The sequence below is a fragment of the Jiangella endophytica genome (genome assembly GCF_003427025.1).
Lineage (GTDB): Bacteria > Actinomycetota > Actinomycetes > Jiangellales > Jiangellaceae > Jiangella > Jiangella endophytica.
On the sequence record NZ_QVAI01000015.1, the window covers coordinates 57672 to 115342 of the forward strand.

Consider the following 57671-nt stretch of genomic DNA (forward strand, 5'->3'; position numbering starts at 1 on the left):
CGCTGTTCACCTCGGTGCAGCAGCTCTTCTCCGGCCAGGCGAGCGTCGAGAACGCGCTGCAGGCGATGGACGAGGCGTACGCCGCAGGCTGATCCACGTCCTCGGGTCCAGGGCGGCGCGCATCCGCGCGCCGCTCTGCGAGCTGAGCCTGGATGCGGCACGAACCCCGAGAAGGACCATGCAGAAGAACTCGCACGACATCATCACCGCCGTTCCGCTCTCCTTCCTCGACGACGGTTCGCTCGACGTGACCGGCACGCGGGAGATCCTCGAGTACGTGGCCGGGTCCGGCGTGCAGGGCGCGCTGATCCTCGGGACCACCGCCGAGTTCCCCGCACTGTCGATCGCCGAACGCAACGCCGTCGCCGCGCTCGCCGTCGAGGTGCTCCGCGACCTGCGGGTCATCGTGCACGTCGGCGCGGCCAGCCGGTACGAGGTGTCCCAGCTGATCGCCGGCGCCCGTGCGGCGGGGGCACGCGAGATCGCCGTGCTCACGCCGTTCTATCTGCCGACCCCGCCGGAGCAGGTGTACGACTTCTTCCGCGGGGTCGCCGAGGAGGCCGCGGGACTGGACGTCTTCCTGTACCTCTTCGAGGCGCGCACCGGCGTCGCCGTCGACGACGAGCTCCTCGCGCGGGTGGCCGTGCTGCCCGGCGTCGTGGGGGTCAAGGTCAGCGGTGAGGACCTCGGCCGCATCGCCGAGTTCCGCGCGCTGCTGCCCGAGGACTTCGTCATCTACACCGGCAGCGACGCGGACTTCGCGACCGCGCACACCGCCGGCGCCGACGGCGTCATCTCCGGCGTGGCCTCCGCGTTCGCCAAGCCGTTCGTGGCGATGCGCGACGCGCTGCGGCGCGGGGACGAGGAGGCCGTCGGCGCGCTGAAGGAGGACCTGGCCGAGGCGGTCGACGCCATCCGCGGCGAGCCGTCGCGGATGCGGGCGGTGCACCGCCTGGCCGGGCGGCCCGTCGGCGGTTCGCGGATGCCGATCCCCGAACCGGGCGGCGACGAGCTCGACCGGCTGGGCCGCGACGTCCTCCGGCTGCACTGAGGTCCGTGCGAACACCCGATCACTCCGCCCTCCGATTGAAACGGTCAAGGAGACCCGCAATGATGCGAACACCTGCCCGTCGCAGAGCGGCATCGCTCTCGCTAGGAGTCATCGCCACGGTGGCGGCCGCGACCCTCGTCGCGGCCCCAGCCCTGGCCGAGGAGCCGGCGCCGCTGCGCGTCGTCGACGGCCTCATCGACACGTCCGACCCCGTCGCGGTCGGCCTCGGCCGGGCCGAGAACGCCGAGACGATCACGATCTTCGCCCCCGGCGACGACGACCTGAAGTTCAACCACGGCACCGTCCTGCTGCCGTTCAAGGGCCGGTTGTACGCGCAGTGGCAGAGCTCGGCGCTGGACGAGGACGCGCCGGACACGATCGTGCGCTACAGCGTGAGCGACGACGGCGCCACCTGGTCCGAGCCCGTCGCGCTGACCGAGCCCCGCACCGACGGCTACACCTCGAACGGCGGTTGGTGGACCGACGGCGAGACGCTCGTCGCCTACCTCAACGTCTGGCCCGGCGACCGCGACCCCAAGAGCGGCTACGTCGAGTACGTCACGAGCACCGACGGCGTCACCTGGACCGCGCCGCGGCGCGTGATGGGGGCCGACGGCCGGCCGGTCGAGGGAATCATCGAGCAGGACGTGAAAGCGCTGCCCAGCGGCCGGCTGCTCACCGCCGTGCACGTCGCGCCGGGGCTGTTCGTCAAGCCGTACTACACCGACGACCCGCTCGGGATCTCCGGCTGGACGCAGGGCGAGTTCGACAACCAGCCGAACAACGACGGCATGAGCCGCGAGCTCGAGCCCAGCTGGTACCTGCGCGACGACGGCGCCGTCGTCATGGTCTTCCGCGACCAGGGCGGCGGCACGTTCCGCAAGCTCGCCGCCGTCAGCCGCGACGACGGGGAGACGTGGACCGAGTCCGTCGTCACGAACGTGCCCGACGCGCGGACCAAGCAGAGCGCCGGCAACCTGCCCGACGGCACCGCGTACCTCGTCGGCAACCCGACCGGCACCCGCAACCGGTACCCGCTGTCGATCCTGCTCAGCGCCGACGGCGAGACCTTCGACACCGCGTACAACCTGCGCACCGCCGAGGACCTGCAGCCGCGCCGCTACGAGGGCCAGTTCAAGTCCGCCGGCTACAGCTACCCCAAGAGCGTCGTGTGGGGCGAGCACCTCTACGTCGCGTACGGCACGAACAAGGAGGACGTCGAGATCAGCCGGATCCCGGTCGCCGACATCTCGCTGCGCGGCGGGGACGACGGCGCCACGGCGGCGCCGGCGCGGGCCGTCCTCTCCCACGACAACGGCTGGGACACCGGCCTGCAGGACGGCGACTACACCGTCACGATGCACCTGTGGTGGGGCGAGAACGGCAGCGTGTTCCGGCTGTTCGAGAACGGCGAGCTGATCGCGACCCGCCCGCTCGCCTACGGTGGCGTGGCGCGGCAGGCGGTGTCCGTGCCGGTCGAGGGGCGGCCGAACGGGACCTACGTCTACACCGGCGAGCTGCTCAACTCGAAGGGAACGACGCAGTCGTCGTCGATCACGGTCCGGGTCACGCAGGCCGCTCCGGCGGCACCCGTGCTCAGCCACGACAACCGGGACGGCGACGGCGACTACCGCGTGTCGGCTCACCTGTGGTGGGGCACCAACGCGACGTCGTACCGCTTTCTCGAGAACGGTGTCCCCGTCGCGTCCGGCGAGCTGACGCCTCGGACCCCGTCGGCGCAGTCGGCCTCCGTGGACCTGACGGGCCGCGCGCCGGGGACCTACACGTACGTCGTCGAGTTCGGGAATGCCGCCGGCACCACCAGGAGCGAGGAACTGACGGTCGCGGTCCGCGGCTGACACCCACGTGCCGGCCCGTCCCGCGTGTGGACGGGCCGGCACGCCGGGCACGAGGTCGCGGTCTTCGGGTGAGCTTCCAGGTCGTCTACCGGCTGGCGGGTACGGCAGGAATCGAGGCAGCAGCAATGGGAAACTGCCGCTGACGGCGATGACGACGCGATCGCGCCGCGGAAGGCTGGGTCCATGGCCAGTTCATCACCCCCGACGAGGTCGCCATGAACATCCCCAGCTTCGATGACGTCCAGGCGCCGAACATCCGTGCGGCGAACGAACACCTGCGCCGGCAGGTCGACCGCATCCCGGCACTACTGCGGCAGATCGCGGTGCTGGAGGCCGAACTCCAGGACGCTCGCACGCTGCTCGACGCGTCGGCGCGGGAACTGGCCGCGCGCTCGCCGCTCGTGTACGACTACGCCGCGGTCCGCACGGTCGCCTGAACGTCAGGCGAGGGGGAGCGCGACGCGGATCACCGTTCCCTGGCCCGCCGGGCTCGCCACGTCGATCGACCCGCCGAGAGCCTCGACCCTGTCGCGCAACCCGACCAGTCCCGAGCCGTGGTGTTCCTCGGCGCCGCCGACCCCGTCGTCCCGGACGCGCAGGCGCAACGTGGCGTCGCGCTGCTCGACGGCCACCTCGGCGTGGGTGGCCCGGGCATGCTTCGTCACGTTGGTGAGCGCCTCGGACACGACGTAGTAGGCCGCCACCTCCACCGGAGGGGGATACCGTGAGACGGTCTCCAGGTGCATCTCGACGGGGACGGTGGACCGCCGGGCGAGCGTCCGCAACGCCGGGCCGAGTCCGCCCTCGGACAGGATCGAGGGATGGATGCCACGCGAGATCTCGCGTAGCTCGTCCTGGACCTCGATGAGCTCGTCGGCCACCTCCGCGAAGTCGTCCCGCACCGCCGGCCCCAGCTCCGCGGGCAGCGTCTCGAGGGCGAGGCGGAGCTTGAGCGCCAGCGAGACGAGCCGTTGCTGTGCGCCGTCGTGGAGGTCGCGCTCGATCCGCCGGCGCGTCTCGTCGGCGGTGGTGACCACCCGCGCGCGCGACTGGGTCAGCTTGGTGTGCGCCTCCGCGTTCGCGATCGCGGTCGCGGCGATCTCGGTGAACTCGACCAGCCGCAGTTCGGTGTCCGGGGCGAACGGGCCGTGCCGGGAGGCGACACTGATGCCACCCCAGTTGCGCCCCTCGACGACGATCGGGCTGGCCACCGCTGACCGGATGCCCCACCCGCGGAGGAGCTCGGGGAGTCGCTCGAGCGCCGCGTCATCGACGTCGTAGCGGGCGGACTCGCCCGTGGCCTGCACGGACGCGATGGCCGAGGGTGTGTCCAGGACCCGGCGATGGCCGACGCGTATCTCGTCCTCGCTCACGCCGCGCACTCCCATGAGAGTCGCCGATCCGTCGGACTCGAACCGGAAGATCCCGGTGATGTCGGCGCCGGTCAGCTCACCCAGCTCCTGGGCGACGGCCGCGAGCACGAGATCGGGAGCGACGCCGTGCGCCACGAGCGTCGCCACGCGCCGCAGCGCGGCCTGCTCCTCGGCCATGCGGTGCAGCTCGGCCCGCGCCTCCGCGTTCTCCACCGCGGTGGCGACCAGCTCCGTGAAGCTCGCGATCTGTGCCTCCGTGTTCGCCGGGAAGGGCTCATCGCTCCTCGTCGATGCGGCGATCACGCCCCACACGCCGCCGGCCACGATGATGGGGCAGCCGACGGACGAGTGGATGCCGAGCGAGCGCGACTCCCCGGCGATCTCACCCATCGCGCCGGCGAAGCCGTCGAGCCGGACCGGCCCGCCACGCCGCCGCACCTCGCGGGCGACGCCCACCCCGTCGAGCTTCAGGCGCGTGCCGACGACGAGTTGCTCCGGCACCCTGCTCCAGGCGGCGACCCCGGTCACGGTGCCGTCCGCCTCATAGCGCTCCATGCGGGCGAGATCGGCACCGGAGAGCAGCCCGACCTCCCGGGTCACGGCTTCGAAGAGCGCCGAGCGCGGAACCGACTGCGCGACCAGGGTCGCGACCCGCCGCAATGCCGACTGCTCGTCGGTCAGGCGTACGGACTCGACCGCGGCCCGGCGCAACCGGACGGCCAACGCCGTCGTCAGGACGGCGGTCAGCAGGAACGACCCGAGCGCCACCGTCTCCTCCCGGTCGGCGACCCCGATCGAGCCCACGGGTGCCAGGAAGGCGAACTCGAAGATCACGACGCTGACGAGCGACGTCACGGCCGCCGGTCCCGCTCCCCAGACGATCGCGACCGGCAGCACCGCGAGGAGATAGAACACCAGGAGGGGGAGCACCGGCACGTACGGCTCGACGAGCGCGAGGACGGCCGTGACCGCGCCCGCCAGTGCCGCGCCGAACAGCAGCCCGCGCGACCAGCGGGCCGCGGACGGTCTCACGCGGCTCCCGGCCATCTCATCGCATCCTCAGTTGAACGCTAGTGGATACCTCGCTGGTGAGGGTGACGAGGTCGTTCGACGTGGGCCGATGCCGGCGTCGCATTGGGTTCGCCGGGTGGAGCCGTCGGTCCCCGCAGTCGTCATGGCCGTGGTGGTCCTCCTCGTATCGGTCCTGGTACTGCGCAAGGTGATGACGACGTCCGGCGGCGAGCGACCGGCCCGCTGAACCGGCTCGCCGAGGAGCTGAGCCGGACGGACCCTCGCCGGCGACGCCGACGATCGCGCTCGGCGCCGACCGGCCACCGGCGTCGGTGCCGCGGCAGGTCGACGTCTGCGCGACGTGCCGTGCCGCGGCCGAGAAGACGATCGCGGTGGCCGATCCCCTCGTGCTCGACACCGGCGGCGGCCGCATGCGGGCGTACTGGATGCTCGACGTGACGCCGTGGGCCCAGCTCGGCGACGGCGTCAGGAGCCGCGAGTTGATCGACGCCCGGAACGGCTCGCGGGTCTAGCGTGCCGCAGGTTGCGCGCCTGCTCACGGCCCCGAGCGGCCGCGGCTCAGATCCGCAGCGGCGCGTGGGCGAATTCCGCCATCCCTGCCGCGAACCCGACCTGTGACTCGAAGCCGAGGGCGTCGACGGCCCGGGCGGGGGAGGCGACGACGTGGCGGACGTCGCCGAGGCGGTAGTCGCCGGTGACGATGGGCGGGTGCGATGTGGCCGCGAACGCATCGCAGAGAGCGTCTGCCATTTCGAGGATCGTATGCGGCTCACCGCTGGCGACGTTCAGCACTCCCGTCCAGTCGGACCCGAGGGCGAGGACGTTGGCGCGGGCGACGTCGCGGACGTGGACGAAGTCGCGCAGCTGACCGCCGTCCTCGAAGACCCGGGGAGCGTCGCCGCGCGCGAGGGCGCTGCGGAAGATGCTCGCGACGCCGGCGTACGGGGTGTCGCGCGGCATCCGTGGTCCGTAGACGTTGTGGTAGCGCAGCGCGCAGACCGCGCTGCCGGTCTCCCGGCCGTAGGCGAAGGACAGGTGCTCGGCGTGCAGCTTCGTCGCCGCGTAGACGTTGCGTGGGTCCGTTGGTGCGTCCTCGTCGACGAGGTCCCAGGCCAACTGGGCGCCGCAGCGCGGGCAGGGCGGCTCGAACCGGCCGGTGTCGAGATCGGCGACGGAGCGCGGGCCCGGAGCGACGACGCCGTGCCAGGCGCAGCGGTAGCGGCCTTCGCCGTAGACGACCATGGACGACGCGACCACCAGACGGCCGACGAACCGCCGCCGCCACAGCGCCCGCAACAGCACGGCGGTGCCGAGCCCGTTGTCGGAGACGTAGTCGGCGACATCGCCGAGGTCGACACCCAGCCCGACCCTGGCTGCCTGGTGGCAGACGGCGTCGACGTCGCCGGCGGCCTGCGCGACGGCGTCGGGATCGCGCAGGTCTGCGACGCGCAGATCGACACCGTCCGGCAGGTCCGGCGGCTCGGCATGAGCGACCAGGGAGTCGAGGACGACGACCTCGGCGCCATCGTCGACCAGCTGCTCGACGACGGCGCCGCCGATGAACCCTGCGCCACCGGTCACCAGTACCTTCACGATGCCTCCTTCATCACCAGGGGGAGCGCAGCACGCCCTGCACCGCGACGGCGACGGCGACCTGTGCGGCCAGCCAGAACCGCACGTCGGCGGGTCGCCGCGCCGCCGTTGCACCGGCCAGCAGTACCAGCGGCATGAACGGCTGCCAGATCCGCTCGGTCTCCGCCGAGGAGAGCCCGGACAGGTCCGCGAGCAGGACGGCGGTCAGGCCGGATCCGACGACCAGCCAGGCGCGCCGGTCGCGTAGCCGGGTCAGTCCCGCCGCGGTCGCGGGGCCGACGGCCAGCGCGAGCACGGCCAGGTTGGCCAGCAGGAAGTACTCGTACGGACGGTCAGCGCCGACGCCGGCATAGTACTGAACGCGGGTGGCGGCCAGGCCGTCGAGCCACCAGAACCCCCAGAGCAGTGGAACCGCAACGACCGTGGCGCCCGCCACGGCCGCGACCGCCGGCGCGTCCAGCCGGCGCCGCCGCAGCGCGACCACCGCGATCGGCACGGCGAGCAGCGCCAGACCGTAGGCGAACAGCAGGGACAGCCCGAACACCGCGCCGCCGGCGGCGGCGAGCCCCCAGCGGGACGGGGCGGCGCGGCCGGTCGCGAGCACGACCAGGGCGACGCCGGTCAACGCCAGCCCGCCGAAGACGACGTCGGCGTTGGTGTGCCAGACCGCGGCTGGAGCCAGCACGACGAACGGCGCGGCGCGCCGGGCGAACCGCTCGGACACGACCTCGCGGGCGCTCGTCAACGATGCCGTCGCCGCCACGGCGACACCGGTCATCGCCAGCGCCGACTCCCAGCCGGCGCCGGACAGTCCGATGCGGGCTGACGCCCACAGCGTCAGCACGAGGCCGGGCGGGTGCGCCTGCAGGTGGACCGGGACTGCGTCCTGGTGCTCGACGTAGGTGCGCAGGAACGCCGCCGGCCCGCCACGGTCGTCGATCAGCCCGGCGTACCGGCCGTACGCCTGCCCGATGTCCGCGAACCCGCCGGCGCCGTCGACGGCGGCCAGCGCGAGACTCCAGGCGATCGCGGTCCCGGCCACCGTGCCCAGCACCCTCCGCCACGGCCATCGCGCTGCGGCGGCGGGCAGCAGGAGCACGGCGGCCGCGCCGACGGCCAGCGGCGGAGCGAGCCGCCACACCGCGACCGGGTCCCACTGCCCGTAGAGCGGGATCGCGCCGAGGTGCAGGTCCTCTGCCGGCAGGGTGAGCCCCCAGACCCTTGCGGTGATGAGCAGCACCACCCAGCCGGCCAGCGCCCAGGCGACCGCGTGCCGGCGCGGCGAGGCGCCGGCACGCGCCGGCCGGTCCTCCGCCGCGGTGACGGTCACGCCGGCAGCCGGACGGTGAACCGGCAGCCACGCGCGTGGTTGGCGACCTCGACGGAGCCGGCGTGCGCCTCGACGAGGCCGCGGGCGATCGCGAGGCCCAGCCCGCCGCCGCCTGCGTCGCGGCCGCGTGCGGCGTCGCCGCGGAAGGCGACGTCGAACACGCGGTCCAGGTCGGGTTCGGGTATGCCGCCGCACTCGTCGATGACCTGCAGGACCGCGCCGGCGTCGTCCCGGCCGGACCGGACGACCACCCGGCCGCCGGCCGGCGTGTGCCGGATCGCGTTGTCCAGCAGATTGTGCAGCGCCCGGGAGAACTCCCGGGCCGACACCTCGGTGACGGGCAGGTCGTCGAGCTCCTCGACCAGGTCCACCCCCTTGACCGAGGCATGCGAGGCCGCGCCCGCGAGCGACTCCGCGACCGCGTCGCCGATCGACACCAGCTCGGGCCCGAGCCGCACGGATCCGCTGTTGATCCGCGACAGCTCGAACAGGTCGTCGACCAGGACGGTGAGTCGCTCGGCGCCGCCGCGGATCTGCCGGTGGTAGCGCTGCACGGTGGCGGCGTCGTCGGCCACCTCGTCGTCGAGCGCCTCGGCCATCGCACGGATCGTCGCCAGCGGGCTGCGCAGGTCGTGGGAGACCCAGGCGATCAGCTCGCGCCGCGACGCCTCGAGCGCACGTTCGCGCCGACGGGACTCGTCGAGGCGGGCGGAGACCTCGGCGAGCTCGGCGGCGAGTGCCGCCAACTCCCCGGGGCCGGTGACCGCTGCCGGTCCGTCGCCGCCGTCGACGATCGTGCGGGCCAGGTGGCCGACCTGCCGGGTCCCGGCGCCGATGTCGTCGCCCAGCTGCAACGCCGCGCCGACCGCCATCGCCGTCGCGACCGCCACGACGATGAACAGCGCCACGAGGTCGTGGGTCGAGATGAACATCGCCAGTGCCGCGGCCACGACCCCGGCGACGGTCATGAGCAGCGACGACACTGCGACGACGAGCACCTGGGCGCGCACCGGCCGGCCGCGGAACCGGCGTAGCACCGTGGCGCCGGCGACGAAGGCTGCGCCGGACGCGAGCGTCGTCACCGCCACCAGGATCGCGGTGTCGCGGGTCGGGATGCCTGCGGACACGGCGATGACGGCGGCCACGACCAGGCCGGTCGCCAGGACCGCGACGGTGGTGAGCCGCCGGGTCATGGCTCGAACCGGTAGCCGAGACCGCGGACCGTGACCAGATGTCGTGGCGCGGACGGGTCGGTCTCGATCTTCTCCCGCAGCCGCCGCAGGTGCACCGTCACCGTCGACGTGTCGCCGAAGCGCCAGCCCCACACGGCCTCGAGCAGTTCCTCCCGGCGGTAGGCCCGGCCCGGATTGGTCATGAAGTGCACGAGCAGATCGAACTCCTTCGTCGTGAGTGCCACCAGGTGCCCAGCGAGCCGTACCTGGTGCGCGACCAGGTCGACCTCGCAGCCTGCACCGGTCAGCCGCCGCGCCGCCATCGACGGGGTGACGGCTCCGCCCGCGGCGCGACGCAGTACCGCCTTGACGCGCGCGGACAACTCCCGCGGCGAGAACGGCTTGGTGACGTAGTCGTCGGCGCCGATCTCGAGCCCGGCGATGCGGTCGTTCTCCTCGCCGAGTGCCGTCAGCATGACGACCGGGATCGGCGCCACCAGGCGCAGCCGGCGGCAGACCTCCAAGCCGTCGAGGCCGGGCAGCATGAGGTCGAGCACGATGAGGTCGGGCAGGGTGTCCAGCGCCTTCGCCAGTCCGGCGGGGCCGTCGGTGGCGTAGTCGACCACGAAGCCGTCGCGACGCAGGTATCGCCCGACCACCTCGGACAGCGCCGGGTCGTCGTCAACCACCAGGACACGCTGGGCCGGTCCGGGATCCATGCGGTCCACCATGCCACCGCCGCCGACCGCTTCGCCCCAGGTCGGGCGGGTACGGCGACAGAGTTTCGCGGTTTGTAAGAATCATGACAGCCGGTCGAACCTACGGTCGGCAGGGTGAATCAGACCCATGTGCTCGTGGTCGCGAAAGAACCGGTCCCCGGCCGGGTCAAGACCCGGCTCTGCCCGCCGCTGAGCCCGGCGCAGGCCGCGTCGGTCGCCGCGGCCGCTCTCGCCGACACGCTCGAGGCGGTCGCCCGCTGCGGCGCCGACCGGCGCATCCTCGCGCTCGCCGGACGGCCGGGGCCCTGGTTGCCGGCGGGCTTCGAGGTGGTTCCGCAGGTGCGCGGGCCGCTGGGGCTCCGGCTGGCGGCCGCCTGGAGCCATGCCGGCGGCCCGGGCGTGCAGATCGGCATGGACACGCCGCAGGTGACGCCGTCGATGCTCGACGCCGCGCTCGGCCTGGTGGCCGGCGGCGACTCGCGGACGGCGGTGCTCGGCCCGGCCGAGGACGGCGGCTGGTGGGCACTCGGCCTGCGCCGATGGCGGCGCGGCGTCTTCCACGGTGTGCCGATGAGCACGGCGCAGACGGCGGCCCGGCAGCGCGACCGGCTGCGGGCTCTGGGGCTGGCCGTGACGGACCTGCCGGTGCTGCGCGACGTCGACACGGCCGACGACGCGGTCGCGGTGGCCGCCGCCGTGCCGTCCTCGCGGACCGCCGACGTGGTGCGGTCGGTGCTGACCGGGACGCAGTCCGGATGAAGGCGCTGCGTGCGCTGGAGACGGCCCGGGACGACGCGCTGCGGCGTCCGGTGCACGACGCCCGCACGGCCGCGATCCTGGGCATCGCCCTCGGCGTCTGCTTCCTGATCTGCTTCCTGACCGGGTTCTACTCCCACCTGCAGCAGCACCCGGCCGGCTGGCTGCCGATCCCGCCGCGGCCGGCCTCGCTGTACAGAGTGACCCAGGGCCTGCACGTCGCCACGGGGTTCGCCACGGTGCCGCTGCTGGTGGCGAAGCTGTGGTCGGTGTATCCGCGGCTCTTCCGCTGGCCGCCGGTGAGCGGCGCCGCGCATGCGGCCGAGCGGATCATGGTGCTGCCACTGGTGTGTGGCGCGGTGTTCCTGCTGTTCTCCGGCGTGGCGAACGTGTCGCGTTGGTATCCGTGGGGGTTCTACTTCCCGGCCGCGCACTACTGGGTCGCGTGGATCACCGTCGGCGCCCTGGTCGCGCACATCGGCGCGAAGGCGTCGGCGGCCCGGGCGGCGCTGACGCGGCCCGGACATCCGGTGGCGGCGGCCGCGCCGGGCACTCTCGGCCGGCGCGGCTTCCTGGCCGCCGTGGGCGTCGCAGCAGGGGTCGTCACCGTCACCACAGCGGGGCAGACGCTGCCCGCGTTGCGGCCGTTGACGCTGTTCGCGCAGCGCCGGCCCGACATCGGCGCGCAGGGCGTGCCGGTGAACCGCAGCGCGATCCAGGCCGGCGTCGTCGAAACGGCGTCGGACCCGGCATTCCGGCTGCGGATCACCGGCGCGGTGGCGCGCCCCGTCGAGCTCACCGCGAGCGACCTCGACCGGCTGGCCCGCCGCGAGGCCGAACTGCCGATCGCCTGCGTCGAGGGCTGGAGTGTCTCGGCGTGCTGGCGCGGTGTCCCGGTCACCGAGCTGCTCGCCGCCGCCGGCGTCGCGCCGGACGACGACGTCGACGTGCGGGTGGAGTCTCTGCAGGCCGATGGCCGGTATCGGGCGTCGGAGCTGAACCACCTGCAGGCTCGCGATCCCGACACCATGCTCGCCGTCGCGGTGAACGGCGAGCGGCTGGACCTCGACCATGGCTATCCGTGCCGGCTCATCGGGCCGAACCGGGCCGGCGTGTTGCAGACGAAGTGGGTGCGTGAACTGGTGGTGACGCCCGCATGACTGTGTCGCAGCGCACGCCGTCGGGGCCGTTCTTCTGGACCTGTCTGATCGCCGGAGCCGGGATCGTCGGCTATGGACTGGCCGGGGCGTGGACCGACCGCGGCGACACCCGGCCGGCGGATCTCGTCCTGTGGCTGGCCGGCTCCGGCGTCCTGCACGACGCGCTCCTGGCGCCTGTGGTGGTGGCCGCGGCGCTGGCGACGCGGTGGTTGCCGGCGGCGGCGCGGCTGCCGGTACGGCTGGCACTGGCCTCGAGCGCACTGCTGACGCTGGTGTTCTGGCCGGTCGTGCGCGGCTGGGGCCGTTCGCCGTCGGTGCCCAGCGCGCTGCCGCTGAACTACGGCCGCAATCTCGCCGTCGTCCTGGCCGTCGTCTGGCTGGCCGCCGGTGTGGCCTTCGTCGTGCGAGCCCGGCGGGGGAGGACTCGATGACGGTGGTGATGAGATCGCGGGACGGGTGGACGCAGTCGCTCGCGGTGGCCGCGTGGACGGCTGCGGCGACGCCGGCGGAGCGGGCGCTGCTGGCGTCGCTGCGCGGGCCGGTGCTCGACCTGGGCTGCGGGCCGGGCCGGCTGGTCGTCGCCCTCGCGGAGCTGGGCGTGCCGGCCCTCGGCGTCGACGCCTCCGGCCATGCGATCGACCAGGCGCGGGCGCGGGGTGCGACGGCGCTGCGGCACTCCGTGTTCGACCCGCTGCCGGGGGAGGGCCGGTGGCGCAGCGTGCTGCTGTTCGACGGCAACGTGGGCATCGGCGGCGCTCCGGTGGACCTGCTGGGCCGGGTCGCGAGACTGCTGTCCGGCGACGGGCGTGCCGTGGTCGAGACCGCGCCACCCGGCACGGGCTCGTGGACCGGCGAAGCCCGGCTGGAACGTGACGACGAGACCAGCGGCTGGTTCCCGTGGGCGCGGGTGGCGGCCGACGATCTCGTTCGCGTCGCCGCCGCGGCCGGGCTGTGGTTGTCCGGCTGGCACATCGAGGGCGACCGCTGGTTCGCCCGGCTGGGCCGGGTGATCGCGTGATCGACGTCGTTCTCCCGGTGCTGGACGAGGCCGGGGCGATTCCGTGGGTGCTCGGCCGGATGCCCGCCGGCTACCGCCCGATCGTCGTCGACAACGGGTCCGCCGACGGGTCGGCAGCCGTGGCGGTGGCCTGCGGCGGCACGGTCGTCTTCGAGCCTCGGCGCGGGTTCGGCGCCGCGTGCTTCGCCGGCCTGACGGCGGCCTCGACGGACGTCGTGTGCTTCATGGACTGCGACGCCTCCCTCGACCCCCGGGACCTGCCGCTGGTGGCCGATCCGGTGGCCGCCGGCGAGGCCGATCTCGTGCTCGGCGCGCGCCGCGGCGGGGCGATGCCGCCGCACGCCCGCGTGGCCAATCGCTACCTGGCCCGGCGGGTGGTCGCCTACACCGGCGCGCGGGTGAGTGACATCGGGCCGATGCGTGCCGCGCGGCGTACGGACCTGCTCGGCCTGGGGCTGACCGACCGGCGCTCGGGCTGGCCGCTGGAGATGGTGCTGCGGGCCGGACGAGCGGGGTGGCGGATCACTGAACGGGCCGTGCCCTACCACCAGCGCGCGGGACGGAGCAAGGTCACCGGCACCGTCGGCGGCACCGTCCGCGCCACGCTCGACATGCGCCGGCAACTCGTCGAGACGCGTCGCCTGATCCGTGCGGAGGAGAAATGAAGGCAGCACAGACCAGCGCCATCGCCCTGCTGGCCGTCCTGGCCGGCGCCTGTGGTGGCGACGCCGGCGGCGCCGGCACGCGGGCCGCGCCGGAGGAGCCGACGTCCTCGGCGACGACGCGGACCGTCACCGCGACGACCACGCCGCCGGTCGCGGTGTCGCCCAGCCCCGCGACCCCGGTGCCCGACCAGTTGGACTTCGTCGCTCCGGCTGTCGGCGGTGGCACCTTCGACGGCGCGAGCCTGGCCGGCCAGCCCGCCGTCGTGTGGTTCTGGGCGCCGTGGTGCCCGGTGTGCCGGCGGGAGGCGCCGCTCATCGCCGAGCTCGCCGGCCGGTACGAGGGGAGGGTGTCGTTCGTCGGCGTCGCCGGGTTGTCCGGCGACCTCGCCGCGATCGAGGACTTCATCGACGACGGAGGTGTGGGCGCGATCCCGCACATCGACGACCGTGCCGGCGAGGTCTACAGCCGGTTCGGGGTGACGCAGCAGTACGACATCGGCCTGGTGTCCGCCGACGGCACCGTCGACATCGTCCGCGGGCCTCTCGAGGAGGACGAGATCGAGGCCGTGGTCGAGCGGCTCGCGGCGCGCTGACCATGGGCGACGTGCCAATGGAGTTCGCTGTGCTCCTCGGGTCGGTGGCGGCCCTGAACCCGTGCGGGTTCGCGCTGCTGCCTACCTACCTCACCCTGCTGGTCGCCCGGGGCGGGCCGCCCGGGCCGGTGGCCGCGCTGCGGCGTGCGGGTGTGACGACCGCGGCGATGACGGCCGGGTTCGTCGCCGTGTTCGGTGCGTTCGGGCTGCTCGTGGTCCCGGCGGCGCTGTCGCTGGAGCGGCTCCTGCCGTGGGCGACCCTCGTGATCGGGGCGGCGCTGATCGCACTCGGCGGCTGGTTGCTCGCGGGCCGGGAGCTGGCCGTGCGAGCGCCGCGGCTGAGCGGCGCGGCGCCGTCGTCGTCCGCGGTGTCGATGGTCTGGTACGGCGTCGCGTACGCGGTGGCCAGCCTCTCCTGCACAGTCGCGCCGTTCCTGGCGATGGCGACGTCCACGGTCACCTCCTCGGGCATCGCCGCCGGTCTGGCCGCCTTCGCCGCCTACGGGGTGGGCATGGGCCTGGTGGTCGGCGTGCTGGCCGCAGCGGTCGCGGTCGGGGGCGACGCGGTCGTCCGCCGCGCTCGCGGCCTGCTGCCGTACGTGTCTCGGGCGAGCGGTGCGCTGCTGGTCCTCGCCGGCGCGTACGTCGCCTATTACGGGGTCTACGAACTGCGGGTCCGTGCAGGCGGCGACCCCTCGGACCCCGTCGTCGACGCGGCGCTGCGGGTCCAGGGGGTCCTGAGCGGCCTGATCGCCGACGTCGGCCCTCGGTGGACGGCCGCGGCGGCAGCCGTCATCGCCGGAGCCGGGCTGGTGGCGGGCCTGGCACGGCGACGCCCCGCTCGGGTGCGGGGGCGGGTCTCGACCCGAGACACCGGGAGGTAGCTCTCGTACCGCCGGCAGCCGTGGTCGGCGGCCGGCGCGGTGCATGTGCGGGTCGGGATCACTCCGTGAGGCGGGACTCCAGGGCGGTGGCCTCTCGGGATCGGCCTCGGGCGTTCAGGCGTTCCACCAGGAGCCAGCCGGCCCGGCACCAGAGAGCGTGGCGGGTGGGGATGGCGGCGCAGAGCTGCTCGACCAGCTTCTCGTCGGTGGTGCCGTGTTCGGCGATCCGGCGACGCGCGGACGGTGACGATCGGCGGTTGTACACACTTCGTCACCGAGTCGACGCGTAACGTATACATTTCGCGGACGAAACATCTTCATCCCGCCAGTTCGGCTCGCAGCCTTCCGCCGCGTCTCGAGGCGGTCGAGATCATCTCATAAGCGCTGGAAATGCGCTGTTCCAGGCCGCTACTCGAGAGGTGCGCGGCCATGCGGCCGGCCTCGGGGGCAAGAAGATCTTCGACCGCCCTCTGTACAGCGCCAGTGGGGACGTATACATTTCTCGCCAATCGGCACTCGATGCCACACGGCGGAGCAGTGCCGCATCGTCGGGACGACCGGCTCCGCCGGCGTCGCGGCGACCACCAAGGGAGGCGAGACCGGATGACTCTCACCACGAACACGGCGCGGCGGCCCGAGGGGACGCCCCCGGCGTCGCGGTCGAGACGACGGCTCGGCGATTCCCAGGTACTCCTGCGGTGCTCCGGCATCGCGGGTGTGCTGGTGGCGCTGGAGCTGCTGATCCGGATCGACGTCATCCCGCGGGCGTGGTTCCCGCCGGTGAGCGAGATCTGGTGGCGGTTCCTGCAGGGGCTGGGGACGTCGAGCTTCTGGGGCGACCTGGGCAACACCCTGCTGGGATGGTCGGTCGGCCTGGGCCTGGCGACCGTCCTGGCCGTTCCCGCCGGCATGCTCATCGGCAGCCACCCGATACCGGCCAGCGCCTTCCGCGCGATCATCGAGTTCCTCCGGCCGATCCCGTCCGTGGCGCTGATCCCGCTGGCCGTCCTGCTGTGGGGCATCGACCTGCAGACCAAGCTGTTCCTGGTCACCTTCGCGTCGTTCTGGCCGATCCTCTTCCAGGCGCTCTACGGCGTGCAGTCGGTGGATCCCGAGCAGATGCAGGTCACCCGCGTCTATCGGCTCGGGCGCTGGGCGGCCTTCCGCCACGTGGTGATGCCGTCGACCGCGCCGTACATCGCGACGGGCCTGCGCATCTCGTCGTCCATCGCCCTCGCGCTGTCCATCACCGCGGAGATCGTCGTCGGAGCCCCCGGGATCGGGCGCTCGATCATGCTCGCGCAGGCCTCGTCGGCGACGACCGACATGTACGCGCTGATCCTCGCCACCGGCCTGCTCGGCTGGGGCCTGAACAGCCTGTTCCTGCGGATCGAGAAGGCGGCCCTGCACTGGCACCCGTCGTACCGACAGGAGAAGCGATGACCCGCCGCACGCTGCTCGCGATCGAGATCGTCTGTCCGGCGCTGGCGGTCCTCGCGATCGCGATCTTCACCAGCCGGGCCGACTCCTACTATTTCCCGCCGCTCAGCGGCGTCGTGCAGAGCTTCGCCGACATCTGGCTGTCCGAACGACTGGTGAGCGATCTGCTGCCGAGTATGCAGCGCATGGCCATCGCCTACGCCATCTGCGTCGTCGCCGGCGTCGGGGCGGGCATGGTCCTGGCCCGCACGCCGCGGCTCATGACGGCGTGCGAGCCGATCCTGGAGTTCCTGCGCGCGCTGCCCGGGCCGGCGCTCATCCCGTTCGGGATCCTGCTGTTCGGCATCGGCGACACGATGAAGATCTTCATCATCGTGCTCGGCGCGATCTGGCCGATCCTGATGAACACCGTCGACGGCGTCCGCGGCGTCGACCCGGCGCTGCTGCACATGGCTCGGGTGTACCGGCTGCCCCGGCGCGTGGTCTTCAGCAAGATCATCCTGCGATCGGCCTCGCCGCGGATCCTCGCCGGCATGCGGACGGCGCTGTCGCTGACGATCATCCTGATGGTCGTCAGCGAGATGGTCGGCAGCACCAACGGCGTGGGCTTCTCCGTCCTGCAGGCGCAGCGCACGTTCGCCGTCTCCGAGATGTGGTCCGGGATCCTTCTCCTCGGCCTCATCGGGTTCCTCGCCAACCTCGCCTTCCTCGCCTTCGAGAAGCGGGCCCTGTTCTGGATGCGACAGCGCTAGACCCCCGCCACGTTCGCTCCGCACTGACCACTCGGAAGGTCCATCCCATGCTTGAAGTCCGCTCCTTCGCCAAGCGCTACGAGAGCCGCGGCACGGTCACCGAGGCGGTCCGTGACGTCTCCTTCTCCGTCGAGCAGGGCGAGCTGCTCTGCGTGGTGGGACCGTCCGGCTGCGGCAAGTCCACGCTGCTGCGTTCCGTCGCCGGACTGGACCGGCCCACATCGGGAGAGATCCTGGTGAACGGCACGCCGGTCACCGAGCCGCCGGAGAACATGGGCGTCGTCTTCCAGGACTACAGCCGCTCACTGCTGCCGTGGATGACGGTCAGCCGCAACGTGCGGCTGCCGCTGGACTACAAGGTCGCCGACGCCGGCGAGCGGCAGGCGGCCACCCTGCGCGCACTCGAGGCGGTCGGGCTCGCCGGGTTCGCCGACCACTATCCGTGGCAGCTCTCCGGCGGCATGCAGCAGCGCGTCGCCATCGCCCGCGCCCTCGCGGTGAATCCGACCCTGCTGCTCATGGACGAGCCGTTCGCGTCGGTCGACGCGCAGACCCGGGCCGAGCTCGAGGACCTGTTGCTGCAGGTCTGGCAGGAGTTCGGCATGACGATCGTGCTCGTCACCCATGACATCGACGAGTCCGTGTACCTCGGCGACCGGGTCCTCGTGCTGTCCCGCCCGCCCTCGACCGTCGCGACGGTCGTGCCGGTGCGGCTGCCGCGACCGCGCAACCAGCTCGACACCAAGCACGACTCCCTCTTCGCCGACCTGCGTACCGAGGTGCTCTCGGCCATCGGCGCGCACGGCCAGAGCGCGCCCGCCGCCCACTGAGGCCTCCCGACTCCAGAAGGAATGTCACATGAAGCTGTCCACGACGAAGAAGTTAGCGGCCGCGGCCGCCGCGACCGCACTGCTCCTGACCTCGGCCTGCGGGTCCGGCGACGACGGCGGCGACGGCGGCCTGACGCAGGTCACCGTCGGCATCCTCCCGACGGTCGACCTGGCGCCGCTGCAGTACGCGATCGACGAAGGGCTCTTCGAGGAACACGGTCTCGAGGTCACGACCCGCGTGACCTCGGGCGGCGCCGAGGCGATCCCGGCTCTGATGGCCGGCGACGTCGACTTCATCTTCACCAGCTACATCCCGGTCCTGCTCGCCCGCCAGGCCGACCTCGACGTCGTCATCGCCTCCGGCTCGCACTCCAACACGCCCGGCGAGGCGTCGCCCTCGGGCGTGTGGGTGTCCGGCGACTCGCCGGCCCAGTCGCTGGCCGACCTCGAGGGTGCGACGATCGCCGTCAACTCGCTGGGGTCGGTGGCCGAACTCCTCGTGGTCGCCGCGATGGACTCCATCGGCGTCGGCCGGGACGACTTCGACCTGCTCGAGATCCCGTTCCCCGACGTGCCGGCCGCACTGGACCAGGGCCGGGTCGACGCCACCTGGGTGGCCGAGCCGTCGCGCTCGACCATCATCAAGAACCTGTCCGCGCGCTTCGTCGGCTCGCCCGACGACCCGGCCGTCCTGTCGGCCGCGGCGGAGCTGCAGGACGTGCCGATGGCCGGCTACGCGGCCCGCGGTTCGGAGGACGCCGGGCTGCTCGAGGCCTTCCACTCGGCCATGGACGAGGCGCTCGGCGTGCTTGCCGACGACCCCGGCATCGCCCGTGAACTGGCGCCCGAGTACACCGAGATCGACGCCGAGCTCCTGCCGGACCTCGCCGTCTCCACGTTCGGTCCGGTGGAGGCGGCCGACCTCGAGCGCCTGCAGGACCTCATGGTCACCTACGGCCTGCTCGACGAGCCGCTCGAGGACATCGACGAGATCGTCTATCAGCCGTAACCCCGCCCGGCCGCACCACGCAGCACCGTCCGTTCGACCCGAGGAGAGACCGCCCGTGCCCGACATCACCGGCTACCGCGCGAAGGTCGGCGTCATCGTGCCGTCGACGAACACCGTCGTCGAGCACGACACCGCCCTGCTGCGCCCGCACGGCGTCACGTTCCACACCGGCCGGATGCGCATCACCGATCCCCGGATGGACAGCAACGCCAACTTCGAGGCGCTCATCCTGCAGATCCGTGAGGCCATCTCTGCCGCGCTCGCGGACGTCATGACGGCCAAGCCCGACGTGATGATGATGGGGATGTCGGGCGAGACCTTCTGGGGCGGCGCCGAGGGTCACGACGCGTTCCACGCGCGGGTCACCGAGGCCACCGGCGGACTGCAGGTCACGACCGGGGCGGCCGCCTGCCGGGCGGCGCTGGAAGCGCTGGGTGTGCGCCGTATCGCGGTGTTCTCGCCCTACCAGCCGGTCGCGGACGAACAGGTGATCCGCTACTTCACCGAGGTCGGCTTCGAGATCGTCACGATGAAGGGGCTCAAGGCGCCCAACGCCACCGCTATCGCCGAGATCTCCCCGGCCCAGGTCATCGAGACCCTGCGGGAGATCGACTCGCCGGAGGCGCAGGCGATCGTCCAGGTCGGCACCAACCTCTCGATGGTGGGGATCGCCGACCAGGCGGAGCACTGGCTCGGCAAGCCGGTCGTCGCCATCAATGCCGCCACGATCTGGCACACGCTGCGCACCGCGGGGCTGCAGGACACGTTCGCCGACGCCGGCCGCCTGCTGCGCGAGTTCTGAGAACGGAAGGCAGAGACGATGAAGCACTGCGATGTCACGGTGGTGGGCGGTGGGCCGGTCGGTTCGGTCACCGCGCTCAGCCTGGCCGAGGCCGGACTGCACGTCCGCCTCTTCGAGAAGCGGCCGGTGCTCGGTTCGCAGGAACGGGCCACCACGTTCCACCCGCCGACGCTGGAGCTGCTGGAGCCGCTCGGCCTGACCGAGCCGCTCGTGCGGGCCGGGCTGGTGTGCGACGAGTACCAGTACCGCGACGCGGAGCTGGGACGCGTCGCCGTGCTGAGCTACGACGTGCTCGACGGGCTCACCCCGTACCCGTTCCGGCTGCAGGTGGAGCAGTCGGTGCTGACGGGCCTCGCCCGCGACCGGCTCGCCGCCCACCCGCGGATCGACCTGCACCTCGGCGTCGAGGTCGACGCCGTGGCGCAGGAGGCGGACCGGGTGGAGGTCACCGCCGGCGGCGAGACCCACACGTCACGGTGGCTGGTCGGCGCGGACGGCTCGCACAGCCTGGTGCGGGAACGGTGCGGTGTCGACTTCACCGGCCGCACGTATCCCGAGCGGTACCTCGTCGTGTCGACTTCCCTGCCTCTGCACGACATCTTCGGTGACCTCTCGATGGTCAACTACGTCGCCGGCTCGCCGGACTGGCACGTGCTGCTGCGCAACCCGGCCGGCTGGCGGATGCTGTTCCCGTTACGGCCGGACCACGAGATCTCCGACGCCGACCGTCCCGGCGAGGCGCTGCGGCACATGCGGTCGCTGTGCCCGTCGGCCACGGCACAGGACATCCAGCACGTCACCGTGTACGAGGTCCATCGCAAGGTCGCCGGGACGTTCCGGACCGGACGCGTGGCGCTCGTCGGCGACGCGGCGCACGTGAACAACCCGCTCGGCGGCATGGGCATGAACAGTGGCCTGCACGACGGGCTCCTGCTCGTCGACCCGCTCGTCCGGGTGGTCGGCGGGTCCGCGGACGTGGACGTCCTCGACGAGTGGGCGGCGCGGCGCCGCGAGGTGGCGCTGAACTTCGTCGGCAAGGAGACCGACGACAACTGGTCCAGGGTGCGGGAGAGCTCTCCCGAGCAACGTGCCGAGGTGCGCCGGGCCTGGCGTGAGCTCGAGGCCGACGCCGACGCCCGCCGGGCCTACCTGCGGCGTGCATCGATGCTGGACAGTCTGGAGGTCGTGTCCGGATGAGCGAGCAGGTGCCGGGTGGGGCGGATGCCGGTGCCGTCCACGGCCAGGACAAGTCCCTCACCCAGGGCGAGCTCGCGCTCGTCCACGTGCGTGACCGGATCATGACCGGGGTCTACAAGTCCGGCACGCGCCTGAGCGAGCAGGCGATCGCCGACGAGCTGCAACTGAGCCGGACCCCGGTGCGCGAGGCGCTGCGGCGGCTGTCGGAGACCGGTCTCATCGAACTCAAGCCCAACCAGCGCGCGACGGTCATGGGGTGGAGCGTCGATCTGCTCCGGGACACCTTCGACACGCGGATCCTGCTGGAGTCCGAGGGCGCCAAGCACGCCGCGTCGCTCATCTCCGACGCCGAGCTCTTCGGGCTGGCCGAGCTCATGGCCGCCATGGAGGAGGCGTTCGCGCGCGGCGGTCCCGACAGCGGTGACACGGTGGCCGGCCTGAACCAGCGCTTCCACGCCGCGATCATGCAGGCGTCCGGGCGCGACCAGGTCATCCGGCTCACGGCGAACCTGCGCTTCCAGCCGCGCATGGTGATCGGCGACGCCGGGCTCGCCGAGGAGTTCCGGCGCCGGGCCAACCACCATCACCAGGAGATCCATCGCGCCCTCTCGGCCCACGACCCCGAGTGGGCCGAGGCGGCCATGCGCTCGCACCTGCTGGCGGCGCGTCACGCCGCCATCTGCTCGCACGAGCTGGAGGGGCCGTGACCCGGATCCATCAGTACGTGGCGGACGCCTTCGTGGCCGAGGGCGTCGACACGGTCTTCGGGCTGATGGGTGACGGCAACATGGCATGGCTCGCCGAGATGGCGGGCCGGCCGGGCGTGCGCGTGGTGCATGCCCGGCACGAGGCCGCGGCGCTCGCGATGGCCGACGGCTGGGCGCAGGCCGCCGGCGAGGTCGGCGTCTGCTCGGTCACCTGTGGCCCGGGGGTCACGAACCTGGTCACCCCGCTGCGCGTCGCGGCGCACAACCGCACGCCGGTGGTGGTGCTGGCCGGCGACACCCCCGTCGGGACCGCGGTGCACTATCAGAGCTTCGACATCGGCAGCCTGCGCGCCCTCGCCGACGTCGACGTCGTCGCGGTGCGGTCGCACGGTGACCTCACCGCGAAGCTCCGGGCCGCGTTCGGGACGGCGCGCCGGTCCCGCCGGCCGGTCGTGCTCGCGCTGCCCTACGACCTCGCGGACGAACGGTGCGACCTGCCCGTCTACGTCCCGCCTGTACGCCCGGCGGGACCGGCGCCGGCCCGGGCGCGCGACGTCGAGGCCGTCCGGTCCCGTCTGGCCGCCGCGGGCCGGGTCCTGCTGCTGCTGGGTCGGGGCGCCGTCGCCGGTGGAGCGCTGGGCTCGGCCGAACGGCTCGCCGACCACCTCGGCGCGCTCACCGGTACGACGGTCAAGGCGCTCGGCGCTCTGCACCACCGGGCCGGCGACCTCGGCGTGGTCGGCGGGTTCTCCTCACCCGAGGCCCGGGAGCGGATCGCGGGCTGCGACGTCGTGCTCGCGCTGGGCGCGGCGCTGAGCTGGCACACGACGCTCGGAGGCGCGCTCCTGGCGCCGGAACGGACCGTGCAGGTGGTCGACCGCGAGGACCCGTGGGATCCGGACGACGTGTTCGACCCCGGGCTCAAGGTCGTCGCGGACTGCCGGCTGTTCCTCGAGCAGCTGCTCGAAGTGCTCGTGCCGGCGGATGCGGCCGTCACGCCGGGCGCGCGGCGTCCGGCCCCGGCCGCCCTGCCGAGGTCGCCGGACCTGGGCGACATCGAGCCCGCCGACGGCCTCGACCCCGTCGCGGCCCTCGCCACCGTGCGACGTGCGCTCACCGACCCTGTCCAGCTCGTCGTCGGCGCCGGTCACTTCTGGAACCACGTCGTCGAGATGCCTGAGCCGCCGGCGCCGCACCGCCTGCAGGTGCACAACGGCTTCGGCGCCATCGCCCAGGCCTTCCCGGCGGCGCTCGGCGCGGCGCTGGCCGAGCCGGACGTCCCGACCGTCGTCCTGGAGGGCGACGGCAGCCTCATGATGAACCTGCAGGAGCTGGAGACGGCCGCCCGCTCGGCCATCCCGCTCCTGGTGGTCGTGATCGACGACGGCGCGTACGGCGCGGAGTACCACAAGCTCGTCGCGTCCGGGATGCGGGCAGCGGAGTCGGTCTTCGGGTTCGCCGACCTGGCCGGCGTGGCGCGGGCACTGGGCCTGCGTGCGACGACGCCGAGCAGCCTCGACGAGCTGGCCGCCGCGGTCGCCACGTTCCTCGACGACCCGGCGCCGACGCTGGTGGACGTGCGCGTCACCCGGCGGGCGCGGGCCGGCCGGTACCGCTCGACCTATCCCGTCGACGCCTCGCAGAACAGGAGTCCGAGCAGTGCGCGCCACTGACGACTACACCCGCGCCGGGCTCCAGGGCAGCCTGGACCTCGGCGTCGCGCAGCCGACCGCCCTGATCGTCATCGACCCGGTGGAGTGCTACACCGATCCCGCCTGCCCGCTGTACGCGGGCGTGGAGGAGAGCGTCGCCGTCATGGCCGACCTGCTCGCCGACGCCCACGAGGCGGGCGTCCCGGTCGTGATCACGCGGCTCGGGCACCACCCGAGCGGACTGGACGCCTCGGTCTACGGCCGCAAGATCCCGGCACTGCGCTGGTACCTGGAGGAGAGCCCGTACAGCGGCTACATCGACGGGCTGGCGCCCGGGCCCCGGGACATCGAGCTGGTGAAGCAGTACCCGAGCGCCTTCGTGCACACGACGCTGGCCTCGACGCTGACGTTCCTCGGGATCCGGCGGCTGCTGATCGCCGGGCTCTCGACCAGCGGCTGCATCAGGGCGACGGCGACCGACGCCCTCCAGTACGGGTTCGAGCCGGTGGTCGTGTCCGACGCGGTGGGCGACCGCCTCGAGGAGACGCACACCGGGAACCTCTTCGACATCCGCGCGAAGTCCGCCGAGCTGCTGACGCGTCGCGAGGCACGGACCCTGCTGGGGCTCGCATGACCGCCGCGTCCATCGCCGGCACCGTCCGACGGCCCGCCGTCCTCGTCGTCGACGCGGCGACGGTGGTGGTCGACCCGCTCGGGGCGGCCGGAGCCGCGGCCGTCGCCGGCGCGACCGTCGTCGTCGGCGCCGCGCGGCAGGCCGGCCTCCTGGTGGTGCACTCGCGGCTGGCGTTCCGGGCCGACGGGCTGGACGGCGGCCACTGGTTCCGCCGCAACCCCGGCCTCGCCGTCCACGCCGGCAGCATGCCGCCGCCGTGCCCCGGCCTCGCCCCGGCCGCCTCCGAGCTGGTCGTCACGCGCAGCTTCCCGAGCGCGTTCTTCGGCACGTCGCTCGCGGCGACGCTGCGGGGAGCGGCCGTCGACTGCGTGGTGCTCGTCGGCGCGACCACGTCGGGCGGCATCCGCGCCGCGGCGATCGACGCACTCCAGAACGGCTTCCTTCCCGTCGTCGTGGCCGACGCCGTCGCCGACGCCACGACCACCGCGCACGAGGCGGCCCTGAACGACCTGTCGGCCCAGTACGCCGAGGTCTGCTCCGCCGCCCTGACCACCGACCTGTTCCAGCGGGTCCGCCCCATCTGAGAGAGGACGTCCCATGGACCTCACCACGCTCCTGCGGCAGCCCGGCGGGCTCCTGGTGCCGGGTGCCGGCAGCGCGCTCGAGGCGCGACTCGTCGATGAGGCCGGCTTCGCCGCCCTCTACCTCAGTGGCTACGCCACGGCGGCGGCCGGTTTCGGGCTGCCCGACATCGGCCTCATCGCGCGCGACGAGGTCGCGCAGACCCTGACCCGGGTCCGAGCGGTCACCGACCTGCCGGTCATCGTCGACGCCGACACCGGCTACGGCGACGCCGAGGCGGTCTCGCATACGGTGCGCACGCTGGAGCGGCTGGGCGCCTCCGCCGTGCAGATCGAGGACCAGGTCTGGCCGAAGCGGTGCGGGCACATGAGCGGCAAGACCGTCGAGGAGCGCGACGTCGCCTTCCGCAAGGTGCACGCCGCGGTGTCGGCCCGCCGCAGCGCCGGCACCCTGATCGTCGCCCGCACCGACGCCCGCGGCCCGCTCGGCCTGGAGGAGGCGATCGTGCGTGCGAGAGGGTTCGTCGAGCGTGGCGCGGACCTGGTGTTCGTCGACGCGCCGGGGTCGGCCGAGGAACTGCGCGAGATCGGCGCGGCGGACCTCGGCGTGCCGCTCGTGGTCAACGTGTCCGAGGGAGGCCTCACCCCGGTTCTGAGCTTCGACGACTTCGTGGGCCTGGGCTTCTCCGTCGTCCTGTACCCGAGCAACGGGGCGCGCGTGATGGCGCGGAGCCTGCGCACCTTCTTCCACGCGCTGCGGCGCCAGGGTGACTCGCGCGGGCTCGAGGACCAGTTCCTCACGCTCGGCGAGCTGAACGAGGTGGTGGGCCTGGCGGCCTTCGAGTCGTTCGGCCGGGCCGTACTGGCGGAGGCCGGGCGATGAGCGGCACCCTGGCCGAGAAACTGTGGGAGGACCACCTCGTCGACCGCGGGGGAGACGGCCGCCCCGATCTCGTCTACATCGACCTGCACATGGTGCACGAGGTGTCCAGCCCGCAGGCGTTCGAGGGACTGCGGCTGGCCGGCCGGGCCGTCCGCCGCCCGGACCTCACCATCGCGACCGAGGACCACAACACCCCGACCACCGACATCGATCTCCCGATCGCCGACGAGGTCAGCCGGACGCAGATCGACACGTTGCGCCGCAACGCGGCGGAGTTCGGCGTCAGGCTGCACTCGCTGGGCGATGCCGACCAGGGGATCGTCCACCAGGTCGGGCCGCAGCTGGGGCTGACGATGCCCGGCATGACGATCGTCTGCGGCGACTCGCACACGTCGACGCACGGGGCGTTCGGGGCGCTCGCGTTCGGCATCGGCACCTCGGAGGTCGAGCACGTGCTCGCCACCCAGACCCTGCGGATGATGCCGTTCCGCACGATGGCCGTCACCGTCGAGGGGACGCTCCCGCCCGGCACGAGCGCGAAGGACGTCATCCTCGCGATCATCGCCAGGATCGGCACCGGTGGCGGCCAGGGCCACGTCATCGAGTACCGGGGGAGCGCACTGGCCGGGTTGTCCATGGAAGCCCGGATGACGATCTGCAACATGTCGATCGAGGCGGGCGCGCGCGCCGGGCTGGTCGCGCCGGACGAGACGACGTTCGCCTACCTGGCCGGCCGTCCGCACGCACCCGCCGGCGCCGACTGGGACGCGGCCATGGCGGCCTGGGCGGGGCTGCGCAGCGACGACGACGCCGTGTTCGACACCGAGGTCGTGCTGGAGGCGTCCGACCTCGAGCCGTACGTCACCTGGGGCACCAATCCCGGCCAGGGGCTGCCACTGTCGGGGGCGGTGCCCGACCCCGCCGCCATCGTCGACCCGGCCGAACGCTCCGCCGCCGAGCGGGCCCTGGCCTACATGGACCTGGCGCCCGGCACGCCGCTGCGCGACATCGCGGTCGACACCGTCTTCATCGGCTCGTGCACCAACGGACGGATCGAGGACCTGCGTGCCGCCGCCGCGGTGATGAACGGCCGGCGCAAGCATCCCGGCCTCGACGTGCTCGTGGTGCCGGCGTCCGCGCGGGTGCAGCTCCAGGCCGAGGCCGAAGGGCTGGACCGCATCTTCACCGCATTCGGCGCGCAGTGGCGCAACGCCGGCTGCTCGATGTGCCTCGGCATGAACCCGGACCGGCTCCAGTCCGGACAGCGCTCCGCCTCGACCTCGAACCGCAACTTCGAAGGACGCCAGGGAGACGGTGCCCGCACACACCTGGTCTCACCGCTGGTGGCGGCGGCGACGGCCGTGCGCGGCACGCTGTCGTCGGTGTCCGATCTCGACGGCGCCGGCGAATCGGAGCTCGCGGCGCTCGACGGCCGGACCCCGATCCAGCACGGCTGAACGAGAGCGAGGACATCATGGAGAAGATCACCACGCACACCGGTGTCGGGATTCCGCTGCGGCGCAGCCAGGTCGACACCGACCAGATCGTGCCGTCGCGCTTCCTGAAACGCGTCAGCCGCACCGGGTTCCAGGACGCGCTGTTCGCGGGATGGCGCCTGGACCCCGGCTTCGTGCTCAACCAGGAGCCCTATCGGACCGGATCAGTGCTGGTCGCCGGGTCCGACTTCGGCATCGGCTCGTCCCGCGAGCACGCGGTGTGGGCGTTGCGGGACCACGGAGTGAAGGCCGTGCTGTCCTCCCGGTTCGGCGACATCTTCCGCGGCAACGCCGGCACCCAGGGCCTGGTGACGGGCCAGGTCGCCCAGTCCGGCATCGAGGCGCTCTGGGACCGGCTCGAGCGGACGCCCGGCACCCGGATCACGGTGGACCTGCGCGCCCGGGAGGTCCGCTGCGCCGGCCTCGTCGTGCCGTTCGCGATCGACGATCACACCCGCTGGCGGATCATGAACGGCCTGGACGACATCGACCTGACCCTCGGGCTGGACGACGCGATCGCCGCCTTCGAGGCCACGCGTCCCGGGTGGCGTCCCCGAACCCTGCCCGCCCGCCACCACCCTGCCACGGCCGTCACCCCAGCTCGCCGGACGGCCGGATAGTCTCCGGCGACCTCGCCCGCGCTCACCCAGGTCGGTCTCCTCACTCGTGCGGCAGGCCCGGGATCATCCGGAGATCCGGCGGGCCCGCTGCCCAGGCGGCCTCGAATCTGCCGGGCTCGGGGTCGGCCATGACCGCGCACGACAGCCAGTGCTCGCCGGGATCGAGGTCGGCCACGAGGGTGGGGATCGACGTCCGAGGTAGCAGGAGGTTCGTGTTCGGCTCGGCGACGATCACCCGACCGGCACGGGTACCGGTGAGGTCGACGATGCCGCTGGGCCCGGCGGCGCCACGCACCACGGCCCGCGCCGGTCCGTCGTCCACGAGTTCCGCCCGGGTGTCGTCCGGACGCGATGTCGCGAAGCCACCCTCCGCCGAGGACAGCCGGCGGCCGGTCCGGATGTGGTGGACGCGGACCTGCCATGGCGGGACCGCGGTCAACCAGGTCTCGATCTCGACGTCTTCGTAGGGGGTCCACCGCGACCGGAGAACGGCCTCGTCGACCGAGGTGTCCTCGACGTCCTCGCGAACGCGGTAGTGCCGGCCGTCGTCCGAGACGGCCAGCATGCTGTCCGCTGCTGTCGCCTCGAGCTGATGGTTGGCCGCCGGCACGCTGAAGCCGAACCGGGTGGAGTAGGCGAACTTCGCGTACTTCTCCGCGGCGTGTCTCAGCGGGCCGGTCGATTGGCCGTTGACCAACGCGACCACGTGGGAGGAGTCCCGGGGACGGTAGACCACCATCCCGGCGGGCGGAAGGGGACGAACCTCGTCCAACGGGGGGAGCGGTTGCTCCTCGGCGGTCCAGAACGGGTGGTCGGCCGGTGCGGCGAGCGGAAGGCCCGCCTTGAGTGCCCAGTACGGCGATCCCGGCGAGTTGTACCGCTCGGTCATCTGCAGGTTGGGGTAGCCGTAGCCGAGGGTCAGGGTGCCGTCGGACGCGAAGATCGGCCGGCGCATCCACCAGCGGACATTGCGCAGGGCCAGCCCCTTCACCACACCCCACGGCAGTGCCTCCACGTCGGCGAAGGCGAGCGCTCCCCAGAACCCGCTCTGGGCGAAGCGATAGGTCAGGCTCCGCCCGAAGGGGAGCGCGCTGCCGTCGGCGGCGAACCAGTGGGCGTGGTCCGTGGCGAACGCCACCGCCCGCTCCCGGAACCGGCCCGCGCGCGCCGGGTCGTCGTCGCCGGCGATCCGGGCGTAGATCAGCCCGTAGAAGTGCATTGCCCACGGGATGTACCAGTCGCCGTGCCCGCTGGGGCCGTCGTGGTACCACCCGGCGTCGACGGCGAACGTCTCGATGACGTCGAGCGCCTCGTGCATCTTCGCGAGGTCGTGGCGGCCGCCGACTCGGGCGAGGCCGAGGTTCACGAGGACCCGGAAGAACTTCCAGTTGTTGTGCACGACGGGGAAGTCGTTGATGCCGAGCAGCCAGTCCGTGACCCGCTCACGCTGCGCCGCCGACAGCGGGGTCCACAGCTCGTGCGGCACGAGGGCCAGGCCGAACCCGATCGCCGCCATCTCCACCATGCGCTGGTCGGTGCCGGTGACCCGGCCCCAGTACTCGGGGTGGGCGGGGTCCGTGCCGTTCACCAGGCCCTCGCGATACCGGTCCCAGCCGTCGAAGGCGCCGCCGCCCGCGGTCAGCGGAGCCAGGGCCCACAGCGGCCGCGCGAAGCCCTCCAGTTCCGCGGCGGCGTCGTCGAACCAGGCGCCGGTATGACCGAGGCGCACGCGGGCCGAGCCCGGACTGAACTTCGGCTCCAGGGCGGAACACCACGTGCGAACGGCACCCTGAAGGTCGGAGCGCGACAGGAGGGTGCCATCGCGGCGCGAATGGTCGCCTGGGGGGTGGTCACCCGCGTGGGCGGGTTCGTCGGCCACCGGCAGAGCCATGAATGTCCCTTCTGGACGATCGGCAGGTCAGCTATCGGGTGATCCGTGTCATCGGGAGATGCGTCACGGGGGTGGCGCCCTGGACCGAGTTGGTGGCGGCGAGGTCGGCGACCTGTTCGGCGTTCAGCGCGGTGTCGAAGAGCCAGACTTCGTCGACGCCGCCGACGAACTGGGCGTGGATGCCGTCGACGCGGGCGCCGACGCGGATCCCGGTGCGCGCGCCGGCGGAGACCGAGCCGGTCCCGATGGACGCGCCGGTGGCGGCCAGTGCACCGTCGACGTAGAGGGCGACGCCGTCGACGTCGCGTACCAGTGCCACGTGGTGCCATGCGTCGTCCACGAAGTCGCCCGGTGCCGTCAGCGTCCGGGTGGACCCTTGGTCGGTCGAGAGCTGGGCCCGGATGACGTTGCCGTTGTTGGGTTCGACCTGGATCCACCACCGTGGCCCGGTGCGGCTGTGGGCGTAGAGGATCGCCTGGTTGTTGGCGAGGTAGTCGGTGCGGAACCAGGCGGCGGCGGTGAACGGTTCGCTGCCGAAGGAGAGGTCGTCGTTGTGCGGCAGTTCCGCGAAGTCACCGGCGAGCGACAAACCCTTGCCGAAGGTTCCGGGCACGATCTTCGGGACGCCGCTGATCAGCGCGTCGTTGTCGCCGGCGGCGTCCGGTGTGACGGCCGGTGGGGGTGTGCGCAGGTCGAGTCGCCTCTCGGGCACCCGGACGAAGGTGATGTCGTGGTGGTAGGTCTGGTCGGGGTCACCCGGATAGAGGCGTTCGCCGCTCTCGTACAGAACGCCGATGTCGCGGCGTCCGTGTCCCGCGTCGAGGACGGCCAGGTCCGAGTAGGCCGATGGTCCGTCATAGACCTCGTAGCTGGGCGTCCAGGTCTCGCCGTCGTCGAAGCTGGAGAACAGGGTCAGCTTCTCGCGCGAGGTCGGGTGGTTCGGCACGGAGAGGACGACGCGGTCGCGGCGGCTCGTGCGGGTGGCGGGCAGTCGCGTGACCGAGCCCTCGACCTTCGACGTGACGATGCCGTTCACCGCGTCGTACGGCTCGTCGAGTGTCTCGCCGCCGTCGCTGCTGATGGCGTCGACGCGCTGGCCCGGGGTGTTGCCCTGGTCGCGGGCGTTGAAGTAGAGACGGCCGTCGGCCAGCTCGACGACCGCGATCTCGCTCGGCCGGACGTCCTCGATGCCCTGTTCGTCGACCGCCCCGACCTGCCACGTCTGCCCGCCGTCGTCACTCAGCAGAGCGTGGCCGCCGGCGCCCGTGAGGTCGGTGCACTCCTGACCGGGGCGCACATAGCTGTGCCGGCCCGGGATGACCAGCCGCCCGGCATGCTCGCCCTGGGTGAGCTGGATCCCGTGCCCGGGGCCGGCCGAGAACATCCGCCAGTTGCCAGGATTGATCTGTGCGGTGATGTCCACGGGCTGCGACCACGTCGCACCGTCGTCATCGCTGTAGATCGTGAAGGCGCCCACGGACGCCCGTCCGCATTCGAAGTCCTCGCCCACGGCGTCGCCGTCGTAGCGGTAGGTGTTGACCACGACGCGGCCCCTGACGTGGTCGACCACGGCCACGGTGTTGCTCCACTTGTTCGGGCCGTCGTCCACGAGCACCTGGATCGGCCCCCAGGTGGCGCCGCCGTCGGTGGAGCGCTTGAGCACGATGTCCATGTCGCCCCAGTCGTCCGGGTCGGTCACCTTGGCCTCGGCGAACGCCAGCAGCGTGCCGTCCGGGGACTCGACCAGGGACGGGATCCGGAACGTGTGATAGCCACCTTCGCCGCGGGTGAACACGGTCGTGCGGGTCAGTGTGCTCGCCTCGCCGGCGCCGGTCCTCGCCGCCTCGCCGGCGTCCACCGCCGACGCCTGAGCACCGCACAAGGCGGCCATCGTGGTGAGGGCGGTGAGTCCGGCGAGCACCGCTGCCAGCGGCCGCCGTCGTGTCGTCATCGGCATGGGCTCCTCCGTTCGGTTCGCTCGGTCGCTGACATCAACTCGGAACACCGCCCGCCTTCTGCAGCTCCTCCTCGTACTCGGCGCGGATCTGGTCTCCGCCGCCGCTGCGCCAGTCGCTCACCAGGGAGTCGAGGTCGCCGATCGGCTTGCGGCCCTGGATGATCTCGTTCACGCCGTCGTTGAAGGCCTTGTCGATGGCGGCGTTCTTGCTGGCGTTGGTGTTCGAGAACAGCCCCACGGTCGGGTCGGCCGCGCCGTTCGGCAGCACCCTCGACTGGAACTCGTGCTGGTAGTCGGCGTCCTGCGGGCGACCCGGCATGAAGATCGGCGACGGGGAGTCGGCCAGGTAGCGGATCGGGAGCACTGTGTTCGCCGTTCCCTCGGCCGTCAGCACGGGGTTGCCGTCGGCGTCGAGGGTGTGGTCGCGCCCCTCCTCGCCGTAGAAGCGGTAGGTGTACTCCTGCGTGCCGAACGGCGCCGCCAGCCAGTTGAGGACCCGGAGCAGCATCGTCAGGCGCTCGTCGTCCTGCTGCTTGATCGCCGCGAAGGAGTACTGCCCGGGGCCGTACGCCCACGGCGCCAGCTCTGAACCGTCGCGGGTGTAGACCGGCAGGAGGCCGAGCTCGAACTCGGGGTTGTCCTTGTTGTCCACGATGTACTGGGTCCAGCCGCCGTAGCCGTCGGAGGCGTTGACGGCGCAGGCGCCGGCGTTGAACAGCTGCTTGAACGGCTGCGTGTCGGAGAACGCGTCCGGGTGGACCACGCCCGCCTCCCACAGCTCGGTCATGTCGCTGACGGTCTGCCTGAACTCTTCGGTCTCGTAACTCCTGGTGAAACTGCCGCCCTCCTCGCGCCAGTTGTTCGGCTCGTTGTTCATCCGGCCGAGGAGCTTCATCGTCGGCAGGATCCGGCTGAGCGCGAACCGGCGCTGCCTGGAATCGGTCAGAGCCTTCATCGCCTCGGCGAACTCGTCGTAGCCCTTCAGCTCGACGGGGACGCCGTACTTCTCGAACAGGTCCTGCCGGATGAAGTGGTAGCTGTGGGTGCGGCCGCGCGGGATCGGGACGCCGTAGATGCCGCCGTTGTAGACGGTGGACCGCCACGAGTCGGTGGAGAGGTTCGCCAGGTTCGGATAGTCCAGGACCGCATCGCCGGACAGGTGGTCCGAGAGGTTGCTGAACTGGGCCCCGAGCAGCTGAGGCAGGTTCGGGATCCGGTTCGGCGGCGGGCTCATCATCACCAGGTCCGGCAGGTCGCCGCCGGCGATCACCGTCTGGAACACCGTCGGGTAGTCGGCGTTCGGCACCATCCGCAGGTCGAGGTCGACCCCCAGTCGCTCGTTGAGGTCCGCCCAGAACGCGTTCCGGTCCGGGCCCGGCGGAATCGCGTAGAAGATGTTCGCCATGCCGGAGACGGTGCCTCCGTTGCCCGGTGTCTCCGCCACCGACCTCAGCTGCTCCGCCGGAAAGTTCCGGTACGCGTCGTCGACGCCGGTGTCGTTGCCGGGGAGATCCGGTTCGGCGCCGGCGAAGCGCCGGTAGGTCGGCAGCTCCGCGCCGCGGTTGGCGTCGGCCTGGTTGCTGCTCGGCGCACCGGAGTCGTTGCAGGCGGACAGCAGGCTCCCGGTGCCGGCCAGCAGCGCCAGGCTGCCGGCGCCGTGGAGGAAGCGGCGGCGGCCGAACGTGGGTGTGGACATGTCGTGGTCTCCGTTTTCTCTGCCAGGCCGGAGCCCGGATGCGTCGTTGCAGTTGGGACGGAAGTCGACGGGGACGAGTCAGCCCTTCACCGCGCCGATCATGACGCCCTTGGCGAAGTGCTTCTGGAGGAAGGGATAGACGATCAGGATCGGGACCGTCGCCATGACCAGGATCGCCATCTGAAGCGACAGCTGAGGGGGCAGCGCCTCGGTCGCACCGACCTGGTCACCGCCGATGGTGGTCTGGTTGACGACGAACGTGCGAAGGACGAGGGCCATGGGCCATTTGTCCGCCGACTGGATGTAGAGCAGCGCGTTGAAGAACGCGTTCCAGTAGGCCACCGCGTAGAAGAGTCCGATCACCGCGAGCACCGCCTTCGACAGCGGCAGCACGATCTTGACCAGGACGGTGGCCGAGGACGCGCCGTCGATCGCCGCGGACTCGAACAGTTCCCTGGGCAGGTTCTGGAAGAACGCCCGCATCACGATCACGTTGAACCCGTTGACCATGACCGGCAGGATCAGCGACCAGTAGTTGTCCAGGAGCCCGAGTTCCTTGACCACCAGATAGTTGGGGATCAGTCCGGGCGAGAACAACACCGAGCCGAGCACGAGCAGGAGCATCGGTTTGGCGCCCAGCGCCCCCGGCCGGGACAACCAGTAGGCGAGGCACGCGGTGACGGCCAGCGACAGCAGCGTTCCGACCACGGTCACCAGCACGGAGATGACCAGAGCGCGGGTGACCACGCCGCCGTTGAGGAGCGCTTCGTACGAGCTCACGGTGAAGCCGGTCGGCCACATCACCATGCCGCCCGCGTTGGCGTTGATCGTCTCCTCGTCGGCGAACGACGTCGCGATGACCGTCCAGAACGGCACGATCACGAGCACGACCGAGACCAGCAGGGCGATGAACTTGATCGCCTGGACCAGCGGCTTGGGTGTCTCCATCCACACCGGCCGCTTGGCCGGCTTGCCCCGACGTCGAGCGGGGGCGCGATCACCGCGACGTGCGGCGCCGCGATCGCCGCGACGAGTGGTGGAATCGGTGACGGTCATTTCTCGTACACCCCCCGTTCGCCGAACAGGTGGGCCAGCTTGTTCGCGCCGATCACCAGCACGATGCCGACCATCATCTTGAACAGGCCGACGGCCGACGCCATGCTCCAGTTGCCGCCGATGATCCCGTTGTTGTAGACCCAGGTGTCGAGCACCTCGCTGGCCTCGAGGCCGACCGGTCCCTGCTGCAGGATGATCTGCTCGAAGCCGACCGACAGGCTGTTCCCGAGCCGCAGGATCAGCAGCAGGATGAACAGACCGCGGATCGACGGCAGCGTGATCGACCACATCCGGCGCAACGGCCCGGCGCCGTCGACCGCGGCCGCTTCGTACTGCTCCTGGTCGATCTGCGACAGTGCGGCCAGGAAGATGATCGTTCCCCAGCCGGTGTCCTTCCAGATGATCTGGCTGGTGAGCAAGGTCTTGAACAGGTCGGGCACGCCGATGATCTGGACCATGTCGAAGTCGTTCTGGATCAGGAAGGTGTTGAGCATCCCGGCGTCGCCCAGCATCTGCTGGAACAGCGCGACGACGATCACCCACGACATGAAGTGCGGCAGGTAGAGGACCGACTGCAGGAGCCGCTTGAGCCGCTCGCCGGCGAGCGAGTTCAGCATCAGCGCGAACGCCAGCGGGATCGGGAACACCAGCACCGTCTGGATCAAGGTGAGGATGAGCGTGTTCGTCAGCGCGTTGAGGAACTGCGGGTTGCCGTCCCAGAGGAATGAGAAGTTCTGGAACCCCACCCATGACGACTGGCCGATGCCGAGATACGGCTGGTAGTCCTGGAACGCGATCACGTTGAAAGCCAGCGGGAAGTACTGGAACAGGATCAACGCGATCCCGCCCGGCAGCCCGATCCCGACCAGCAGCAGGTCGGGCCGGACTCTCCGTCGCCGCGCAATGGTGTGGTCGTCAACGACCTGCGACGCCATGATCACCGCCTTGGGTGCGAGCCGACATGCTGGCCTCTCTCGTGGACGCTTCGTGGCCGGCCGGTCCCGGCTGTGACCGGGACCGGCCGGACGTGCGTCACCGTCGGACGATCTGGTTCATCGGGAGGTGGGTCACGGGGGTGGCGCCTTGGACCGAGTTGGTGGCGGCGAGGTCGGCGACCTGTTCGGCGTTCAGCGCGGTGTCGAACAGCCACACCTCGTCGACGCCGCCGACGAACTGGGCGTGGATGCCGTCGACGCGGGCGCCGACGCGGATCCCGGTGCGCGCGCCGGCGGAGACCGAGCCGGCCCCGATCGACGCGCCGGTGGCGGCCAGTGCACCGTCGACGTACAGAGCGACGCCGTCGACGTCGCGTACCAGCGCCACGTGATGCCACTCGTCGTCCACGAAGTCGCCCGGTGCCGTCAGCGTCCGGGTGGACCCTCTGTCGGTCGAGAGCTGGGCCCGGATCACGTTGCCGTTGTTGGGCTCGACCTGGATCCACCACCGCGGCCCGAATCGGCCGTGCGCGTAGAGGATCGCCTGGTTGTTGGCGAGGTAGTCGGTGCGGAACCAGGCGGCGGCGGTGAACGGCTCGGTCCCGAAGGAGAGGTCGTCGTTGAGCGGCAATTCCGCGAAATCGCCGGCGAGCGACAAACCCTTGCCGAACGTGCCGGGCACGATCTTCGGGACGCCGCTGATCAGCGCGTCGTTGTCGCCGGCGGTGTCCGGTGTGACGGCCGGTGGGGGTGTGCGCAGGTCGAGACGGCGCTCCGGCACGCGCACGAAGGTGATGTCGTGGTGGTAGGTCTGGTCGGGGTCACCGGGGTAGAGGCGTTCGCCGCTCTCGTAAAGAACGCCGATCTCCCGGTTGCCAGGACGATCGCCGAGCACAGCGACGTCCGAGTACGCCGCCGGTCCGTCATAGACCTCGTAGCTGGGCGTCCAGGTCTCGCCGTCGTCGAAGCTGGAGAACAGGGTCAGCTTCTCGCGCGAGGTCGGGTGGTTGGTGATGGAGAGGATCACCCGGTCGCGGCGGTTCCCGCTCGCGGCCGGCAGCCGGGTCACCGATCCCTGGATCATCGAGGTGACGACGCCGTTCACCGCGTCGTACGGCTCGTCGAACGTCTCGCCGCCGTCACTGCTGGTGGTGTCGACGCGCTGGCCCGGGGTGCTGCCCTGGTCGCGGGCGTTGAAGTAGAGACGGCCGTCGGCCAGTTCGACGACCGACACCTCGTTCGGCCGGAGGGCTTCGATGCCCTGCTCGTCGACCGCACCGACCCGCCAGGTCTGCCCGCCGTCGTCACTCAGCAGGGCGTGGCCGCCGGCGCCGGTGAGGTTGGTGCACTCCTGACCCGGATGCACATAGCTGTGCCGGCCGGGGATGACCAGCCGCCCGGCGTGCTCGCCCTGGGTGAGCTGGATGCCGTGACCCGGCCCGGGGGCGATGTTCCGCCAGTGATCGGGTTTCACCTCGTCGGTGATGTCCCTCGGCTCCGACCAGGTCGCGCCGTTGTCGTCGCTGTACAGGATGTTCGAGCGCACCGGCGCCCGGCCGCATTCGAGTTCGTCGCCGTCGTCCGCCGCGGTGCGGATGGTGTTGACGATGATCCGCCCGGTGGACGCGTCGACGACCGCGACGGGGTTGCTCCATCGGTCTGCGCCGGTGTCGGCGACCACCTGGATCGGCCCCCAGGTGGTGCCCCGGTCGGTCGACCGCTTGAGCACGATGTCCATGTCGCCCCAGTCGTCCGGGTCGGTGACCCGGCCCTCGGCGAGCGCCAGGAGCGTGCCGTCGGAGGCCTCGACCAGCGTGGGGATCCGGAACGTGTGGTAGCCACCCTCGCCGCGGGTGAACACCGTGGTGCGGGTCGCCTCGGCGGCGGCGGCGTCGGCGGCATCGGCGTCGGTTGCCGAGGCTGGCGCACCGGCAAGGGCCGCGGCCGCCGCGAGCGCGATGGCGCCGGTATGGGCGACGAGCAGCCGCCGGCGTCGTGTTGTCGTCATTGACATGTGTTCCTTCCGCTCGGTCCTGCCGGCCGGCCGGGCATGGCCGCGCCGAACATCGAACTCAGGGAGGTCAAGCAGGTGACGCGCCGATCGAGCCGGATGAGCGAGGTTGTCCGGCTGCGATGACAGCGATTGTTACGTACGATGTCCTACAGGTTTCTGAACCGTAGAGTGGCACCGTGGTGCTGTCAAGGGGAGGCCAGAGCGAGTGACTGAACTGCCTGCGATCGATCCGCCGTTCCGACGGCTGCGACGGTCGCCGCCGTTGCATCGGACCGTTCAGGACGAGATCCGGAGCTACGTCATCACCAACAAACTCCGCCCGGGCGATCCGCTGAAGCCGGAATCGGAGTTGGCGCGGTTGTTCGGTGTCAGCCGAACCTCGGTCCGCGAGGCGGTGAAGGCGCTGGAGTCGACCGGTGTGCTGGAGATCCGTCAGGGCAGCGGTACCTATGTACGCGATTTCTCGTTCGCACCGCTACTCGATCATCTGCCGTACGGGCTCATGGTGGGCACGCGCGCGCTGCGCGATCTGCTCGCCCTGCGCAAAGCGCTGGAGTCGGCGATGATCGGCGACGCGATGGCCGCACTGCGACCGGAGACCGTCGAGGCGCTGCGCGTGCTGCTGGCCGAGATGGGCGATCGCGCCGCGCGCGGCGAGGGTTACGCCGCCCAGGACCGCGAGTTCCACCAACTGCTCTTCGTCGACCTCGGCAACGAGATGCTGCTGCACCTGTTCGACCTGTTCTGGCAGGCCTTCCACCGCAGCTCCGAGGCGATTCCCGATCACGATCTGAAGGTCGGGCATCGCAGCCACGAGGTGGTCCTCGACGCGGTGCTCAGTGGCGACGTCGAGCGCGCACGTGACGCCATCCGGCAGCACTACGCCGACATCGAGGAGCGACTCGAGAGCTGACCCGGAGACCAGGAAGCGAGCCGCGCCGTTCGGCGCCGTCCACCCCGCCCACCAGGGTGGGAGCTCTACGACCTGCAAAGCGACCAGGGAGAGTTCCGAACGTGTATCCCGATCACACCGATGCCCGCACGCGCCTCAGCGATCCGGTGCTGACGCCATGACCGACGTCGACCTCGACCCCATGGACCGCCCGGACCTGTGGCTCGGCGCGGTGAGCTGGGAGGCCGCCGGCCGCTGGCGCCAGCCGTGGCGGCTGCCACCGCGCCTGGAGCGGCGCGCCTACGCTCCCGAGCTGTTCGAGAAGGCCATGGCGCCCGCCGGTGTCCGGGCGGCGTTGACCAGCGAGGCGCGCGAGCTCACCGTCGAGCTCGACATCGCCACCGAGGACCCCTCGCCGCTCGATCTGCTCGTCGACGGTGAGCTGGCGCAGCGAGCGCGGCTGGTGGCGGGGGCGAACCAGGTCGCGTTCGGCCTCCCGGGGCGGCGGGCGGCGATCGAGCTGTGGCTCCCGCAGCACGGGCAGACGCGCCTGGCGGAGGTGCGGCTGCGGGATGCGGCGGGGGCCGTACTGCCGGCGGAACCGGCGCCACGACGCTGGCTCTGCTACGGAAGCTCGATCACGCAGTGCCGCCACGCATCCGGCCCGGCCGAGACCTGGCCGGCGCTCGTCGCCCGGGCGCGAGGGTGGGATCTGCTGTGCCTCGGGTTCGGTGGCCAGTGCCACCTCGACCCCGTCGCCGCGGACACCATCCGCGCCGAGCCGGCCGACCTGATCTCGCTGTGCCTCGGCATCAACGTCTACGGTGCCGGCACCTACAGCCGCCGCACCTGGCGGGGACGGGTCGCCGACTTCGTCGCCCGCGTCCGCGACGCCCACACGCGGACGCCGATCGTCGTCATGTCGCCCATCGCCAGCCCTGAGCGCGAGACGGTGACCAACGCGGCCGGAATGACCTTGGCGGACCTGCGGGAGGGGGTGCACGAGGTGGTCGCCGACCTGTCCGCCGACGACGGCGACCTGCACCTCGTCGACGGCACGTCCATCCTCCGGCCGTCAGAGGCGGACCTGCTCGCCGACGGGCTGCATCCCGGCCCGCACGGCTACCGGACCATGGCCACGCGGATCGGTGCGGCACTGGACCTCGCGCTCACGTCCGGCTGACGCTCAGCCGGATCCGGAAGCCGGATCCGGAAGCCGGATCGGCGGGCCGGTCCTGGCCGACGGGGAGCTGGAAGGCGAGCAGACCCATGCCGAGGGCGTCGACCACGCGTGGGCCGGCGCGGCGGTGGGCGAGGTACGCGACGGTGGCGTCGGCGGGTACCGGCCGGTCGAGTGTCAGCACCAGGCCGCGCCCCCGCTGCCAGCGCACGGACTCCACGACGGTGCCCGGCACCCGGAAGTCCGCGGCGGCGCCGTCCTCGACGACCAGGGGGCCGGCGGGGGAGCGGAGCGTGACCACCACCTGGTTCGGGTCGTCATCGACCCGGTGCGCCGCTCTGGGGCCGGGCGGCGCGACCGTCGGAGCGCCCGGGCGGTACAGGTCGTCGAGGATCATGGCCGCGTTGTGCTCGCCGAGCGTGCGATAGCCGTCGACGTAGTCGAAGTGGCATCCGTCGTGGCCGTTGAGTCCGGTGGTCGACAGCACCCGGAGGTTGGCGATGGTGTCCGGCAGCCGCCGCTGGGCGTCTCGCAGCGCCACCGGGAGCGCCTGATCGCAGGGGGAGTTCCGCACCTGATGGACGTAGACCGGCAGCTCCGCGCCGTAGTCCTCGCGCCAGTCGGCGACCAGTTCGGTGAACCCGGCGACGTGCGCCGCCGCGTCGTCGCGGTCCGCCTCACCCTGGTACCAGAGCATGAGGTCGATGGCGTCCGGCCCGGTCAGGCCGGCCCGGGTGAGGCGCTGCAGCAGCATCCCGTAGCTGGTGCCACCATCGGCGGGGTCGCTGTCGTCACGGGCGAAGTAGCTGATCGGCTGGCCGCCACGTGCCCCGTTGACGATGGCGATCGGGATGCCGAGCTCGTTCGACATCAGCTGTCCCATCCGGACCGCCCATTGGCCGATCGCCGCGACCCGCTGGATGTTGTCGCCCATGGCGTACGTCCATCCGCCGACGGCGGCGGCCAGCCGCGGGTTGTTGTTGTTGGACGTGCCGAACGTGCGCACCCACCGAGACCGATCCGCCTCCGACGAGGTCGAGTTCGGCTGCCGGCCGGCCTGCGCGTTGGACTGGCCCTGCACGACGATGACGTCGCCGGCGACGACGTCGACCGCGCGAGCGACGCGGGTGCCGGCGCCGTCGCCGGTGAGCGCGACGAGCTCCAGATCGGTCGACGTCAGTGCCACCGGCAGCGTGACGCTGAACGAGAACCGCGGCGCCGCCGGTGACACGTCGGCCCGCTGGATCGTCTGACGGCCGTCGCGCGTGGTCCGCAGCTCGACCGTGGTGACGGACGGGTCGGTCGCCACTCCGCTGACCGGCACCGACACGCTGGTGGCGGTCCGGCCCGGCCGGGGGACCAGTTGCCGCGACGCCGGGGCGGCGTCGACTCGGACCAGGGAGGGCCGGGCGTAGACGCTGAGCCGCCGGGCGGTGTAGTCGCCGGCGTTCTGGGCGGAGGTCCAGTCGGGATCGTCGCCCGGGCCGACGCCGATGCCGACGTCCATCGTCTGGGGGCCGGCGGTGGTGAAGGCGTTGACGGCCAGCACCGGCGTCGCGGTGGGGGCGTCCGCGGCTCGCGGGCCACGGGCGTCGCCGGCGTCGGCGAACGCGTGGACCTGGAAGGAGCCGTACCCGTTCGCCCACAGGACCGCGTCGTCGGCGTCGCGGACGGTCCCGGACGCACCCGGAATCTGCCCGGAGCCCGTCGCGTCGTACTGATTCGGCCACATCTCGACCCAGCCGGAGCCGCCGTCGGCCCGCTGGACGCCGGGCACGTTGGAGGCGACCGTCAGGTCGTCGACGAACTGGTGCCGCGACTGCTCCATGCGGGTCGGAAGGCCGAGGTCCGCGGGTTCGCCGCTCAGCGCCTCCATCGACGCCCACGCCCAGTTCGTGCCGGTCTCGGTGGTGAGCTCCAGGCAGTAACCGACCCGGTCGACGCCGCCGGTGAGGCCGGCCGCGTCGTCGAACGCATACGGCGGCGTCGTGTCGCGCCAGTTCGCGGCGGTGGGCAGATCGAGGACGCGTACCAGCTGGTAGCCGGCGGCCTCGGCGTCGCAGGAGGTCGTCCACGCCTCGGCGGATGGTCCGGCGGCGACGCCGTCGGAGACGGACATGGTCGCGGCGGCCACTGCCAGTGCGGTGCACCCGCCGGCCAGCCGGCCGGCCCGGCGGACCCGGGCGGGGGAGTGGGCGAAGGTCCGGTCGGCTGGCACTGGTGACCTCCTGAGGGTGGAACTACGGGGTGGGCTCGGCCGCCGGGTCCTCGGTGAGTTTGGACTCGATGCCGATGTAGTGGTCGTGGACCGCTTCTCGTGCCTGGTCGGGGTCGCCGCTGAGAATCGCGTCGAGGATGGCGGCGTGGCCGCGGTAGGCGTCCATCGGCGTGCGGCCGCGCGCCGGCGGAGCCGCCGCATGAAAGGCCAGCCAGAACAGGTCGAACAACCGCAGCAGCATCGTGTTGTCGAGATCGCGGAACAGCAGCTGGTGGAACCGCCGGTCCTGCTCGGGGAAGCCCTCTCCTCGTTCGGCGAGCTCCCGCATCGTCTCCAGGGTCTCCCGCAGCGCGGCGATGCTCTCCGGCGTCATGGCCCGCATCGCTTCGGGGATGAGTGCGGACTCGAGGGTCTTGCGCAGCGCGGCGAGCTCGCGCAGGGCGCGCTGGCCCTGCATGAGGCCGTACGGGAGGTGGTCGATCAGCGGGGCGAAGGAGAAGTCGCGGATGTAGACGCCACTGCCGCGGCGCGTCTCGAGGACGCCGGTGGACTCGAGCGCCTTGACCGCCTCGCGCACCGAGTTGCGGCTGACCCCGAACAGTCTGGCCAGCTCGGACTCCGACCTGAGTGGATCGCCGGGGCGCAGGCCCTCCTTGAGGATGAAGTCCCTGATCTCGTGCTGCACGATCCGGTGCAGCGGAGCCCTGTCGTCCAACCGCCGGAAGTCCGGCTCCGTGTCGTCCTGGTGAGTCGCCACGCTCTGGCTCGACCTCCCTCTCGGTGCCGATCTGTAGGATATCTTGCGACCCTTGACACGATCAAGCGCCGACTCTACGGTTGCGAAAACTGTAGGACATCTTGCAGTAATGCACTCCGCGTGGAGCGACAAGGAGGTCGTCGGTGTCTGGTGGAGCCCTCGATGGCGCGACCCGGGGCGGGACCGTCCACAGTGCTCTCACGCCCGCGGCGGATCGCGGCGCCGGCCAGCCGGTCCTGAGCCTGCGCGACCTGGTCGTGGAGTTCACCACGCCGGCCGGCGTCGTCCGTGCGGTCGACGGGATGAGCTACGACGTCTTCGGCGGCGAGACGCTCAGCGTCGTGGGGGAGACCGGCTCGGGCAAGAGCGTGTCGGTGCTCGCCGCGCTGGGGCTGCTGAGGACGCCGAACCTGCGCCGGGTGTCCGGGCAGGCCCTGCTCGGTGGCGTCGACCTGCTCACCCTGCCCGAGGTGGAACTGCGACGACGCCTCGGGCGCGACGTCGCCATGATCTTCCAGGACGCGATCTCCGCGCTGAACCCCGTCCAGCGGGTCGGCCACCAGATCGCCGAGGCGCTGCGGGTGCACGACCGGGCCCTGACCGCCGCGGCGGCGCGGGTCCGGGTCGTGGAACTGCTCGACATGGTCGGCGTGCCGCACGCGGACGCCCGCTACGACCAGTACCCGCACCAGTTCTCCGGCGGCATGTGCCAGCGGGTGATGATCGCGATGGCGATCGCCAACCGCCCGAAGGTGCTGATCGCCGACGAGCCCACGACGGCGCTGGACGTCAGTGTGCAGGCGCAGATCCTGGATCTGCTGCGGGTGGCGCGCGAGGAGACCGGCGCCGGGGTGGTGCTGATCACCCACGACCTGGGCGTGGTCGCCGAGACCGCCGACCGCGTCAGCGTGACCTACGGCGGCCGGATCGTGGAGTCCGGCGAAGTCACCCAGATCTTCACCCGGCCGCGGCACCCCTACACCGCCGCACTGCTCGGCGCACTGCCGCGGCTCGACACCGCGGCCCGGCGGCTGCTCCCGATCCCCGGCCAGCCGCCGGACCCGAGCGAACTGCCGCCGGGCTGCGCCTTCGCGCCCCGGTGCCCGATCTCGCAGGGCCGGTCGGTGTGCACCGAGCAGCGGCCCGAGGCGCGGCCCGGCCCGGACGGCGCCGGCGTGAGCGCCTGCCACTTCCCGGACGAGGCGGCGGCGCTGCTCACCCGGGCGGACAGCCCGGGCGACACCACGGCATCCGTGAGCGGCGGCGACGCGGCCGCGGGCTCGCCCGTGCTCGACGTCCAGCAGGCCGTGGCGCGGTTCCCCGTGCGCTCCGGCGTGCTCGCCCGCCCGTCGGCCTGGGTGCATGCGGTGGACGGGGTGTCGCTTCGGGTCCCGGCCGGGCGCACGCTCGGCCTCGTCGGGGAGTCCGGCTGCGGCAAGACCACGCTCGCGCGGCTGGTCCTGCGTCTCGTCGAACCGACCGGCGGCCGGATCCTGGTCGACGGCCGTGACGTCGGCGCGGCGGGCCGGTCCCAGCTGCGCCAGATCCGGCGCAGTGCGCAGATGGTGTTCCAGGACCCGTACGCCTCGCTGAACCCCCGGCTGAGCGTCGGTGACAACGTCGCCGAGCCGTTGCGGCTGCAAGGCCTGCCCTACGCCAAGCGCAGGAGCCAGGTCGCCGACCTGTTCGCGCGGGTGGGTCTGCGCACCGAGCACGCGGACCGGCTGCCGTCGGAGTTCTCCGGCGGCCAGCGCCAGCGAGTCGCGATCGCGCGTGCGCTGGCGTCCCGGCCGGGGCTGCTGATCCTCGACGAGCCGGTGTCGGCGCTGGACGTGTCCGTGCAGGCGCAGGTGCTGAACCTGCTCGCCGACCTGCAGCGCGAATCCGCGATGGCGTACCTGTTCGTCAGCCACGATCTCGCCGTGATCCGGCAGGTCGCCGACGAGGTGGCGGTGATGTACCTGGGCCGGATCGTGGAGTCCGGGTCGGTGCGGCGGGTGTACGACGACCCGCGCCACCCGTACACGCGGGCACTGCTGGCGTCGGTGCCGGTACCCGATCCCGTCGGCCGGGCCGATCGGCGGCGGGTGCCGCTGGGCGGCGACGTCCCGAGCCCGGTGGACCCGCCGTCGGGCTGCCGGTTCCGGACCCGCTGCCCGATCGCGGTCGCCATCTGCGCCGAGAAGGAACCTCCGCTGCGGCTCGTGGCCGGCGGACACACCGCCTGTCACCTCGCCGACGAGACGGCCGACCTGACGCCGGAGGCGGCCCGATGAGCGCGGCGCCGAACCCGCCCACCTCCGCGCCGGCAGGGCGCCGGCGACTGGCGGCCCTGCGCCGGTTCGCCCGGTCCCGGTCGGCCGTCGTCGGGGCGGCAGGGCTGCTGCTGCTGGTCGCGGTCGCGCTGCTGGCGCCGCTGGTCGCCCCGTTCGACCCGGCCGCGCAGGACGGCGAGCCGCTGCTCGGCCCGTCCGGCGCGCACCTGCTCGGCACCGACCAGCTCGGCCGCGACATCCTGTCGCGCCTGATCTACGGCGCACGCGCCTCGCTCATCGCCGCCGCCGGTGCCGCCGCGGTGGGCGCGGGCATCGGGGTGCCGCTGGGCCTGCTCGCCGGTTACCTGGGACGGTGGGTCGACGCGGTCGCGATGCGGCTGGTCGATCTGTTGCTCGCGGTGCCGGGGATCCTGCTCGCACTGGTCATGATCGTGGTGCTGGGCCCCGGCCGGTTCAACCTGATCCTCGCCATCGGCATCGGTGCGGTGCCGGAGTTCGCCCGGCTCACCCGGGTGGCCACGCTCGGCATCCGCGACCGCGACTTCGTGCTGGCAGCACGCGGCATGGGCGCGAGCACGCCGGACACGATGCTGCGCACGGTGCTGCCGAACGTGCTCGGCCCGATCGTCATCCAGGTCGTCGTCACGGCATCGATGGCGGTCGTGGTCGAGGCGGGCCTGGCCTTCCTCGGCCTGGGCACCCCGCCGCCGGCGCCGTCGTGGGGCGGCATGCTCCAGGACGCGCGCTCGTACCTGTACCAGAGCCCGAGCTACGGGCTGTTCCCCGGGCTGTGCCTGGTCGCCACCGTGTTCTGCCTCGACCGGATCGGGCGAGGCCTGCAACTGGCGGTGAGCGGCGGCAGCCAGCACCTGGGGACACGCGTCACGAGCGGAGGTGCGGTCTAGATGTACGGTCACCTGGTTCGCCGGCTGCTGCAGTTCGCCGTGGTGCTGGTGCTCGGCTCCATCGCGGTCTGGGCCTTCACGTTCGCCCTGCCCGGCGACCCGGCGACGGTGCTACTCGGCTCCGACGCGAGCGAGTCCGAGCTGGCCGCGACCCGCGCCCGCCTCGGCCTCGACGGCTCGATCGTCCAGCAGTACCTCTCGTGGATCGGCCACGCCGTCGGCGGCGACCTGGGCGCCTCGTACTACTCCGGCCAGCCGGTGGTCCGCGAGCTGCTCGACCGGATCCCCGCGACGATCCAGCTGGCCGGGTTCGCGATGACCCTGACCCTGCTCATCGCGGTGCCGGTGGGCATCGTGGTGGCGCTGCGGCCGCACTCGGTGGCCGGCCGGGTGCTGCAGGGCTACCTCACCGCGGGCCTCGCGGTGCCGACGTTCTGGCTCGGCCTGCTGTTGATCATCGTGCTGGCCGTGCAGTTGCAGTGGCTGCCCGCGGCGAGCGATTTCGTGCCGATCTGGCGCGACCCGGCCGGCGCCGTGACCGCCACGATCCTGCCGGCGGTCGCCATCGCCGTGCACACCTCCAGCGTCACCGCCCGCTTCCTCGCCACGTCACTGGGCGAGGTCATGGGCAAGGACTACATCCGCACCGCCCGCGCCAAGGGCGTTCCCGAACGCGACGTGATCCGTCGCCATGCCCTGCGGAACGCGTCGTTGCCCACCGTCACCATCGTGGGGCTCCAGCTCGGCAGCTTCCTCGGAGGCACCGTCGTCATCGAAGCCGTCTTCAACTATCCCGGACTGGGGCGGCTGCTCTACACCGCGATCGGCGAACGCGACTACGCCCTCGTGCAAGGCGGCGTGCTGTTCGTCGTGGCCACGTTCCTGCTGCTCAACCTCCTGGTCGACGTGTTCTACGCCGTCCTCGATCCCCGTATCCGGCTGACCTGAGCTCCACCCCGTCCTGATCCTCGGGAGGCATCACCATGCCCGTTTCGCCGATTCAGTCCCGCCTGATCGCCCGCCGCACGCTGTTGCGGGCCGGGTTCCTCGCGGCCGGCGCGATCGCCGGCGCGCCCCTGCTCAGCGCCTGTGGTTCCGGGAGCGGCGAGAGCACGGGTGGCGACGGGACCGGCAAGATCACGCTCGGCACGACGAAGATCATGCAGTTCGATCCCTATCTCACCAACACCGACATCCACATCCACTCCTTCTACACGTACCTGCTCGACTACCCGCCGGACGGCACGTACGAGCCCACCCCGGCCGGGGCCGAGAAGTGGGAGTTCGCGCCCGACCACGCGTCGGTGACCATCACGCTCCGCCAGGCGACCTTCCATTCGGGGGAACCGGTCACCTCCGCCGACGTCGTGGCCGGTGTCCAGCGGGCCCAGGATCCGGACGCCGCGTTCACCCTCGCCCAGCCGACCGCGTTCATCGCCGCGGCGACGGCGGTCGACGAGCGGACCGTGCGGCTGGACTTCAAGCAACCCACCCCCGAGTCGCTGGTACTCGACTGGATGTTCGCCTTTCCGCTGGTGCTGGCGGCCAGCAACACCCCGGCGCAGCTGGAGCACGAGCCGGCCGGCTCCGGCCCGTTCCGGCTGGCCGACTTCCGGCGCGACCAGCGCCTCGTGCTGGAGAAGAACCCCGACTTCTGGGACTCCGGCATGCCGTACCTGGACGAGGTGGAGTACCGCTTCTTCACCGACGAGGACGCGTTGATCGCCGGGCTGGAATCGGGCTCGGTCGACGGAGCCGCCTACATCGGGTTCCGCCACGCCGACCGGCTGCGCGACCGGTTCACGCTGGTGGAGGGCAACGGCCGGATGTCGCTGTTCTTCATGAACGCCGTCATCCCGCCCTTCGACAACAAGCTCCTGCGACAGGCGCTCGCGCTGGCGATCGATCGCGACCGCATCATCGAGCAGGTCAACTTCGGCATCGGCGACCCGGTCTACACGGCCTTCATGCCGTCCTCGCCCGCGTTCGACCCGGCCTACCTCGACACGGGCGCGTTCGACCTGGACGCCGCCGCGGCCCTGCTGGAGCAGTCCGGCGACGTGCGCAACGCCGTCGCGGGCGTGACGTCGGGGAGCCCGTCGGTCCAGTCGCTCGAGATCATCCAGGCGGACCTGAAGAAGATCGGTTTCGACCTGGAGATCGCCCCGCAGGAGGAGGCGGCCTACCTCGAGGCGCTGTTCGCCAGCGAGCTGCAGTGCACCGTCGCCTTCCAGCCGAACAACCTGCAGAGCCCGTCGCTGATCGCCCGCGGCCGGCAGATGCTGACCACCGAGGCGAACACCACGTTCGGCCCCAACGTGCCGCCGGCCTACGTCGCCGCCGTGGCCGCGGCCGGATCGGCGATGACGCCCGAGGACCAGGAGGCCGCCTACGCCGCGCTGAACAGCACCCTCGCCGACGAGGCGTGGGCGATCGGCATCTCGACCGTGCCGTCCCTGTTCGCGCTGGACAAGCGCATCACCGGGCTGGTCACCGACTCCCGCGACTTCGTCGACCTCACCCAGACCAAGGGCTGACCTGCCGCAGGCACCTGCGCCCGTCCGCAGACGGGCGACGAGAAAGGAACCACATGACCGGGTTGCGCTACTCCACCGACGGCCCCGACATGGCGCTGCTCACCGCCGTGTTCACCCCCTTCACCGAGACCGGCGAGGTCGACCTCGACACCGTGGCGAAGCAGGCCGACGCCCTGCTCGGGTGGGGTTCCGCGGCGGCCTACATCGGGGGCACCGCCGGTGAGGGCGCCTCGCTCTCGACGGCGGAACGGATGGCGCTGGCCGAGCGGTGGTGCGAGGTCGCGGACGGACGGCTCGACGTCATCGTCCACGTGGGCCACGCCAGCCTCACCGAGGCCCGCCGGCTGGCGGCGCACGCCGAGTCCGTGGGCGCGCGGGCGATCTCGTCGGTCGCGCCCTACTTCCACCGTCCGGACACGGTGGCGGCGCTGGTCGACGCCTGCGCCGCCATCGCCGACGCCGCGCCGACGCTGCCGTTCACCTATTACCACATCCCCTCGATGACCGGGGTCGACCTGCGGGCCAGCGACGTGCTCGTGGTCGCCCGGGAGAGGATCCCGACGTTCGCCGGCGTCAAGTTCGCCCACAACGACATGGTCGACCTGCAACGCTGCCTGCACCTCGCCGGCGCGGACCACGAGGTGTTCGTCGGCGTCGCCAAGCTGGTGCTCGCCGCGTGGCAGTGGGGCGCGCGGGCGGCCATCGGGTCGGTGTACAACTTCGCCGGTCCGCTGTTCCGGCGGCTGCTCGAGCACGCCGCCCGTGGTGAGCTGGAGCAGGCACGAGCCGCCCAGCAGCTGGCGCAGCAGGTCATCGACACCGCGTCGCGGTACGGCGGGGAACTGGCCGGCTTCAAGGCGCTCGGCGCGCTGACCGGTGTCGACTGCGGCGGGTGCCGCCCGCCGCTGGTGTCGCCCGGCCCGGAGCAGCTGGCCGTGCTGCGCGCCGAGGTGACGGAGCTCGGCTTCCTCGGCGAGAGCCGCTGACGGTGACGAACGTCCTGATCATCCAGGCCGACCAGTTCCGGGCGGACTGTCTCGGCGTGGCCGGGAACCCCGATGTGCGGACCCCGCAGCTGGACCGGCTGGCCGGTGACGGCGTGCGCCACCGCGAGGCGTACTGCTCGTTCCCGGTCTGTACCCCGTCGCGGTACTCGCTGCTGACCGGGCTGCACGTCCGTCAGCACGGCGGCTGGACGAACCGCTGCACCCTCGCGCCGGGCATCGACACCTTCCCGCGGGCGCTGCGGCGGGCGGGGTACCGCACGGCCGCCGTCGGCAAGATGCACTTCACGCCGACCTACCTCGACGTCGGCTACGACCAGCTGGAGCTGGCCGAGCAGGACGGTCCCGGCCGGTACGACGACGACTATCACCGGGAGCTGGCCGCGGCAGGGCTGGCGCCGGTGACCGACCTGATCGACCAGGAGCACGAGTTCCGCGCGACCGCACCGCCGTCCTACTGGGACACGTACGGCACCGGCCGGTCGAACCTGCCGGAGGAGTGGCACTCGACCAGCTGGATCGGTGAGCGGGCCCGACGTGTGCTCGCCGGCTGGACCGAGGCCGGCGATCAGCTGCTGCACGTGTCGTTCGTCAAGCCGCATCACCCGTTCGACCCGCCCGCCGGCTGGGACGATGCGTACGACCCGGCGAAGCTGACCCCCCTGCCCGGCTGGACCGACACGATCCCGGCGGCCGACCAGCGGCACCAGCGGGAGTACTTCGACTACGAACCGCTGGACCTGCCGCGGCTGCGGCAGGTCATGGCGCACTACTACGCCACCATCACGCACCTCGATCACGAGGTGGGTCGCCTGCTCGACCTGCTGCGCCGGCGAGGGCTCTACGACGACACCCTCATCGTGTTCACGGCCGACCACGGCGAGTACCTCGGCTTCCACCACCTGCTGCTCAAGGACGGGCCGATGTACGACCCCGTGGTGAAGGTGCCGCTGCTGGTCAAGTTCCCGGGGCAGCTGCGATCCGGCGAGGTCTCCGACGCGCTGGTCTCGCTGATCGACGTCGCCCCGACGGTCCTGGCCACCTGCGGCCTGCGACCGCCGGCGCCGTTGCCGGGCACGGACCTGACCGATCCGGGGGCCGGGCACGACGCCGTCCTCGCCGAGGACCGCCGGCACGGCGTCGCGGGCATGATCCGGACCGGACGGCACAAGCTGCTCTGGTCCGACGTCGCCGGCGACGCCCTCTTCGACCTGGCCGCCGACCCGTACGAGCTGACGAACGTCGTCGACGACCCCGCGCACGACGACGCGTACCGCGACCTTCGCGAGGCCGCCGCCCGGTGGGCGCTGCACGACGCGACGCCACCCACCTACCTGGACCACGCCGCCCCGCAGCGCGGCGTGGTCACCGGGGACGACCGGGCGGCGCGGCAGGAGCTGTTCGCCGGCGCCGTCGAGAGGTACCGCACCGATCCCTGACTCTCGACGAAGAGAGGACCCGACGATCGTGACCACTCATCGTTCGACCCGATTCCGTGCGGCGCTGGTCGCCGCCGTCGTGAGCGCCACGGCGCTGACCTCGCTGCAGAGTGCCCCCGCGTCGTCCGGCGCCGCCACCGTGGACCCGTTCGAGGACCGCACCACCGTCCTGTTCAGCAGCCCGAACGTGCCGTCCGGGTGCTACCGCATCCCGGCGATCGTCCAGGCGGCGGACGGCTCGCTGCTGGCCTTCGCCGAGCGACGGATGCACACCTGTGCCGACAAGTCCCACATCCGGACAGTGGTCCGGCGGCTGCCGCCGGGCACCACCGAGTGGCTGCCGGAGCAGACGGTGGTCCGTGGCGAGGCCGGCGATCCGCAGGCCCCGGCGACGCGTGGAAACCCCGGCCCCGCGGTGTACCGGCGGCTGCCGGGCGCACCGCCGACCGACGCGCCGGACGGCCCGATCGTCCTGCTGGGCACGCAGCTGGACGGCGCGGACCGGCTGCACGGCGCGCTGGACGAGTTCCGCGTGTACGACCGGGCGCTCACCGGCGCCGAGCTGACCCGGCTGCGCACCCGCAACGCCAACGGCATCCCGGGCCTCACCGCCCACCTGCCGATGAACGCCGTCGTCCCGCCCGCCACCTGAGAGAGGTGCTCACGATGCGTGCTGTCCTGGCCGTGACGTCCGTCGTCGCGTCGCTGATCGGAGGCGTCCTGGTCGCCGAGCCCTCGACGGAGGCGGCCGCGCCGGCCTCCGCCGAGCTCGCTCCCGTACTGACAGCCTCGACGTTCGCCGACCCGCCGCCGCAGGTGCGGCCGAAGTACCGCTGGTGGATGCCGATGGCCTTCACCTCGGACGAGCAGTTGAGCGCGGAGCTCGCCGACGTGCAGGCCATCGGCGCCGGCGGCGCCGAGGTCGCGACGACCCCGGCCGTCGGCCCCCGGGCGTCGGACCCCGAGTTCCTCGCCGAGTACGGCTGGGGCTCGCCGCTCTGGGAGCGGAAGGTCCGGACGATGCTGGAGACCGCGGACGAGCTCGACCTGGCCCTGGACTTCACCATCGGTCCGCGGTGGCCGGCGATCGTCCCGACGGTCACCGACATCGACGATCCACGGGCGTCGCAACAACTGGTGTTCTCGCACGCCTTCGTCCAGGGCGGCACGACGTACGACGGCGCCCTGCCGGCCAACTACAGCCCTCGGCCCCCGACTGGCGCGAAGCGCACGCTGGTCGCCGCGGTGCTCGCACGCTGCGCGGACGCGGCGTGCGACAGCCAGAGCGGCACCGTGATGCTCGATCGGGACAGCGTGCGTGACCTCACCGGGACCGTGGGGGAGGACGGCACGCTCGGCATCGACGTGCCGGGCGGCCCCGGCGACACGTACGTGCTGATCGGCTTCTTCCAGACCGCCGCTGGCCAGGTACGCAACGACTTCACCACGACCAAGCGGAACTACGTCCTCGACCACCTCAGCGAGCAGGGCGTGCGGGCGACGACGGAGTTCTACGACGCGTCGATCCTCACACCCGCGGTGCGCGAGGCGCTCGGCGCCGTCGGCCGGGTCGACCTCTTCGAGGACTCGCTCGAACTGGGCGCGTCACAACTGTGGACGTGGGACTTCGCCGAGGAGTGGGAGCGGAGGCGCGGCTACTCACCCGTCTCGGTGCTCCCGGCGCTGGCCGGCGCCGGGTCGAGCGGCCTGACCGACGCGGCGTTCTTCGACTTCACCGACGGCAGCGGCGCGCGGGTCCGCACCGACTACCGGCAGACGTGGAACGACCTGTACATCGACGCCCGCCTCGGCCCGCTGCGGCAGTGGGCGAACGAGCGCGGCATGTCGCTGCGCAGCCAGCCCTACGGCGGGCCCATCGACACGCCGGAGGCCGCGACCCACGTCGACGTGCCCGAAGGGGAGTCGCTCGTCTTCTACGACAACATCGAGGCGTACCGCCTGGTGTCGGTCGGGGCGCACCTCAACGGCACACCCGTGGTGTCCAGCGAGTGCTGCGCGGCCCGGGAGAGCGTCTGGGCGTCGACCGCGGGCGGCTGGCGTGACCCGGCCAACCTGCGCTCGGTGTACCGCGGCTACGCCGGCGGGGTGACACAGGTGGTGTGGCACGGCTACCCGTACCTGACGAAGGGGGAGGGGACGGCCGACCAGGCGGTGTGGCCGGGCATGTCCTACGGCGGCAACACCTCGTTCGCCGAGGCGTGGGGCGCCAAGGGCGGCCCGAACTGGACGGACTACCGCGCGATCAACGACCACCTGGGCCGGCTGCAACTGGTGCTACGGCAGGGCCGGCCGGATTTCGACGTGGCGCTGTACCTGCAGGACTTCGGTCTGCGCTCGCCGGCGACACGGCTGACCGGGCCGGGTGCGCTGCTGGAGAGCGACTCGCCGCTGGCGCAGCGGGGCTACACCTACGAGTACCTCAGCCCGGCCCACCTGCGGCTGCCCTCGGCTCGGGTGGCGGACGGGCGGCTGTTCCCGGAGACCGGCGGCTACCGGGCGATCGTCCTCGCGAACCAGACGACGATGGCGGTGGACACCGCGCGCCGCCTGCTCGACCTGGCCGAGGACGGCCTGCCGGTCGTCGTCGTGGGCGACCTCCCCTCGGCGACGCCGGGCTTCCGCGACGCGGCGGCGCAGGACGCCGAACTGCGTCGCGTGCTGACCGAGCTGACCGAGCAGCCCGCCGTGCACCGGGTCGCCGACCTCGCCGCGGTGCCGGACCTGCTCGCCGGTCTCGGCGTGAGCCCGGCCGCCGCGCCCGCCACCGCCTCTGCCGACGTGCTGAGCGTGCGCCGCACCGACCCGGTCGCCGACTACTACTACCTGTTCAACCAGCGATCGTGGGCGACCGAGCAGCAGGTGACGCTCAGCGGCGACGGCCGGCCGTACGAGCTGGACACGTGGACCGGCGAGATCACCCCGCTCACCGACTACCGGCGGACGGCTGACGGCGTGGTCGTCGACGTCGCCCTCGAACCCGCCGACACCCGGGTCATCGCGTTGACCACGCGCGACGACGAGACGTTCCGCCCGCCGGCCGACGCCGGCGCCGGTCCCGTCGACGCCCGCAACGACGGGCTCGGCCCGGTGGTCCTGGACGACTGGACTCTCCAGGTCGAGAGCTGGAGCCGCGGCGAGTCCGGGCTGCCGGGCGACACCGGCCGGACGCAGCTCCCGGTGACGCCACTGGTCGCCGGCGACCACGGAGCGCTGCCGCCGTGGTCGGCCGTCACCCCGGCGACGGGCTACGACGTCGACCTCGGCGATGTGTCCGGCGTCGGGACCTACACGTCGACGTTCACCCTGGACGATTCGTGGGCCGGCGTGCGCACGGCCCAGCTCGACCTGGGCGAGGTCGTCGACACCGCGACCGTCACCGTGAACGGGACCAGGATCCCGGCGCTCGACCCGCAGGACCTTCGGCACGTCGAGGTGGGCCACCTGCTGCGGGCGGGCGAGAACACGATGACGGTGCGCGTCGCGTCGACACTGCTCAACGCCGTCCGGGTGGCGCCGGGCACCGGCGCGGCCGGCCGTGCGCGCATGGACTACGGGCTGCTCGGCCCGGTGCGGCTGACCCCGGTCGACGCACGGCAGCCCACCCTGACCGTCGAGGCGCTCGAACGCGAGCTGCCGCTGGCGGCCGGCGGCGCCAACCGGTCGCGCGTCCGCATCGTCAACCACTCGCCCCGGCCGGTCGTGGTGTCGGTCGACGTGACGGCCGGCGACGGCGTCGACGCCGCACCGGAGCGACGGCGGCTGCCGGTCCCGGCACGGGCGGCGGTGACGACGACGGTGAGCCTGAGCGGCGGGAACGAGGCCGGCTCGTCCGATCTGCTGATCGATGTCGCGGCGTCCAACGGGGCCCGCGGACAGGCGCACGTGGCGCTGCGCCATTCCGGCAACCTGGCGCTCAACACGACCGGGAGCCCGTACCCGAGCGTCTGGGCATCGAGCTATCAGTATCAGCGTCCGCCGTCGTTCCTGAACGACGGGCAGACGTCGACGTTCTGGGCGTCGAACGGTCAGACGCCAGGAGAGGCGCCCACCGCCGAGCGGCCCCAGTTCGTCGCCGTGGACCTCGGGCTTCCGGCCGTGGTGCGGTCGGTGGGGACGAGTGGACGTGGCAACTGGGCGCCGCGGACCTACGACGTGCAGACGTCCCTGGACGGCGAACGGTGGACGACCGTGGCGTCCGTGACGGATGCGCCGATGTCCAGCGCCCTCAACATCACGGCGGTCACGCCGACGCAGGCGCGCCACGTGCGGCTGCACATCACCCAGGGGTGGTATCCGAGCAGCCCCGGTCTCAACACCCAGCTGGCCGAGTTCTCGGTCTACGCGGTCGCGGAGCCTGGAGGCCGCCGATGAGACACCGGTCCGCACTGGCCGCGATCGGCTCTGCCGCCGTGCTCGCGTCGGTGCTCACCGCGCAACCGGGCGGGCCGGCGACGGCCGCGGCGGCGGACGAGCTGCGACTCGTGCCGCTGTCGGCGCGGGCCGAGCTCGTCACCGCCGGCGACGTGCTGGTCGCCGCCGAGGTGCCGGACGACACCCCGCTGGACGACGTGCGGCTCACCCTCGACGGCGCCGACGTCACCGGGTCGTTCCGCGCCGACACCGCCACGCACACGCTCACCGGCCTGGTCGACGGGCTGCGGCCCGGCCGGAACCGCCTCGTCGCTTCCGCCGGGCAGCAGCGCGACCAGCTCGTGGTGACGAACCACCCGGCCACCGGCCCGGTGATCAGCGGCCCGCAGCAGACGCCGTACACCTGCACGACCGACCTGTTCCGGCTGGTCGGCGGCGCGACACTCGGTGCCCCGCTCGACGACGACTGTTCGGCCGCCACCCGGGTCGACTACGCGTACCGCACGACCGCCGGGCAGACGAGGCCGCTGCCCGATCCGTCCACGCGGCCCGCCGACCTCGCCTGGACGACCACCCTCACCGGCGACACCGTCCCGTTCCTGATCCGGATCGAGACCGGCACGCTCAACCGGGCGATCTACCAGATCTCGGTGCTGCACGACCCGGCCGCGCCGGACCCCGCGTTCGACCGCCGCGGCCCCGGCTGGAACGACCGGTTGATCTACACGTTCGGCGGCGGCTGCCGGCGCGGCTGGTACACCCAGGGCACGGACACCGGCGGCGTCCTGGACCCGTGGATGCTGGGCCGCGGCTACGCGGTCGCGTCGGCGTCGCTGAACGTCTTCGGCAACAACTGCAACGACCTGCTGGCCGCCGAGACGATGATGATGGTCAAGGAACGCTTCGTCGAACGCCACGGCGAGCCGCTGTTCACCATCGGCTGGGGCTCCTCGGGCGGCTCCTACCAGAGCCACCAGATCGCCGACAACTACCCGGGCCTGCTCGACGGCATCGTGGTCGGGCGCAGCTTTCCCGACGTCGCGTCGGCGACCAACCTCACCCTGTTCGACGCCCGGCTGCTGGAGCACTACTTCACCGAGGTCGCGCCGGCAGAGTTCAGCCAGGAGCAGCAGCGTCAGATCGCCGGCTTCCTGCGGTGGCAGAGCATCGGCAACCTCAGCGACGGCGCGAACCGGCTGGACCCGGCCGCCGAGTTCCCCGCGGAACTGCCCGCCGCGCTGCGCTACGACGCGGACACCAACCCCGGCGGTGCGCGAGGGGACGTCTACGACCACACCGTCAACGTGTACGGACGCGACCCGGTCACCGGGTTCGCCCGGCGGCCGCTGGACAACGTCGGGGTGCAGTACGGGCTGGTCGCGCTCAACTCCGGCGCGATCACCGTGGAGCAGTTCCTCGATCTCAACGAGGGCATCGGGGGCCTGGACGCGGACGCCCGGCCGACCGCGCGGCGCACCGTCGCCGACCCCATCGCCACGCGCGCCGCGTACGACACCGGGCGCATCCTGTCCGGCGGACTGGGCCTGGCCGCGACGCCGATCATCGACTATCGCGCGTACTCGGAGGACGCGACGAACGGCGACATCCACATGGCGACGCACGGCTTCGCCACCCGGGCGCGGCTGGAGGCGGCGAACGGCGATGCGGACAACCAGGTCTTCCTGGTCGAGGACAGCCGGTACGGAGGGTTCAGCCTGAACAGTCCCACCCTCCGGTACGCGCTGAGCAGCATGGACCAGTGGCTGACCGCACTGGCCGGCGACGACTCGGCACTGCCCGCGCACGAGCGGGTGGTCCGGAACAGGCCGGCGGAGCTCGCCGACGCCTGCTGGAGCCGCGACGCCCAGCCGCGCAGGATCGTCCAGCCGATCACCGCGGACAACGCCGGTGAGTGCGGCCGGCTGTACCCCGCCTTCTCCACCCCACGGCTGGTCGCCGGCGCCCCGCTCACCGACGACGTGGTGGCGTGCCGCCGCAAGGAGGTCGAGTGGAGCGACTACGCGGTCGGCCTGACCAAGACCGAGCGCAGCCGGCTACTGGCCACCTTCCCGTCGGGTGTCTGCGACTGGTCGCGGCCGGGAGTCGGCCAGCGGCCGCCGCGCGGCACCTGGCAGTTCTTCTGACGCACTGCCTCATCCATCGAGAGAAGGAGCACGATGTCGTCGACGACACGTCGCAGAACCCGGCTGCTCGCGCTGACCGGCCTGGCCGGTCTCGCCCTGGCGGCCGTTCCCGGTCCGTCCGGCACGGCCTGGTCGCCCGCGGCGGCCGAGGCCGCGCCGGCACGAGCGATCGAGCAGACCACGGTCTTCAGCCGGGGAGAGGACGGCTATCACACCTTCCGCATCCCCGCCGTCGTCCAGGCTCAGGACGGCACCCTGCTGGCGTTCGCCGAGGGCCGCGTCGACGACCCCGGCGACGACGGGAACATCGACCTGGTCCTCAAGCGCTCGGCCGACGGCGGCGCGACCTGGGGACCGCTGCAGGTGGTCGCCGACGACGGGGGGAACAAGTTCGGCAACCCCGTCCCGATCGTCGACGAGCGGACCGGGCGCATCGTCCTCAACGTCACCCGCGCCGGTGGCGACGTGTCGGGCAACGACATCCGCTGCGGGCGCGCGGACGCCGAGCAGACCCGCCGGTCGTTCGTCCTCTACAGCGACGACCACGGCGCCAGCTGGTCCGATCCGGTG

50 protein-coding genes (2 of these 50 cut by a window edge) are annotated in these 57671 nt (G+C 72.2%); 37 read left to right on the forward strand and 13 right to left on the reverse strand.

Annotated elements, in window-relative coordinates; genetic code table 11:
* The 4 genes from DZA62_RS25645 to DZA62_RS25660 form a co-directional block, all read left to right on the forward strand.
* Positions 1 to 92: the end of an ABC transporter substrate-binding protein gene (locus DZA62_RS25645; RefSeq protein WP_116951794.1), read on the forward strand. It extends 1180 nt beyond the left edge of the window; the window shows 92 of its 1272 coding nt (coding positions 1181-1272); its start codon lies off the left edge, out of view; the stop codon is at positions 90 to 92.
* Between the two features lie 86 nt (positions 93 to 178).
* Complete coding sequence (locus tag DZA62_RS25650) at positions 179 to 1051, forward strand: dihydrodipicolinate synthase family protein (RefSeq protein ID WP_116951795.1); 873 nt, start codon at positions 179 to 181, stop codon at positions 1049 to 1051.
* A 119-nt stretch (positions 1052 to 1170) separates the two neighbouring features.
* Positions 1171 to 2910, forward strand: coding sequence for an exo-alpha-sialidase (locus tag DZA62_RS25655; protein ID WP_198664185.1), 1740 nt, complete (start codon positions 1171 to 1173; stop codon positions 2908 to 2910).
* 215 nt (positions 2911 to 3125) lie between these two features.
* Positions 3126 to 3347, forward strand: coding sequence for a hypothetical protein (locus DZA62_RS25660; protein ID WP_116951796.1), 222 nt, complete (start codon positions 3126 to 3128; stop codon positions 3345 to 3347).
* A gap of 3 nt (positions 3348 to 3350) precedes the next feature.
* Here DZA62_RS25660 and DZA62_RS25665 read toward each other — a convergent pair whose 3' ends face one another.
* Entirely contained in the window at positions 3351 to 5315 is a 1965-nt protein-coding gene (locus tag DZA62_RS25665; protein ID WP_198664186.1) for a GAF domain-containing protein, read from the reverse strand.
* A gap of 371 nt (positions 5316 to 5686) precedes the next feature.
* On the opposite strand from DZA62_RS25665, the gene DZA62_RS25670 reads away from it, so the two are divergent.
* Entirely contained in the window at positions 5687 to 5827 is a 141-nt protein-coding gene (locus tag DZA62_RS25670) for a hypothetical protein (RefSeq protein ID WP_157987912.1), read from the forward strand.
* A gap of 46 nt (positions 5828 to 5873) precedes the next feature.
* Here the strand turns inward: DZA62_RS25670 and DZA62_RS25675 are convergent, their stop codons facing one another.
* From DZA62_RS25675 to DZA62_RS25690, 4 genes are read right to left on the reverse strand one after another with little or no spacing between them, the layout of a single operon-like run.
* Positions 5874 to 6908, reverse strand: a complete 1035-nt coding sequence (locus tag DZA62_RS25675) for an NAD-dependent epimerase/dehydratase family protein (RefSeq protein WP_116951799.1) — start codon at positions 6906 to 6908, stop codon at positions 5874 to 5876.
* A 13-nt stretch (positions 6909 to 6921) separates the two neighbouring features.
* Positions 6922 to 8238 (reverse strand): hypothetical protein, encoded by a 1317-nt coding sequence (locus DZA62_RS25680; RefSeq protein WP_116951800.1) that lies wholly within the window; start codon positions 8236 to 8238, stop codon positions 6922 to 6924.
* Entirely contained in the window at positions 8235 to 9431 is a 1197-nt protein-coding gene (locus tag DZA62_RS25685; RefSeq protein WP_116951801.1) for a sensor histidine kinase, read from the reverse strand. The genes DZA62_RS25680 and DZA62_RS25685 overlap by 4 nt, the downstream gene beginning before the upstream one ends.
* Positions 9428 to 10129: a response regulator transcription factor gene (locus DZA62_RS25690; RefSeq protein WP_116951916.1), complete on the reverse strand. Its 702-nt coding sequence runs from the start codon at positions 10127 to 10129 to the stop codon at positions 9428 to 9430. The genes DZA62_RS25685 and DZA62_RS25690 overlap by 4 nt, the downstream gene beginning before the upstream one ends.
* A 114-nt stretch (positions 10130 to 10243) precedes the next feature.
* On the opposite strand from DZA62_RS25690, the gene DZA62_RS25695 reads away from it, so the two are divergent.
* From DZA62_RS25695 to leuD, 20 genes are all read left to right on the forward strand, one after another.
* The gene (locus DZA62_RS25695) at positions 10244 to 10888 is read left to right on the forward strand and encodes a TIGR04282 family arsenosugar biosynthesis glycosyltransferase (protein WP_116951802.1); all 645 of its coding nucleotides are present in this window, start codon (positions 10244 to 10246) and stop codon (positions 10886 to 10888) included.
* Positions 10885 to 12045, forward strand: coding sequence for a molybdopterin-dependent oxidoreductase (locus DZA62_RS25700; RefSeq protein WP_116951803.1), 1161 nt, complete (start codon positions 10885 to 10887; stop codon positions 12043 to 12045). Before DZA62_RS25695 ends, DZA62_RS25700 begins: the two co-directional genes overlap by 4 nt.
* Positions 12042 to 12476, forward strand: coding sequence for a hypothetical protein (locus tag DZA62_RS25705; RefSeq protein ID WP_157987913.1), 435 nt, complete (start codon positions 12042 to 12044; stop codon positions 12474 to 12476). The genes DZA62_RS25700 and DZA62_RS25705 overlap by 4 nt, the downstream gene beginning before the upstream one ends.
* Before the next feature lie 8 nt (positions 12477 to 12484).
* Complete coding sequence (locus DZA62_RS25710; protein ID WP_232827603.1) at positions 12485 to 13063, forward strand: methyltransferase domain-containing protein; 579 nt, start codon at positions 12485 to 12487, stop codon at positions 13061 to 13063.
* On the forward strand, positions 13063 to 13728 hold the full coding sequence (locus DZA62_RS25715) for a glycosyltransferase family 2 protein (protein ID WP_116951917.1): 666 nt from the start codon (positions 13063 to 13065) through the stop codon (positions 13726 to 13728). The genes DZA62_RS25710 and DZA62_RS25715 overlap by 1 nt, the downstream gene beginning before the upstream one ends.
* Positions 13725 to 14321: a redoxin domain-containing protein gene (locus tag DZA62_RS25720; RefSeq protein ID WP_116951806.1), complete on the forward strand. Its 597-nt coding sequence runs from the start codon at positions 13725 to 13727 to the stop codon at positions 14319 to 14321. Before DZA62_RS25715 ends, DZA62_RS25720 begins: the two co-directional genes overlap by 4 nt.
* Positions 14322 to 14338: 17 nt before the next feature.
* Entirely contained in the window at positions 14339 to 15205 is an 867-nt protein-coding gene (locus DZA62_RS25725; protein WP_408619652.1) for a cytochrome c biogenesis CcdA family protein, read from the forward strand.
* Between the two features lie 603 nt (positions 15206 to 15808).
* A complete protein-coding gene (locus DZA62_RS25735; protein WP_116951809.1) occupies positions 15809 to 16648 on the forward strand; it encodes an ABC transporter permease in 840 nt (279 codons plus the stop codon).
* On the forward strand, positions 16645 to 17397 hold the full coding sequence (locus DZA62_RS25740) for an ABC transporter permease (protein WP_116951810.1): 753 nt from the start codon (positions 16645 to 16647) through the stop codon (positions 17395 to 17397). The genes DZA62_RS25735 and DZA62_RS25740 overlap by 4 nt, the downstream gene beginning before the upstream one ends.
* A gap of 47 nt (positions 17398 to 17444) precedes the next feature.
* The gene (locus tag DZA62_RS25745; RefSeq protein ID WP_116951811.1) at positions 17445 to 18227 is read left to right on the forward strand and encodes an ABC transporter ATP-binding protein; all 783 of its coding nucleotides are present in this window, start codon (positions 17445 to 17447) and stop codon (positions 18225 to 18227) included.
* Between the two features lie 28 nt (positions 18228 to 18255).
* On the forward strand, positions 18256 to 19236 hold the full coding sequence (locus DZA62_RS25750; RefSeq protein ID WP_116951812.1) for an ABC transporter substrate-binding protein: 981 nt from the start codon (positions 18256 to 18258) through the stop codon (positions 19234 to 19236).
* 55 nt (positions 19237 to 19291) lie between these two features.
* Positions 19292 to 20038 (forward strand): maleate cis-trans isomerase family protein, encoded by a 747-nt coding sequence (locus DZA62_RS25755; RefSeq protein ID WP_116951813.1) that lies wholly within the window; start codon positions 19292 to 19294, stop codon positions 20036 to 20038.
* Positions 20039 to 20056: 18 nt separating this feature from the next.
* Positions 20057 to 21235 (forward strand): FAD-dependent oxidoreductase, encoded by a 1179-nt coding sequence (locus DZA62_RS25760; protein WP_116951814.1) that lies wholly within the window; start codon positions 20057 to 20059, stop codon positions 21233 to 21235.
* Complete coding sequence (locus DZA62_RS25765) at positions 21232 to 21942, forward strand: GntR family transcriptional regulator (RefSeq protein WP_116951815.1); 711 nt, start codon at positions 21232 to 21234, stop codon at positions 21940 to 21942. The genes DZA62_RS25760 and DZA62_RS25765 overlap by 4 nt, the downstream gene beginning before the upstream one ends.
* Positions 21939 to 23615: a thiamine pyrophosphate-binding protein gene (locus tag DZA62_RS25770; protein WP_198664189.1), complete on the forward strand. Its 1677-nt coding sequence runs from the start codon at positions 21939 to 21941 to the stop codon at positions 23613 to 23615. The genes DZA62_RS25765 and DZA62_RS25770 overlap by 4 nt, the downstream gene beginning before the upstream one ends.
* On the forward strand, positions 23602 to 24228 hold the full coding sequence (locus DZA62_RS25775) for an isochorismatase family protein (protein WP_116951817.1): 627 nt from the start codon (positions 23602 to 23604) through the stop codon (positions 24226 to 24228). Before DZA62_RS25770 ends, DZA62_RS25775 begins: the two co-directional genes overlap by 14 nt.
* A complete protein-coding gene (locus DZA62_RS25780; RefSeq protein ID WP_116951818.1) occupies positions 24225 to 24812 on the forward strand; it encodes an isochorismatase family protein in 588 nt (195 codons plus the stop codon). Before DZA62_RS25775 ends, DZA62_RS25780 begins: the two co-directional genes overlap by 4 nt.
* A 13-nt stretch (positions 24813 to 24825) precedes the next feature.
* The gene (locus DZA62_RS25785) at positions 24826 to 25692 is read left to right on the forward strand and encodes an isocitrate lyase/PEP mutase family protein (protein WP_116951819.1); all 867 of its coding nucleotides are present in this window, start codon (positions 24826 to 24828) and stop codon (positions 25690 to 25692) included.
* Positions 25689 to 27149, forward strand: a complete 1461-nt coding sequence (gene leuC, locus DZA62_RS25790) for a 3-isopropylmalate dehydratase large subunit (protein ID WP_116951820.1) — start codon at positions 25689 to 25691, stop codon at positions 27147 to 27149. Before DZA62_RS25785 ends, leuC begins: the two co-directional genes overlap by 4 nt.
* Positions 27150 to 27166: 17 nt before the next feature.
* Positions 27167 to 27808 (forward strand): 3-isopropylmalate dehydratase small subunit, encoded by a 642-nt coding sequence (gene leuD / locus DZA62_RS25795; protein WP_116951821.1) that lies wholly within the window; start codon positions 27167 to 27169, stop codon positions 27806 to 27808.
* A gap of 40 nt (positions 27809 to 27848) precedes the next feature.
* Here the strand turns inward: leuD and DZA62_RS25800 are convergent, their stop codons facing one another.
* The 6 genes from DZA62_RS25800 to DZA62_RS25825 form a co-directional block, all read right to left on the reverse strand.
* A complete protein-coding gene (locus DZA62_RS25800) occupies positions 27849 to 29618 on the reverse strand; it encodes a DUF2264 domain-containing protein (protein ID WP_456298831.1) in 1770 nt (589 codons plus the stop codon).
* Between the two features lie 112 nt (positions 29619 to 29730).
* A complete protein-coding gene (locus tag DZA62_RS25805; RefSeq protein WP_198664190.1) occupies positions 29731 to 31650 on the reverse strand; it encodes a sialidase family protein in 1920 nt (639 codons plus the stop codon).
* A 40-nt stretch (positions 31651 to 31690) separates the two neighbouring features.
* Complete coding sequence (locus DZA62_RS25810) at positions 31691 to 33352, reverse strand: extracellular solute-binding protein (RefSeq protein WP_116951824.1); 1662 nt, start codon at positions 33350 to 33352, stop codon at positions 31691 to 31693.
* 78 nt (positions 33353 to 33430) lie between these two features.
* Positions 33431 to 34300: a carbohydrate ABC transporter permease gene (locus DZA62_RS25815; protein ID WP_116951825.1), complete on the reverse strand. Its 870-nt coding sequence runs from the start codon at positions 34298 to 34300 to the stop codon at positions 33431 to 33433.
* Positions 34301 to 34404: 104 nt separating this feature from the next.
* Complete coding sequence (locus tag DZA62_RS25820) at positions 34405 to 35343, reverse strand: ABC transporter permease (protein ID WP_116951918.1); 939 nt, start codon at positions 35341 to 35343, stop codon at positions 34405 to 34407.
* Between the two features lie 97 nt (positions 35344 to 35440).
* Positions 35441 to 37351 (reverse strand): sialidase family protein, encoded by a 1911-nt coding sequence (locus DZA62_RS25825; protein WP_198664191.1) that lies wholly within the window; start codon positions 37349 to 37351, stop codon positions 35441 to 35443.
* A 268-nt stretch (positions 37352 to 37619) separates the two neighbouring features.
* Here DZA62_RS25825 and DZA62_RS25830 point away from each other — a divergent pair, with 268 nt between their 5' ends.
* Both DZA62_RS25830 and DZA62_RS25835 read left to right on the forward strand, forming a co-directional pair.
* Positions 37620 to 38270, forward strand: a complete 651-nt coding sequence (locus DZA62_RS25830; RefSeq protein ID WP_198664192.1) for a FadR/GntR family transcriptional regulator — start codon at positions 37620 to 37622, stop codon at positions 38268 to 38270.
* A gap of 157 nt (positions 38271 to 38427) precedes the next feature.
* On the forward strand, positions 38428 to 39432 hold the full coding sequence (locus DZA62_RS25835; RefSeq protein ID WP_116951827.1) for a GDSL-type esterase/lipase family protein: 1005 nt from the start codon (positions 38428 to 38430) through the stop codon (positions 39430 to 39432).
* On the opposite strand, the gene DZA62_RS25840 is transcribed toward DZA62_RS25835, so the two are convergent.
* Positions 39419 to 41647 carry a sialate O-acetylesterase gene (locus tag DZA62_RS25840; protein WP_116951828.1) on the reverse strand — a complete coding sequence of 743 codons (2229 nt, stop codon included), beginning with the start codon at positions 41645 to 41647 and terminating at the stop codon, positions 39419 to 39421. The genes DZA62_RS25835 and DZA62_RS25840 overlap by 14 nt on opposite strands.
* Positions 41648 to 41669: 22 nt before the next feature.
* Complete coding sequence (locus tag DZA62_RS25845) at positions 41670 to 42404, reverse strand: FadR/GntR family transcriptional regulator (protein ID WP_198664193.1); 735 nt, start codon at positions 42402 to 42404, stop codon at positions 41670 to 41672.
* 143 nt (positions 42405 to 42547) lie between these two features.
* On the opposite strand from DZA62_RS25845, the gene DZA62_RS25850 reads away from it, so the two are divergent.
* The 10 genes in view from DZA62_RS25850 to DZA62_RS25895 are tightly spaced (at most 53 nt apart) and all read left to right on the forward strand, a layout consistent with a single transcriptional unit that may run on beyond the window.
* Entirely contained in the window at positions 42548 to 44680 is a 2133-nt protein-coding gene (locus DZA62_RS25850) for an ABC transporter ATP-binding protein (RefSeq protein WP_116951829.1), read from the forward strand.
* Entirely contained in the window at positions 44677 to 45585 is a 909-nt protein-coding gene (locus tag DZA62_RS25855) for an ABC transporter permease (RefSeq protein WP_116951830.1), read from the forward strand. The genes DZA62_RS25850 and DZA62_RS25855 overlap by 4 nt, the downstream gene beginning before the upstream one ends.
* A complete protein-coding gene (locus tag DZA62_RS25860; RefSeq protein ID WP_116951831.1) occupies positions 45586 to 46533 on the forward strand; it encodes an ABC transporter permease in 948 nt (315 codons plus the stop codon).
* A 35-nt stretch (positions 46534 to 46568) separates the two neighbouring features.
* A complete protein-coding gene (locus tag DZA62_RS25865; protein WP_116951832.1) occupies positions 46569 to 48122 on the forward strand; it encodes an ABC transporter substrate-binding protein in 1554 nt (517 codons plus the stop codon).
* Positions 48123 to 48175: 53 nt separating this feature from the next.
* On the forward strand, positions 48176 to 49108 hold the full coding sequence (locus DZA62_RS25870) for a dihydrodipicolinate synthase family protein (protein ID WP_116951833.1): 933 nt from the start codon (positions 48176 to 48178) through the stop codon (positions 49106 to 49108).
* A gap of 2 nt (positions 49109 to 49110) precedes the next feature.
* Entirely contained in the window at positions 49111 to 50565 is a 1455-nt protein-coding gene (locus DZA62_RS25875) for a sulfatase-like hydrolase/transferase (protein WP_198664194.1), read from the forward strand.
* A 28-nt stretch (positions 50566 to 50593) separates the two neighbouring features.
* Positions 50594 to 51217: a sialidase family protein gene (locus tag DZA62_RS25880; protein WP_116951834.1), complete on the forward strand. Its 624-nt coding sequence runs from the start codon at positions 50594 to 50596 to the stop codon at positions 51215 to 51217.
* A 14-nt stretch (positions 51218 to 51231) separates the two neighbouring features.
* Positions 51232 to 54957 carry a glycosyl hydrolase gene (locus DZA62_RS25885; protein WP_157987914.1) on the forward strand — a complete coding sequence of 1242 codons (3726 nt, stop codon included), beginning with the start codon at positions 51232 to 51234 and terminating at the stop codon, positions 54955 to 54957.
* Positions 54954 to 57101 carry a DUF6351 family protein gene (locus tag DZA62_RS25890; RefSeq protein WP_116951836.1) on the forward strand — a complete coding sequence of 716 codons (2148 nt, stop codon included), beginning with the start codon at positions 54954 to 54956 and terminating at the stop codon, positions 57099 to 57101. Before DZA62_RS25885 ends, DZA62_RS25890 begins: the two co-directional genes overlap by 4 nt.
* A gap of 33 nt (positions 57102 to 57134) precedes the next feature.
* Positions 57135 to 57671: the 5' end (the start) of a sialidase family protein gene (locus tag DZA62_RS25895; protein WP_116951837.1), read on the forward strand. It continues 1392 nt past the right edge of the window; only the first 537 of its 1929 coding nucleotides appear in the window; the start codon lies at positions 57135 to 57137; its stop codon lies beyond the right edge, outside the window.

What these genes read in the sequence shown, in the direction of transcription:
- DZA62_RS25650 (WP_116951795.1), top strand. Translation starts at nt 179, where the DNA reads ATGCAGAAGAACTCGCACGACATCATCACCGCCGTTCCGCTCTCCTTC.
- DZA62_RS25660 (WP_116951796.1), top strand. Translation starts at nt 3,126, where the DNA reads ATGAACATCCCCAGCTTCGATGACGTCCAGGCGCCGAACATCCGTGCG.
- DZA62_RS25685 (WP_116951801.1), bottom strand. Translation starts at nt 9,431, where the DNA reads ATGACCCGGCGGCTCACCACCGTCGCGGTCCTGGCGACCGGCCTGGTC.
- DZA62_RS25690 (WP_116951916.1), bottom strand. Translation starts at nt 10,129, where the DNA reads ATGGATCCCGGACCGGCCCAGCGTGTCCTGGTGGTTGACGACGACCCG.
- DZA62_RS25700 (WP_116951803.1), top strand. Translation starts at nt 10,885, where the DNA reads ATGAAGGCGCTGCGTGCGCTGGAGACGGCCCGGGACGACGCGCTGCGG.
- DZA62_RS25705 (WP_157987913.1), top strand. Translation starts at nt 12,042, where the DNA reads ATGACTGTGTCGCAGCGCACGCCGTCGGGGCCGTTCTTCTGGACCTGT.
- DZA62_RS25710 (WP_232827603.1), top strand. Translation starts at nt 12,485, where the DNA reads ATGAGATCGCGGGACGGGTGGACGCAGTCGCTCGCGGTGGCCGCGTGG.
- DZA62_RS25720 (WP_116951806.1), top strand. Translation starts at nt 13,725, where the DNA reads ATGAAGGCAGCACAGACCAGCGCCATCGCCCTGCTGGCCGTCCTGGCC.
- DZA62_RS25725 (WP_408619652.1), top strand. Translation starts at nt 14,339, where the DNA reads ATGGAGTTCGCTGTGCTCCTCGGGTCGGTGGCGGCCCTGAACCCGTGC.
- DZA62_RS25735 (WP_116951809.1), top strand. Translation starts at nt 15,809, where the DNA reads ATGACTCTCACCACGAACACGGCGCGGCGGCCCGAGGGGACGCCCCCG.
- DZA62_RS25740 (WP_116951810.1), top strand. Translation starts at nt 16,645, where the DNA reads ATGACCCGCCGCACGCTGCTCGCGATCGAGATCGTCTGTCCGGCGCTG.
- DZA62_RS25745 (WP_116951811.1), top strand. Translation starts at nt 17,445, where the DNA reads ATGCTTGAAGTCCGCTCCTTCGCCAAGCGCTACGAGAGCCGCGGCACG.
- DZA62_RS25750 (WP_116951812.1), top strand. Translation starts at nt 18,256, where the DNA reads ATGAAGCTGTCCACGACGAAGAAGTTAGCGGCCGCGGCCGCCGCGACC.
- DZA62_RS25760 (WP_116951814.1), top strand. Translation starts at nt 20,057, where the DNA reads ATGAAGCACTGCGATGTCACGGTGGTGGGCGGTGGGCCGGTCGGTTCG.
- DZA62_RS25765 (WP_116951815.1), top strand. Translation starts at nt 21,232, where the DNA reads ATGAGCGAGCAGGTGCCGGGTGGGGCGGATGCCGGTGCCGTCCACGGC.
- DZA62_RS25780 (WP_116951818.1), top strand. Translation starts at nt 24,225, where the DNA reads ATGACCGCCGCGTCCATCGCCGGCACCGTCCGACGGCCCGCCGTCCTC.
- DZA62_RS25785 (WP_116951819.1), top strand. Translation starts at nt 24,826, where the DNA reads ATGGACCTCACCACGCTCCTGCGGCAGCCCGGCGGGCTCCTGGTGCCG.
- leuC (WP_116951820.1), top strand. Translation starts at nt 25,689, where the DNA reads ATGAGCGGCACCCTGGCCGAGAAACTGTGGGAGGACCACCTCGTCGAC.
- leuD (WP_116951821.1), top strand. Translation starts at nt 27,167, where the DNA reads ATGGAGAAGATCACCACGCACACCGGTGTCGGGATTCCGCTGCGGCGC.
- DZA62_RS25805 (WP_198664190.1), bottom strand. Translation starts at nt 31,650, where the DNA reads ATGACGACACGACGGCGGCCGCTGGCAGCGGTGCTCGCCGGACTCACC.
- DZA62_RS25810 (WP_116951824.1), bottom strand. Translation starts at nt 33,352, where the DNA reads ATGTCCACACCCACGTTCGGCCGCCGCCGCTTCCTCCACGGCGCCGGC.
- DZA62_RS25815 (WP_116951825.1), bottom strand. Translation starts at nt 34,300, where the DNA reads ATGGAGACACCCAAGCCGCTGGTCCAGGCGATCAAGTTCATCGCCCTG.
- DZA62_RS25820 (WP_116951918.1), bottom strand. Translation starts at nt 35,343, where the DNA reads ATGGCGTCGCAGGTCGTTGACGACCACACCATTGCGCGGCGACGGAGA.
- DZA62_RS25825 (WP_198664191.1), bottom strand. Translation starts at nt 37,351, where the DNA reads ATGACGACAACACGACGCCGGCGGCTGCTCGTCGCCCATACCGGCGCC.
- DZA62_RS25835 (WP_116951827.1), top strand. Translation starts at nt 38,428, where the DNA reads ATGACCGACGTCGACCTCGACCCCATGGACCGCCCGGACCTGTGGCTC.
- DZA62_RS25855 (WP_116951830.1), top strand. Translation starts at nt 44,677, where the DNA reads ATGAGCGCGGCGCCGAACCCGCCCACCTCCGCGCCGGCAGGGCGCCGG.
- DZA62_RS25860 (WP_116951831.1), top strand. Translation starts at nt 45,586, where the DNA reads ATGTACGGTCACCTGGTTCGCCGGCTGCTGCAGTTCGCCGTGGTGCTG.
- DZA62_RS25865 (WP_116951832.1), top strand. Translation starts at nt 46,569, where the DNA reads ATGCCCGTTTCGCCGATTCAGTCCCGCCTGATCGCCCGCCGCACGCTG.
- DZA62_RS25870 (WP_116951833.1), top strand. Translation starts at nt 48,176, where the DNA reads ATGACCGGGTTGCGCTACTCCACCGACGGCCCCGACATGGCGCTGCTC.
- DZA62_RS25885 (WP_157987914.1), top strand. Translation starts at nt 51,232, where the DNA reads ATGCGTGCTGTCCTGGCCGTGACGTCCGTCGTCGCGTCGCTGATCGGA.
- DZA62_RS25890 (WP_116951836.1), top strand. Translation starts at nt 54,954, where the DNA reads ATGAGACACCGGTCCGCACTGGCCGCGATCGGCTCTGCCGCCGTGCTC.